Genomic DNA, 57,671 nt, shown 5'->3' with positions numbered 1-57,671 from the left:
GTCATTATGATTGTTTCCGCTGTTTTCAGCGGCTGGGGGCAATCATTATTCAGTGGTTCTCATTTCGGCGGCCTTTCTGGGGTTGTTTACGCTTTAATTGGTTATGTCTGGCTAACCGGTGAGCGGGCACCCGAACAGGGTATTGGCATCCCCCGTGGTTTGATGGCTTTTTCAATCTTCTGGCTGATTGTTGGATACTTCGATGCATTCGGACTAGCCATTGCCAACGCCGCCCATTTCTCCGGTTTAATTATCGGTTTGCTGATGGCGTTGTGGGATAACCGTCACACATTCAAAAATAATAACCGACACTTTTAGACACTTAGAGGACTATCGTGAAGCAAACTCAACGGCATGATGCAATAGTTGAGCTGGTACGCCTTCAGGGCTACGTCAGCACTGAAGAGTTGGTTGAACACTTTAATGTCAGCCCCCAGACTATCCGCCGTGATTTGAACGATTTGGCAGATAAAAACAAAATACAGCGGCATCACGGCGGAGCCGCATTGCCATCAAGTTCGGTGAATACTGCCTATCATGACCGCAAGATCATGTGGTCAGAAGAGAAAGCACGTATTGCGCAACGTGTTGCTAGCCATATCCCGGATGGCGCGACGCTGTTTATTGATATTGGCACGACACCAGAGGCTGTCGCTCACGCATTGTTAAATCATAAAGATCTACGAATTGTCACTAACAACCTCAATGTCGCTACCTTGTTGATGACAAAAGAAGACTTTCGTTTAATCCTGGCGGGAGGGGAGATTCGTTCTCGTGACGGCGGAATTATCGGTGAAGCCACTCTGGATTTTATCTCCCAGTTTCGGCTCGATTACGGCATTCTCGGCATCAGCGGCATTGACATGGATGGCTCACTCCTAGAATTTGATTACCATGAAGTACGCATAAAGCGCGCAATTATCGAAAACTCTCGTTGCGTTATGTTAGTCACTGATCATTCTAAATTTGGCCGCAATGCTATGGTTAATCTAGGCAATATGAACCTCATTGATCACTTATTTACTGACCAACTTCCCCCGCCAAGCATCCATAAAGTCATAGAGCAACATAACGTACAGCTCGAACTCTGCTAAGAATTTTCTCTATATTTGGGGATAGCACTATCCCCTATCTCCTCTTATCGCGCCACAATTAAGCTTCTTTATTAATACCATGTGAATTATGTGGATATGACAATATTTGTTATCTATATCACGTGAACATGTTTTTTCTTAACAAATAGTTGGCTATTGATCGATTTCTGATTACAATTGTGAGCGAAAACGAGCATTAAAGAACTGTTTCGAACATTTTAGGGGGATGCATGGAAACTAAAGACTTGATTGTAATCGGTGGCGGGATCAACGGCGCCGGGATTGCGGCAGATGCTGCTGGCCGGGGGCTCTCTGTTCTGTTGCTAGAAGCACAAGATTTAGCCAAAGCCACGTCATCCGCTAGTTCAAAACTGATTCACGGCGGCTTACGCTATCTGGAACATTATGAATTTCGTCTGGTCGGCGAAGCGCTGGCAGAACGTGAAGTTTTACTGAACCTTGCACCACACATCGCTTTTCCGATGCGTTTCCGCCTGCCGCACCAGCCACATCTACGTCCAGCATGGATGATCCGTATTGGCCTGTTCCTCTATGACAATTTGGGCAAACGTGTCAGCCTGCCTGGTAGTAAAGGGCTGAAATTCGGTGCCAATTCTGTTCTGAAACCAGAATTGGTCCGTGGCTTCGAATATTCTGACTGCTGGGTCGATGATGCTCGTTTAGTTGTCCTTAACGCTCAGGAAGTTAAAAAACATGGCGGGGAAGTCCGTACCCGAACAAAAGTAACCCGTGCATGGCGCGAACAAGAGGGTTGGATGGTTGAAGCCGAAGATCTACGGACAGGTAAGACCTATACTTGGCGTGCAAAAGGTCTGGTTAATGCTACCGGCCCTTGGGTTAAAGAATTCTTTGACGATGGTCTGAAATTAAAATCACCTTATGGTATTCGCCTGATCAAAGGCAGCCATATTGTGGTGCCAAAAGTGCATGATGAGCCGCAAGCTTATATTCTGCAAAACGAAGATCATCGTATCGTATTTGTTATTCCTTGGATGGATGAATTTTCCATTATTGGAACCACCGATGTGGAATATCAAGGTGATCCAAAAGAGGCGAAGATTGACGATCAAGAGATTAATTATCTGCTGAGAGTTTATAACGATCACTTCAAGAAACAACTTAGCCGCGACGATATCGTCTGGACCTATTCTGGCGTACGTCCACTGTGCGATGATGAATCTGATTCACCTCAAGCAATCACACGTGACTACACGCTCGACATTCATGATGAACACGGCAAAGCGCCGTTACTGTCTGTGTTTGGTGGTAAGTTAACCACTTACCGTAAGCTGGCAGAACACGCAACCGAGAAGCTCATGCAATACTACCCCAATGCCGGAAAAGCCTGGACCAAAAATGGTCAGTTACCGGGGGGGAATCTGGAAGGGTGCGATCGTGATGGTTATGCCCGTTTATTGCGTAAACGTTACAACTGGTTGCCGGAAGGTGTTGCTGTACGTTATGCGCGTACTTACGGCAGCAACAGCGAACTCATTCTGCAAGGCGCTAATAATCTGACAGATCTAGGTGAATGCTTCGGTCACGGCCTGTATGAAGCCGAGCTTCGTTATCTGGTCGATAATGAATGGGTTGTTGAACTGGATGACGCAATCTGGCGCCGTACCAAATTGGGTATGTGGCTGAAAGAAGAGCAGAAGCAACGCATTGCAGCATGGTTGGCGGAGAATGCTAAGCCATTGTGAGTTAAGATTAAATCAACATAAAGATAGTTAATATAAACTTAGGCGCAAAATTACATATTGTGCCTATTTTTTTACCTATTTACGCTCAACTTAATTGTAATTACAGATATCAGATAGATAAATATAATTTTGTTATTTAAATACCCCAAATCATTTATTAAAAATAAAATAGGAATTTTATTATAAATAAATTATATTTTTGTCATTAAAGAAAAACAACAAAAATAAAACAATCATATATTAGAAAAATAATTCCCACCCTACAGAACGAATAACTTATTCAAAAAACAACAACATTGTTTATCGAAACATAAAGCCACAAAATAATTTCATCGAACGTTTTATACTATGAATAGAGTATATATTAGTATCGAATAGCGACTTCATAGCAATCATTACCATTCTTCGCGTAACTTACCTTGATATTCCAATCCATCCAACTTTTTATCCCCCCATAAACCAAAAACGCTATTATTCCGTTCTGGAATATTAGCATCAAGATAAGTATCTATCTCTCTTCGGCTCTGTGTAGCACGTGACTTATCAGGAGAACATTTCTCTACAATTTCAATCTTTTTAATCGTTTCTTCCCGCAGATTTATATTAATTTCTACCATAGCAACCATACTTTATTTCCTCCTGTTCCATATACTTTATCAGCTTAACTATCTATTTTTAAACTAAAAAAATTACCGCGACAGTTTAAAAAACAGATTTTATCCTTAAAATCGCCATTGACTATGTAGGTAAAACATAAAAACATTCCAATTTTTCTACTTGCAACGATGCTCTAAGTATCCTATAAATAAGTTGACTATACACATATTGATCTTATTTATCCAATTCTGATAGTCAGCAAGAAAGATTACCTATAACGTTTAAAACGAATAGTAATATGATATAAGATTATAGGGTGTTTTGATTGGCAAAAATTACATTAACAAAATACCCTGTAGTAATAGGTATCAAAAAATTATAATTAGCGAGATATTACATGACCACTGATATAAATATTGATCAACTATTAAAAGCAGAAGCTTCATTTATGCTGGGGACCCTGACGTTAGAATCCAACATTATCGGGGTTATGAGATACGAAGATGGCACCCTTTTGATAACCCAAGATAGTCCATTCTACCCAAAGAACTATAAGTGGCCAGACCAACTACATGATAATGGAATAATTTCAATAGGCGATAAAGAACTTGCTGTGACAAAAGTTTACACCGCGGGTCTTATTAATGGTCATGCATATATAGACCAAGAAATAACGAAACAAGCAACGCCGCCAGATAAAATTATGCCAGCACACTACTTACCTGATTTACACGGAATTTCAGAAAGAGACCTCATAGGAAAAACGGTAACTCTATCTGTGAACGATGAAACAAGATATAGGGTAAGTGTTGCACACTCTATGGCCCACTTTATGTCCCTTGCTTTAAATAAAGCAACTCATCATATATGGTCCAAAGTATACGATACCGATGATTTAGGAAATTATAATTTAGATAAAGCTGCCATTTACCAATCTTCTATTACAGAACTTAAATCCGTTGATATTTATCGCTTTGGTAAATCGATCAAAAAGAAAGGATTTGATAAAAATATATTAATTGAAAATCTGGATAAAATTAATAGAGAAGTTAATAATACACTCAATAATTGGTTATCTCAGGGTGCAGAAATAACCATTGAATATAAATCAAAAGAGATTAATGACACTAGATTATGGAAATCGACTATTGACTCTAAGGTAGTCACTATCCCATGCGGAGGCACACATATAAATAATCTTAATGAAGTCAAAGACGTAAAGGTTGAAATAAAGATCGGTGAATCTACTGATTTTATTCAAGTAACAACTCATTGCAGAGTATAAAACCATGAACCTCGACTTACTTTACTTCTATCTTCTTCTGGTTGTTTTATCCTATATAACACCAGGCCCAGACTGGGCTATTATCAGCAAAAAAGTATCAATCCTGTAATAGAGCTTTGACAGTATATCCTTGATTGGGATGAGTTGGTGTTTACAGAAATGCCATCATCAAGGATTGCTTATCAAGCAATGGTCTTATATGGCGTTGCCTGAGATTCTTTGCTGAACGATTTAATAGAATGCTTAACACATCAATACGGATATAATGGAACTGGCAAAGTTTCATGATAATTAGTTGCATTTTTTCCGGCTCTAATCGTCGATTTTCATAAGCCGGTTTTCAATTGCATTAAGATATTTTCAGGTATCAAACTAACAGTTGGTAACTCTAGTAAAGTTTGTTCTGGTGTCTGACGTTCATGTAAATTAGGCCGACGTCAGTCAGCAGAAGAGCAACCACTATATATTTTGGATAACCCAGCATGCTTACGTTTCATAAGATTTCAAATGGAGACGCTAAATGTATATCTATTAGTTATACAACTGCTATAATAACTGTCTGCCAATTTGCTACACAGGTGATTTATGAGAACACAACCTAAAGAAACCCCGATCAACATCCGGGCGAAAGCCTTCCAGCGGGAGCTTATTGACCATGCAGCAAACCTGCTCTCAAAAACCCGAACTGATTTCATCTTGGATGCTGCCTGCCGCGCGGCCGAAGATGCCATACTCGATCAGCGCCACTTTTTCGTTAACGACGAAAAATACCATGCGTTCATGCAGATGCTGGAGCAACCGCTTTCTGATAATGAAGGTTTTAAAAAACTGATGGGATATAAAGCGCCGTGGGAATAAGCACACCTGAAATATTAACGGCTGAACATAATATAAATGATTTTTATTGCCAGCATGAAACATTAAACGAATGGCTTTCACGCCGGGCGTTAAAAAATAATAAGCTCGGCGCGAGCCGCACATTTGTTATTTGCAAGGAAGGCACAAAAGACGTTATCGGTTATTATTGTCTAAGCGCCGGTTCAATTAATCATATTGAATCTACACCATCGCTTAAACGCAATATGCCAGATCCTATCCCTGTAGTGCTTCTCGGCCGTCTGGCTGTCGATGTGGAATATCAGGGGAAGAAGCTCGGGGCACTGCTTCTCCAAGATGCTTGGAAGCGTATCGCCAGCACGGCAGAACAGGTGGGCATTTCGACTATAATCGTCCACGCACTTGATGAGAGCGCTCGAACGTTCTATACACGTCTTGGCTTCGCCCAGTCACCGTTGGAGCCATACACGCTGATGCTGCCATTAGGCAAACAGAAGTAAAAGAATTTTTACTAAACCCTTTCTTCCTTTTGGTATATACCCTATGGATTTCAAGATGCATCGCGGCGGCAAGGGAGCGAATCCCCGGGAGCATAGATAACTATGTTACCGGGGTGAGTGAGTGCAGCCAACAAAGCGGCAACTTGAAAGATGACGGGTACATTGTCGGAATAATATTTTATCCCAATATAAGAACCACTATTCCTTAAGTATTAACCAAATCCACCGCCTCGCGAGTCAAACAGCCAATTTCCTGCCAATTTCGGCTATCCACCAGCGCTTTACTGACCATCCATGAACCACCACACGCGACAATACGCGGTACAGCAAGATAATCGCGGATATTGTTTGGTCCGATTCCTCCAGTCGGCATAATTTGCAGTTCAGTATAAGGCGCTAATATCGCTTTAATCATTGGCAAACCACCGGAAGGTTCTGCCGGAAAGAATTTCAACAGTTTTAATCCCAATTCCATCGCGCCTTCGATCGCGCTTGGATTATTCACGCCCGGAATAATAGGAATATTCAATTGCTGGCAGGCTTTGACTGTGTTTGGATTAAAACCCGGCGAAACCATAAAATCAGCGCCTGCCTGTTTTGCAGCAACCACCTGTTCATGATTCAGGACGGTTCCTGCACCAATCAGCATATCCGGCAGAGCCTGTTTCAGTAGACGAATCGCTTCTGCCGCTACCGAGGAACGGAAAGTAATTTCCGCTACCGGCAAGCCATTATCAGCTAATGCCTTACCTAACGGAATAATGTCTTCCGCACGCTCAACAGTAATCACAGGTACAATTTTTAACTGGCGTAACTGCTCAATCATCTGTTTCATCGATTTTTCCTCTGATATTAAAAGAAACTGTCAGTCACTGCTTGAGTTGCACTAATTGGAATAATCGCCCCTTTATGCTGAATAACGGTACCAGCCAGACGATGCCCCATGATTGCCGCTTGTTGTATCGGGCGATCCGTCAGAAATCCTGCCAAAAACCCGGCATTAAAGGCGTCTCCCGCCGCCGTAGTATCGACCACGTTAATAACCGGCGCCGTTGGGATCAGCTCAATCGGAGTATCCTGTACCAAATGCTGATAATAACAACCGGCAGCCCCCGCTTTAATCACGGCTTCTTTAACTCCTGCTTGTTTAAGGCGAATCATGGTTGCTGTAACCGATTTATCGCCCCACAGCTTGCATTCATCGTTGTCTGTCACTAGTGCCAATGAGGTAAAGGCGAGTAATTTCTGATAACAGAGCTGAGTTTCCTCCACACTTTGCCATAATGCCGGGCGGTAATTACTGTCGAAAACGATGATTTTTCCTTGTGCCGCCAGTTCAGCCAGCAAGTTTAGTAATTTTTCTCGATCATCGGCAGGCAAAATAGCCAAACTGATACCACTGAGATAAATGGCATCCATTTGTCGCAACGCTTGAGTAACCGAAGAGAAATCAGGATGGCGCACCATATAACGGGCAGCGGAATCATTACGCCAATACAGAAAGGTGCGTTCTCCCTGTTCATCAAGTTGAATCAAATACAACCCCGGTTGATGCGTCGAATCACGCAAAACCAGATGGGTATAAATACCCTCGTCTTGCCAACGTTTAATCATTCCTTGACTGAGGGAATCCATCCCCAACGCCGTCACAAAATGAACAGCAATCTTCTGTCGGTTTGCCCGTGCTAAATAAATCGCACTGTTCAGGACATCGCCACCAAAAGCCTGATGCATAGTCGCGAAAGGAGCGCCATTAAGTTCAATCATACATTCACCAAGGAGTGCAATCTGCTTCATGGATTTTCTCCCGGCAAGGCAAAATAACGGCGGGCATTATTAAAACAAATATCCTCAACCATTTGCCCTAACATGGCTTTGTTGTTAGGAATTTCGCCCTTTTCTGCCCATTGCCCTAACAAATTACACAAAATGCGACGAAAATATTCATGTCGAGTGTATGAAAGAAAGCTACGAGAATCGGTCAACATACCAACAAATTGACTCAGCAGCCCAAGTTGGGAAAGTTGTTCAAGCTGACGCAACATGCCATCTTTCTGATCATTGAACCACCAGCCCGAACCAAACTGCACTTTACCGGCGATACCGCCACCTTGAAAGTTACCGGCCATCGTTGCAATCACTTCGTTATCTCGTGGATTCAGGCAGTATAAAATCGTTTTCGGCAACTCATCCGTCATATCCATACTATCCAGCAAACGAGATAACGGCCAAGCGATGTTGTTATCACCAATGGAATCAAAGCCGCTATCCGCGCCAAGTAAGCGGAACATACGAGTACTATTGTTGCGAATAGCGCCGATATGCATTTGCATCACCCAACCACGAGCGGCATATTGTCGGCCAAGCCATACCAGAATCGCCGTGGTGTATTGCGCAATTTCAAGCTCAGAGAGAGTGCCGCCTGCCAGCCGTTTTTGTAGGATGCTATCTAATACCGCTTCATTAGGAATAGGAGCATAGCGCAGATTTTCTATGCCGTGATCAGCAGCCCGACAACCATGAGCAGCAAAATGCTCAAGGCGACTCTCCAACGCGTTCAGCACATCAGCAAAAGCCGTGATCGATACATTAGCTACAGCCTCAAGCTGTTTGATATAGTCAACGAAACCCACCAACTCAATTTTAAATACCCGATCAGGGCGCCAGCTTGGTAATACTTCGATATCGAAACTCTCATCTGTCGCAATTTGGCGGTGATATTGTAGAGAATCTACCGGATCATCCGTGGTTCCAACCATACGCACATTCATTTGCTGCATAATGCCACGAGCCGAAAACGCCGGTGTTGCCAGCTTTTCGTTGCATTGATGCCAGATTTCATCCGCAGTTTGCGGCCCGAATAATTTCCCGGTAATACCAAATGGACGACGTAATTCTAGATGTGTCCAGTGATAAAGCGGATTGCCTAAGGTCAACGGTACTGTTTTTGCCCATGCCTGATATTTTTCATAATCACAGGCTTGCTTACCTGTGATCAACGATTCATCAATACCCACACAGCGCATAGCCCGCCATTTATAGTGATCCCCTGCTAACCAAATCTGACCAAGGTTATCAAACTGGCGATTTTCAGCGATTTCACGCGGATTAAGATGACAGTGATAATCATAAATCGGCATATTTGCGGCATGTTCATGATATAGCTGACGGGCAGTTTCATTGTTCAGCAGAAAATCGTCACCCATAAAATTTTTCATCTCTTTTTTCCCTGTCAGCCAAATCAAAGTGTCGCCACAGCATGACGAGCGCCACAATCCAATAATAATTGATAAGCTTCGGTGACGGCCCGGACAAAATGCGCATCAGCTAACAATGGGTTGCCAAAAATCGCCAACAATGCGGGTACTACATCAGCAGATAACCCATATTGCTGGTAAATAGATTTAAATTGTTCAACTAGCGGATCACGCACATCAATTAATTTACCTTGTTCATCTTTACCGCTGATATAACGCATCCACCCGGCAATACCCAAGGCCAAATGACGATAATCGCTGCCATTTGCCAGATGATAAGTGACAGAATCAAACATGCGTTGTGGTAGTTTCTGGCTGCCATCCATTGCTATCTGCCAAGTCTGGTGCTTAAGACCAGGATTACTGAAACGCTCAATTAGCCGGTGCGCATATTGAACAAGATCGGTACCTGTCGGCATTGTCAGAGTTGACGCCTGCTCTTTTAACATCAAATCCAAGACGGCCTGCCGGTAATCGGGGTTCGCCATTGCGTCAGCAATATGTGTATATCCTGCCAAATAGCCCAGATAAGCTAGAAATGAGTGGCTACCGTTTAGCATGCGTAATTTCATGGTTTCAAAAGGCGCCACATCTTTAACAAATTGGGCGCCTGCCACATCCCAGTTTGGACGGCCATTGGCAAAGTTATCCTCAATCACCCACTGACGGAAAGGTTCACAGGTGACTGCACAGGGATCATATACTCCCAACTGTTCAGCTATTTCTTCCAACGATTCTGGCGTGGCGGCAGGAACAATACGGTCAACCATTGTGCATGGAAAAGTCACATTCAGTTCAATCCATTGGGCTAACTTTTCATCCCGCAAACGGGCAAAACTCACCACCGCTTCACGAGCAACTTTGCCATTTTCTTTGACATTATCGCAGGACATCACCGTCAATGGCGGCAAGTTACCTTCATAACGCAGACGGAGCGCCTCGACAATGTAACCAATAGCAGATGTGGGTTCGGTTGGGTTAGCCAAATCCCGTTGAATTAATGCATTATTTACATCCAACTTGCCGCTGGCTGCATCGATGCAATACCCTTTTTCAGTAATCGTCAGAGAAATAATCGCCACTTGCGGCTGCGCTATCGTTGCCAGAATACCTTGCTGACCCACAAACTCAGGGTGCAAGGCATCAATCATAGAACCGATAATTTTTAGCTCCGTTTTCTCTGCCCCTTTCTCCGCAATGGTACACAAACAATCCTGCTGTTTAAGTTGCTGAATCAACCGATGACCGGAGAACAAACTAACTTCACAAATTCCCCAATCACTGCCCGTTTTTTCCAACATACGGTGAGTAAAAACCGCCTGATGCGCCCGGTGAAAAGCGCCACATCCCAGATGAACAATACGAGTCACCAATTTTTGGCGATCATAAGAAGGGAGATGAATAACCGGATCAATTTTGCAATTAGCAATATTACGGAGCATAAAATAGTTCCTTTCTAATGGAGCAGATTACTTAAATGCTTAGTAATTCAGTAACATCTGAGGCAACCACAAGCTCAATTGCGGTATAAAAGTCACCAACATCAACGCGATAACCAAAGCGCAATACATGGGAATTAAAGGTTTCAATACCTTATTAATGCTGACGTCACCGATAGAACAACCCACAAACAGCGCACTCCCTACCGGCGGTGTACAGATACCAATAGCCAGATTGAAGGTCATAATGATGCCGAAATGTACCGGATCAACGCCCATATTCTGCGCCACCGGCAGGAAAATCGGCGTAAAAATCAGAATCGCCGGAGTCATATCCATAAAAGTCCCGACCAACAACAGAATGATATTAATGACCAGCAGAATAACCAGTGGATTTTCCGAAACCGCCATTAGCGCATCAGCGATCAAATAGGGCAGATCCGCATTCGCCATTGCCCAAGACATTCCCATTGATGCACCAATCAGCAACAAAACAATGGAAGTAGTCACCGCAGAATCGAGAATGATTTTTGGCAGCTTGGCGATACTGACTTCACGATAAATCAATACTGCTAATACAAAGCTATATAACACAGCAATCGCCGAGGCTTCTGTGGCGGTAAAAATACCGGCAATGATCCCCCCCATAATAACCACAACCAACATCAGGGAAGGCAATGCGCGAACCAATGTAGTGAAAAACTCGTTCCATGTCGGCTTGGGTGATACCGGATAACCTCGGCGTTTGGCAATGATTGCCGCCACAATCATCAAAGATACGCCCATCAAAATGCCGGGAATATAACCCGCCAAAAACAGTGCGGCAATTGATGTGCCGCCAGAAACCAGCGAGTAAACAATCAGGGTGTTACTTGGCGGGATCAATAAACCAGCAGGGCAGGAGGCAATGTTTACAGCGGCAGAGTATTCCGGCTCATAACCCTCTTTTTTCTGCATTGGCGCCATCGTTCCGCCGACCGCCGCAGCCGATGCCACTGCTGAGCCTGAAATCGCACCGAAAAACATATTCGCCATAATATTGACGTGCACCAGAGAACCGGGCAAACGGCCGCCCATAACTTTTGCCAGATTAATCAGGCGGGCAGCGATTCCCCCCTGATTCATAATATTCCCCGCCAGAATAAAGAATGGAATAGCCAGTAAAGAGAAATTATCAACACCTGCCGCCATACGTTGCGCAACCACGGTAATCGCCGCCTCCATTGGCAAAGTCATCATAATTGCCAGTAATGATGACAAGCCAATCGCAAAGGATACCGGTATACCCAATACCAGCAACACGGCAAAACTACCGAACAACGCTAAAACCACTTGCCAATCCATAAGCCCATCCTCTTTTGCCTGGTGATTTTATTGATTTTCAGAAACAACAACGTCTTTACCTGAAAAATTCTGGATAAGCGCAACAATGTCTACCAGCACATAGCAAATCATCAGAACACCGCTAATTGGCAGACATAAATAGACATATCCCATCGGTAGCCCTAACGCGGGCGTAATTTGCTTGGTTTCAAGGGTTGAGATCACCAGTATCGATCCGCCATACACCAGCACGATCGAAGCAAATAGGGCGATCGCGGCCTGGATCACTAAACCCACACTATTTTTACCTATTCCCTTAAGTTTCATCGTTAACAGGTCGATAGCTAAATGGCGATGTTGACCTGTGGTATATGCCGCGCCAATCATGGCAACCCACATAAACAGATAACGAGCGAGTTCATCCGTTACCGTACTCGGCGCACCAAACACATAGCGGGAAACCACCTGCCATGTGACACAAAACACCAAAAAAACGGAAAGGCTGACGGTAAAAAATGCCAAACCTTTATTGAGGCAATACACAAGGTTTTTCACGGGGCTTTGTCCTTATTGGCCTCAACGTATGCCCTATTTGATTGACCAAATGGGCAAACTGTCTGACCAAAATCAGTAAAGGAAGCTTTACGTTGCTTGGATTATAAGATCCAGGTCAAAAAAACATCCAGTGAGCGGGATCACAATCTGACTGGTTCACCAGTTGTGCCGATTATTTTGTGATATTGGTCAACCAAATTGCTTTTACTTTTTGACGAAACCCGAAGTGATGCTTATGGTTTGACCATCAGTTCAGTTGTGCCCGTAACCTATTTACAACAATTGGAGAACGAACAATGAGCAATGCTAAGCGTATTTTATCTACTGTAATCGGAGCGATATTTGCCTTAGGCGCGTCACAAGTTATGGCAGTAACAACATTAAAACTCAGCCATAACCACAACCGCGATCATGCAGTACACAAGGCAATGACTCAGTTTGCTGATGAAGTTCGCCAAAAAACGAATGGTGATGTTCGTATTCGGATCTATCCAGACGCACAATTGGGTAATCAACGGGAATCGATGGAACTGATGCAAAATGGCGCCCTGGATTTAGTCAAATCCAATGCCGCAGAACTGGAAGCTTTTTCGCCCGCTTATTCTGCTTTTAACTTACCTTATCTATTCCGCGATAAAGCCCATTACGAAAAAGTTAAAAACGGCGAGATTGGCAAAGAAATTTTGGCATCCAGCAAAAACCGCGGCTTTATTGGCATAACCTACTATGAAGCCGGGGCACGTAGCTTCTACGCCAAAAAACCTATCCGCACGCCGGAGGATCTAAAAGGCATGAAAATTCGGGTTCAGCCTAGCCCAACCGCCATTTCAATGGTGAAAAACTTAGGCGGTAATCCAACACCATTGGCTTACGGCGAACTGTATACTGCTCTACAACAGGGTGTCGTCGATGCCGCAGAAAATAATATTCCCTCTTTTAGCCTGAGCCGTCACAGTGAAGTTGCCAGATACTTCTCACTGGATAAACATACGATGGTGCCAGACGTTCTTGTTATTTCTACTAAATCGCTAAATAAGCTGTCATCGGAACAACAAAAAATCCTCATCAATGCGGCAACCCACTCTTCGGAATATATGACGAAATTATGGGAAAAATCAGAAGAGAAAGAGCGCCAGAATGCAGAGAAAATTGGAGTCCAATTCGTCAATGTAGATCAAAAATCGTTTGAAGAAGCGGTCAAACCTATGTATGACGACATTAAGAAAAGCGATCCAATGCTTTACCGTATGGTAGAACGTATCCGCTCAGTCAAATAATCATTGGCGAAGGCCAAATGGCCTTCGCCTTTAAGCGGCACTTTTGGTTGACCAATTTCTGTTTTTGACTATTATCTACACAATAACATCAATAATCATGACAACAATAGTGACACCATGAAGCACTTATTTGAGCCAAAACGTCCTTATCAAGAAATCGGCATCTCATTAAGAGAGATGATTGCCAACCAGAAATATCGTATTGGGGATCGCTTACCCCCAGAACGAGAGCTTGCTGAATTATTAACAGTTTCCAGAACCGTTGTGCGTGAAGCATTAATTATGCTCGAACTCGAAAACCTTATTGAAGTCCGCAAAGGTTCCGGGATCTATATTATTAATCGCCCTCACCTGCCAGCTTCCTCTTCATGTTCAGTTAACGCAGCGGGACCTTTTGAGCTATTACAAGCTCGCCAATTACTGGAAAGTAATATTGCCGAATTTGCCGCTATGCAAGTGACACCAAATAACATTGCTAATATGCGTCGGGCGTTGCAAAAGGAATCCGAAGATTTGGCCTCCGGTGAAGATGAATCCGGCGACAGAGAATTCCATCTGGCGATTGCGGAAGCAACCCATAACAGTATGTTAGTTGAACTGCTTAAACAATCTTGGGCATGGCGGGAAAATAATCCTATGTGGCAGAAACTGCACACACGAATTACCGATAAAGATTATCGTAAAGAGTGGCTGCATGACCATCAGATCATTTTATCCGCCATGATCAAGAAAGATCCGGCGGCAGCCAAACAAGCAATGTGGCAACATTTAGAGAATGTGAAATTACGTTTACTGGAATTGTCTGATGTTGACGATCCCTATTTCGACGGTTATCTCTTTAACTCATATCCCTGTAAATAAGTTTTTATATCCAGTTGTTCTGATGACTGTTTTTTATTCTGACGTTGCATAAAGGTAGATAACAATGGAACAAACATGGCGTTGGTTCGGCCCAAATGATCCTGTTTCTTTAGATGATATCCGTCAGGCTGGTGCAACCGGCATCGTTACCGCATTACACCATATTCCTAACGGACACATTTGGAACAAAGATGAAATACTGGCCCGTAAAACCCTCATCGAAAATAAGGGGCTTATCTGGTCAGTTGTTGAAAGTGTGCCTGTCCATGAAGAGATTAAAACCCAGACCGGTCACTATCAGCAATGGATTAATAACTACAAAACTTCACTGAAAAATTTAGCGGAATGCGGCATCGATACCGTCTGCTATAACTTTATGCCTGTGCTGGACTGGACACGCACCGATCTGGAATACTCACTCCCTGATGGTTCCAAAGCTCTACGTTTTGATCAAATTGCCTTTGCCGCATTTGAAATCTATATCCTCAAACGTCCAGATGCAGAAGCTGATTACACCGTCGAAGAACAAGCTCAGGCAAAAGTCTATTACGACAACATGTCTGCTGCTGATATTAAGAAACTCACCACTAATATTATTGCCGGTCTGCCGGGAGCCGAAGAGGGCTATACGTTAGCAGAATTTCAGGCGCAATTAGATCGCTACAAAGATATTACCCGCGATAAACTGCGTGAACATTTGGCTTATTTCCTGCACCAGATTGTTCCTGTATGTGAAGAATATGGTTTACGTCTGGCAATTCACCCGGATGATCCACCGCGTCCTATTCTGGGCTTACCACGTATTATTTCCACTATTGAAGATATTGAATGGCTGACCACCATTGAACCAAGCCCGGCTAATGGTATTACAATGTGTACTGGTTCCTATGGCGTTCGTGGTGATAATGATTTGGTTGAGATGATTAAACGCTATGGCAACCGAATCTATTTCACTCACCTGCGCTCCACCCAACGGGAAGAAAACAGCAAAACGTTCCATGAAGCCGCCCATCTGGCAGGTGATGTGGATATGTATAATGTCGTTATGGAAATCCTGCGTGAAGAATATCGCCGTAAGCAGGCTGGAGATAGCCGTTTGATACCTATGCGCCCCGATCATGGCCATCAAATAATTGATGACCTGAAAAAACAGACTAATCCCGGCTATTCCTGTATTGGCCGATTAAAAGGTCTGGCAGAAATTCGCGGTCTGGAATTAGGTTTAAGGCGAGCGTTTTTTGAAAATAAATAATGAGTTTACGTTATTCACTATATTTACTAGTAACCCTAAAAAGGGTTACTTTATTTATATGAAGCCACATTAAAGTAATTAACTACAACTTTATGTACAGGTTCATTTTAAGCTAAAATTTTAATTTATTATTTTAGTTGATTTATTAATATATAAATTCGAGGCAAAAACGGAAAATTCTTATCAGGTTTTCTATTTTCCAATAAATAAGAATAGATTATGGCAACTTATTTTCAGCCTCACCTGTCGTATAGTCCTTAAGTTTACTTTCACCCGATGTCTGCGGGTTACGATAGGCTCTCAATCCACCTTTCTTCCAATCTGGCCATTGTTCAACTATTTTACTCGCTTCACTTAAATAAGCCAAAAACTCCTCTCTCTTAGTCATTTCTTTAACTCCTTTATTAAGTTATCTACGTTAGCTGCTGATTCGGTTTCTTTTTCTATATAAGATAATGATAGCATCTTCATTCTCAGCCTTCCATCCTTTCTATGCCACTTAATAATTTTTCCATCCTTATTTTTTCTTTTTATTTTATATCCTATCCCCAGATTTATTGAAAACAAATTAAAGAAACAGCGAGGTCCAACACCCACAAATGGTTCAAAAATCACTTTATTATCATAAGACTCTTCTTCAAGTGTTGAAATAGAGTCAGGATGAAAATCAAAAGCTTTACTTTTAGGATAAGGCTCAATATATATGACCCGCCGTATGCCGCTGGCAACGATATGTTTTGCGCAATTATGACAAGGGAATGTAGTACAATACAATATCCCATTATGAGTGCTAATGTTACTTCTTGCACATGCCAAGATAGCTTCCATCTCAGCATGTACAACCCTGCCATATTCGGTAATATCCTTTATCTTGCTATTTAGGAGACATCCTCTAAACTTTTCTTTTTGTTCCTCTTCAATATCTTCAAGTATATCTTCAATAATTAATCCTTTCTCTTTAGCATTTGAATCTTCGCCTACCTTATAATCTCTACCATTTTCAACATCTTCAATCGCATCTCGTACATAATCAGGCCAATATAATCCTCCGCCGAATCGTGGTACATCATTAGCTCCAGTTGAGATTATGTTCTTATCTTTCGTTAATACAGCACCAACTTGACGGGAAAGATCTCCTGATCGCAAAGAAGCAGAAAAAGCCATAAACATTGCGTATTCATCAAAGGTTGGTGTGACATATGGGTTACCAAAAATAAGATCTAATATTCTCCATATATTATTGTCGGTCCTATTTTTATTTCCATCATAATTTATAAAGAAATCTGATAATTCATAAGTATTTCGAGTACGCTGTCCCCACTTATTCCCTTCATTGGAATCACGATTAATCAATTCTCTAGCTTTTACTTCATCAATACATTTATCAACAATAAGATTTCTTAATCTCTGAGATTCACTCGTATATACACCTATCAAGAAAAACCCATTTGCATAAATCTCCCTTAGTGCATTAACTTCATTCGGGTGTTTAAGAGAATTTATAATATATGCCCTCCTAATAGATGGTATTGATGAAAAATATTTCTTCTCCCTTCTTTTATTTATTTCTGCCACCGCAGCTAACGCCAATATAGAATTATCCTGACTAGCCTCTCTTAAATAATTACCCTCCGACATTAAACAACTTATCCTTTCATAATTATCCTTTGTTGAGGGAATATCTCTTAATACTGAAATAATTTCAGAAGATATTCTTAATTCCTGTACATCATACCTGAATGCATTAAGTTTCTGTGTTATAGAATCTTTAATTATTTCCAGATCCGTTCCTACAGCGCCAACTAACCCAATAACGACCTCAGAATCAAAATCCCAAGATCTCTGATCATCCTCAGATAGATATGTTTTATTTATATTAACCATGTTAAATATTTCTGCCTATTATCGTTTTACTCTATTTAAAATCGCCGTTAATTACATTTATAAAAAATGGACAATAACATTCGAACAAATATAATTTCGTAACTAAATATAGATTTTTTATTTACTATACCCTGTACATTCTGATTTAAATTATTCCTCTAACACCAGGTTAGGAAATATGAATTAACATCACATGATTTACCCTTTTTCATAAATTTACCTCCCTTCTATTATAATAAAGACTAAATTATATATCTAATTAGAGGGAAGATTTATCCTTAACCTATCAAGGACGATGAGAATATAAACCAAAAACAATCTATGAAGCAATTAAAATATCGTAATCATGCCGAACAGGCAGAACATCGTCATAATAGTTCTGCCTGAAAATAAATAGATTAGATAGAAAATATCTTTATGATCTCAATCTAATCTTCTCATCCTTCCCAAAAAACACGGCCATTAATTCATATTTATAACCCTATCAATTAAGCCGGGACGAATTCTATCTTCCAACAACGTGCATCATTGAAATAGAGACGAGGCTCCTTCGTATCAGGGTCCAATTCAAAATCAATAATAAACTGAATACTGGGTAATAAATAACTATTCTCGTAAGCCCATTTTAAGACCTCTTTTTTCCCCGGCAAGATAACCGCATCAATATAAAGATCATGACCGGATGCTTCAATATTGACGATTGATTCTGTTTCGTGATTATAATAGCGACCTGATAATCGCTGAATATCAATATCACCTTTGCCAGTCATCTTTTTCAAATAAAAAACATTATCATTTTCATCAATCTGTTCCAGTGCGATAACACTGTTATTTTCAATAATCGGTTTAAACCGGATATCTCCACCCTTCTCTTGGAATGTTCCATCAGCGTTAAAGATAATCGGATTACCTTTCTCAAATAAATTACCTAATAAATAGCAATCTTCCTTGGTAATAATATAGGGATAGGGATCAGCTCCCTTGAACATACCGGTAATATCAATATTACTGGTTCGGCAATGCTCTGGCTTAGTCATATCAGTGTTAAATAATATATCAAGACACTGATTAGTAAACTCAACACTATTAATACCTGTTGCAGCAGTAATCACAATACCTAATTTAGCATCAGGTAAAACACAAACCTCAGCTTTAAAACCACCATAGGAACCATCGTGCCGTATTATCTTTTGCCCTTCACGTTGGCTGATCATCAAACCGTAAGCATAATTGTTACGATTGCCATTGGCTAAATTTGGCATACGAGATAAATGAGGCAACATATCCCGAACAATCGATGGTGAATAAAATGCCTTCATCCAGCGACATAAATCACTCACTGTAGAACGAAGCCCCGCACTACCTATAGTTGAATCGTTGTGATCCGATCTTATCCATTGATTTGAATCTTCGTTATAGACATAACCTATCGCCCGATCAGAGATAACCTCAGTAACATCATCATAGAAAGAGGTATTATTCATCTTTAATGGAATAAAGATATTTTCTTTCGCATATTCTCTTAACGATTTACCCGAAACTACTTCGATGATTTCTGCCAACAAATTATAACCCATATTGGTATAGCTAAAATATTCCCCAGGCGTGAAATTAAGCTTTTGTTGCCTCTGAATCAGTTTTCTTAATAAATCTATACTGCGGTGGTCAAAATCTGAGTTTTTACCCGCCAATCCATAAGGGGCATATTTATCCCGTAACCCACTGGTATGATGAATAAGATGCTCAATGGTAATATCAGAGAAATATGCCGGGAAATAACCCACATATTTTCCAACTTTATCCTTGACGTTGATCTTTCCTTCTTTTTCCAACAAAGCAATACAAAAAGCGGTGAACTGTTTTGAAACACTCGCCATATAAAATTTCGTATTGGGGGTTATGGCAACTGCATGTTCAATGCTGGCTTGCCCGATATAGCGCTTATAAATGGTTTCATTTCCGTGGGTAACAGCAATCGCTAGGGCGCCGCCATTTTTCTTATTTTCAATATTAACCAATTCGTCTATTTTCTTGAGAAGCAACTTAATTTTATTTTTAGATATAGTAGATTCCATCATTAATTCTCTTAATTAAGGTTATATAAAAATAACATATATACAGTGTGATAAGGCAAAATAATAATATGGAAATTCTGCCTAATATAATTCAATCAATTCTACCAGAAAAACACTATTCTCAACTCGTGTTCACAACACTATCAATTAAACTGGGACGAATTCTATATTCCAGCAACGACCATTACTGAGATAAAGATAAGGTTCATTCGTGTCAGAGTTTAATTCAAAATCAATAATAATCTCTGTGCTAGGAGAAAAATAACTGTTCCCATAAACCCGATGTAAGACCTCTTTTCTTTCAGGAGAAATAATGGCATCGATATAAAGCTCATCTTCAGAAGCTGCAACAGTGAGCACAGATTCTGTTTCGTGGTTATAATAATCTCCTAATAGTAGCTGAATATCGGTACCACCATCATCAATCATCTTATCTAGATAAAAAACATTGCCATTTTCATTAATCTGCTCCAATGCAATAATACTGTCATTTTCAATGATAGGTCTGAACCGGATTTTCCCATCCACCTCTTGGAATGTTCCATCAGAATTAAAGATAATCGGGTTGCCTTTCTCGAATAAATTACCTAATAAATAGCAATCTTCTTTGGTAATAATATAAGGATAAGGTTGTATTCCTTTGAATATACCCGTAATATCAATATCACCAGTCCGACAAGGCTGTTTTTCTAGTTTAGTACCATTGGGATTAAACAATACGTCAAAACATTGTCGAACAAGCTTAGAGACATTAGTATTCATTGCAGAAATAACAGCAATACCTAATTCAGCATCAGGCAAAATACAAACTTCTGATCTGAAGCCACCATAACCACCATCATGTCGTATTATCTTTTGCCCTTCACGTTGGCTGATCGCAAAACCGTAAGCATAATCGTTACGATTGCCATTAGTTAAATCTGGCGTACGAGATAATTGAGGCAATAGATCCTGAACAATCGATGGCGAATAAAACGCTCTCATCCAGTGACACAAATCATTCACTGTAGAATATAGCCCCGAACCTCCTACCGCCGCATCATTGAGATCTTCTCTTATCCATCGGTTCGAGTCCTCGTTATAGGAGTACCCCATTGCCCGGTCAAAAATAATCTCGGTAACATCATCATAGAAAAAGGTATCTTTCATCTTTAATGGGACGAAAACATTTTCTTCTGCATATTCTCTCAGCGACTGGCCTGAAACTACTCTGACTATTTCCGCCATTAAATTATAACCCGTGTTGCTATAGAGATAATATTCTCCAGGCGTAAAATTAAGTGCTTGTTGCCGTTGCGTCAGTTTTCTCACCAAATCAATATGACGGTGGTCAAAAGCTGAATTTTTACCTGCCAGGCTATAAAGTAAAAATTGATCACGTAATCCACTGGTATGGTGAATAAGATGCTCAATGGTAATATCAGAGAATTCTGCGGGGAAATAATCCAAATATTGTCCAACTTTATCCTTAACGCAAAGCTTTCCTTCTTTCTCCAACAAAGCAATGCAAAAAGCCGTGAATTGTTTTGAAACGCTCGCCAAATAGAATTTCGTATTAGGGGTTATGGCAACTGCATGTTCAATGCTGGCTTGCCCGATATAGCGTTTATAAATGGTTTCATTTCCGTGGGTAACCGCAACCGCGAGGGCGCCGCCATTTTTCTTATTTTCAATATCAATTAATTTGTCTATTTTATTAACAAAAGACTTAATGTTATCTCTAGATATCGTCAATTCCATCATTAATTTCCTTATTTAAGGTTATATAAACAGAATACATAGGGTATACAATCTGATATTACAGTGTAATAAGGCAGAACACGAATATGAAAATTCTGCCTAAGATAATAATAACCCAATATAATTCAATCCATCCTACCAGAGAAACACTGTTCTCAATTCGTGTTCACAACTCTATCAATTAAATTAAACCGGGACGAATTCTATCTTCCAACAACGTCCATCATTGAGATAGAGACGAGGTTCATTCGTATCCGAATTCAATTCAAAATCAATAATAATTCCAGCACCAGGCAAGAAATAACTATTCTCGTAAACCCACCTTAAGACCTGTTTTTTTCCAGGCAAGATAATCGCATCAATATAAAGATCATCACTGGATACTTCAATATTGATAATCGATTCTGTTTCGTGATTATAATAGCGACCTGAAAATCTCTGAATATCAATATCACCTTTATCAATCATCTTTTTCAAATAAGAAACATTGCCACTTTCATTAATTTGTTCCAATGCGACAACCCTGTCATTTTCAATGATAGGTCTGAACAGGATTTGCCCATTTTCCTCTTGGAATGTTCCATCAGAGTTAAAAATAATCGGATTACCTTTTTCGAATAAATTACCTAATAAATAACACTCTTCTTTGGTAATAATATAAGGAAAAGGATCTACTCCTTTGAAAATACCGGTAATATCAATATCACTGATTCGGCAAGGCTGTTTGCCTGGTTCAGTAATACCGGTATTAAACAATGCATCAAGACCCTGCTTGATAAATTTATCAACATCCGTACTTGTTGCGGAGGTAATAGCAATACCTAATTTGGCATCAGGCAAAATGAACATGTCCGATCTAAAGCCACCATAAAAACCACCGTGTCGCATTACCGTTTGCCCTTCACGTTGGCTAATAATCAAACCGTAGGCATAATTGTTACGATCGCCATTAGTTAAATCTGGCATACGGGATAACTGGGGCAATAGCTCTCGAACAATCGATGGCGAATAAAACGCTCTAATCCAACGACACAAATCACTTACTGTAGAATAAAGCCCTGAACCACCAACCACCGCATCGTTGAGATCATTTCTTCTCCACTGATGCAATGCCTCGTTATAAATGTAACCCATTGCCCGATCAGAGATAATCTCGGTTATGTCATCATAGAAAAAGGTATCTTTCATCTTTAATGGGACGAAAACATTTTCCTTTGCATATTCTCTCAGCGATTTACCTGAAACCACTCTGACTATTTCCGCCAGTAAATTATAGCCCGTGTTGTTATAGAGATAATATTCTCCAGGTGTAAAATTAAGCATTTGTTGCCGTTGAGACAATTTTCTCACTAAATCAACATGACGGTGGTCAAAATCCGAGTTTTTACCTGCCAGATTATAAAGCCCAAATTGATCCCGTAAGCCACTGGTGTGATGAATAAGATGTTCAATGGTAATATCAGAAAAATGTGCCGGGAAATAATCCAAATATTGTCTAACTTTATCCTTAATGCAAAGCTTTCCTTCTTTCTCCAACAAGGCTATGCAAAAAGCGGTGAATTGTTTTGAAACACTCGCCAAATAGAATTTAGTATTAGGCTTTACAGCAACAGTATGTTCAATGTTAGCCTTTCCGATATGGCGCTGATAAATTGTTTTATTACCGTGAGTAACAGCAACAGCAAGTGCCCCCCCCTTTTTTTTATTTTCAACATTAACCAGTTCGTCTATTTTCTTGATAAATGAGTTAATGTTATTTTCAGATATCGCTGATTCCATCATGAATTTCCTTATTTAAGGTTATAAGACAGGACATATATATTCAGCCTAATAGCAATACATATGTGAGCAGTACTGTAAGACGTAAACAGGAAATATCCAAGTGATAATGATCATCAATTAATATATGAAGAGCAATATAAAGTAACTACGGAAACTGATGTTTGCAAAAAACAGACAGAACATAAATATAATCGTTCTGCCTGGAACAAAGTATATCCAATAAGAAATATCTTTAGGTCCTCAATAGTATTAATCCCACCCGGCTATAACAACGCTATTCTTTATTCTGATTTATCACTTCATAAATTAAACTGCGACAAACTCTACCCTCCAGCAACCCCCATCATTGATATAAAGATGAGGTTTATTCGTATCAGAGTCCAATTCAAAATCGATAACAAATTCAGTGCTCGGTGAGAAATAACTATTCCTGTAAACCCGCCGTAAGGCTTCTTTATTCCCAGGATAGGTAATCCCATCAATATAAATCCTATCTCCAGAAGCAGAAATAGTCATTGTTGATTCTATTTCATGACTATAATAATTCCCTGATAATAACTGAATATCGATAACACTGTCATCAGTCATCTTTTTAAAATAAAAAATATTGCCATTTTCATCAATCTGTTCCAGTGCAATAACACTGTCATTTTCAATGATCGGTTTGAATCGGGTTTTACTTCCCCGCTGTTGGAATGAACCGTCAGAGTTAAAAATAATCGGGTTACATTTTCCGAATAAACTCCCCAATAAATAGCAATCCTCCTTGGTAATAATATAAGGATAAGGCTCTGCCCCTCGGAAAATACCGGTAATATCGATATCACTGGTTAGACAATATGGTTTTTCCGGTTCAGTTATATTCGTGTTAAACAACACATCAAGACACTGTTCAATCCATTGAATGACGTTAATATTTGTTGCAGAGGTAATAGCGATACCTAATTTAGCATCCGGTAAAATACAAACATCAGATTTGAAACCCGCATAGGAACCATCATGTTGTATTATTTTTTGCCCTTCTCGTTGGCTGATAATCAAGCCGTAAGCATAATTATTGTGATTGCCATTAGTTAAATCTGGTGTACGAGATAATTGAGGCAACAGTTCCTGAACAATCGATGGTGAATAAAATGCTCTGATCCAACGACACAAATCATTCACTGTAGAATAAAGCCCTGTGGCACCTACCACGGAACCATTGAGATCATATCTTGCCCACCGATTCGGTTCTTTGTTATAAGTGTAACCCATCGCCCGATCAAAAATAATCTCTGTGACATCATCATAGAAAGCAGTATCTTTCATCTTTAATGGAGCGAAAATATTTTCTTCTGCATATTCTCTCAATGATTTACCTGAAACCACACTAACTATTTCCGCCAGCAAATGATAGCCAGTGTTGCTATAAGCATAATATTCGCCAGGTGTAAAATTAAGAGCTCGTTGCCGCTGCGTCAGTTTTCTTATCAAATCAATATCATGGTAATCAAAACGCGAATTTTTACCTGCCAGACGATAAAGTAAAGATTCATCACGTAATCCACTGGTATGATGAATAAGATGTTCAATAGTAATATCAGAGAATTCTACCGGAAAATAATCCAAATATTGCCCAACTTTGTCTTTGACGCTGAGCTTTCCTTCTTTCTCCAATAAAGCAATGCAAAAAGCCGCGAATTGTTTTGAAACACTCGCCAAATAGAATTTAGTATTAGGTTTTACGGCCACAGCATGTTCAATATTAGCCTTTCCGATATGGCGCTGATAAATCGTTTTATCACCGTGGGTTACAGCAATAGCAACAGCACCACCCTTTTTCTTATTTTCAATATCAACCAATTCGTCTATTTTCTTGAGAAGCAAATTAATTTTATCTGTAGATATAGTAGATTCCACATGAACCTCCTTATTTTAAGGTTATAAAACAGAGCATATATATGACCTGATAGCAATATCATATACGAGTAATACGGTAAGACGTAAATAGCAAACCATCCAAATGATAATAATCATCAGTTAGGCAATATAAAGTAACTACCGGAGCTGATGTTTACAAAAAACAGACAGAACACAAATATAATAGTTCTGCCTGGAACAAAATACATCTAATAGAACATATCTTTAGGCCCTAAATAATATTAATTCCATCCTGCTATAATAATGCCATTTTTCATTCTGATTTATCACTTTATAAATTAAACTGCAACGAATTCTATCTTCCAACAACGTGAATTGCTGATATACAAATGAGGTTCATTGGTATCAGGATCTAATTCAAAATCGATAACAAATTCAGTGCTCGGTGAGAAATAGCTATTCCCATAAATACGCCGTAAGATTTCCTTTTTACCAATATAAACAACCCCATCGATAAAAATCCCATCGCCAGAAGCGGAAACCGTAATCGTTGCTTCTGTTTCATGGCTATAATAACGCCCTGACAATCGCTGAATATCGACACCACCGTCATCAACCCGCTTTTTAAAATAGAAAACATTGTTATTTTCATCAATCTGTTCCAATGCAATAACACTGTCATTTTCAATGATAGGTCTGAATCGGACTTTACCCCCTTTCTCTTGGAATGTACCATCAGAGTTAAAAATAATCGGGTTACCTTTTTCGAATAAATTACCTAACAAATAAGTCTCTTCCTTGGTAATAATATAAGGATAAGGCTCTGCCCCTCGGAAAATACCGGTAATATCGATATCACTGGTTAAGCAATGCGGCTTTTCTGGCTTAATATCGGTGTTGAATAAGATATCAAGATGCTGCTCTACCCATTCAGTAACCTGAACACCTGTTGCAGCGGTAATCGCAATACCTAATTTAGCGTCAGGTAAAACACAAACATGAGATCTGAAGCCAGTATAGGAACCACCGTGTTGTATTATCTTTTGTCCTTCTCGTTGGCTGAGAAAAAAACCATAAGCATAATTGTTACGATTGCCATTAGTTAAATCTGGTGTACGAGATAATTGAGGCAACAGTTCCTGAACAATCGATGGTGAATAAAATGCTCTGATCCAACGACACAAATCATTTACCGTAGAATGAAGCCCTGAACCACCCACTACCGCATCGTTGAGATCATCCCTTACCCACTGATGCGACTCCTTGTTATAAGCGTAACCCATAGCCCGATCAGGAATAATCTCGGTTACGTCATCATAGAAAAAGGTATCTTTCATCTTTAATGGAGCAAAAACTTTTTCTTCTGCATATTCTCTTAACGATTTACCTGAAACCACCCTGACTATTTCTGCCAACAAATTATAGCCCGTATTACTATAAAGATAATATTCCCCAGGCGTAAAGTTCAGTGCCTGTTGCCGTTGGGTCAGTTTTCTCACCAAATCAATATGGCGGTGGTCAAAATCTGAATTTTTACCTGCCAGGTGATAAAGTAAAAATTCATCCCGTAATCCACTGATATGGTGAATAAGATGTTCAATAGTAATATCAGCGAATTCTGCGGGGAAATAATCCAAATATTGTCCAACTTTATCCTTGACGCAAAGCTTCCCTGCTTTTTCTAGCAAAACAATACAAAAAGCCACAAATTGTTTTGAAACACTCGCTAAATAGAATTTAGTATCAGGATTTACAGCCACAGTATGCTCAATGCTAGTTTGTCCTATATAGCGCTGATAAATGGTTTTATTGCCGTGGACAACCGCAACAGCGAATGCGCCACCCTTTTTTTTATTCTCAATATTAACTAATTCGTCTACTTTCTTGAGAAACAATTTAATCTTATCTGTAGATATAGTGAACTCCATCATTGATTTCCTTATTTAATTTAAAGGTATAAAACAGAACATATCTATTCAATCTAATAGCAATACATATGTAGGCAGTACTGTAAGATGTAAACAGGAAACATCCAAGCGATAATGATTATCATTTAATATATGGAGGACAATATAAAGTAACTACTGAAGCTGATATTTAAAAAAACAGACAGAACATAAATATAATAGTTCTGTCTGGAACAAAGTTCATCTAATAGAAAATATCTTTAACCCCTCAATAACATTAATTCCATTCTGCTATAACTATGTCGTCCTTCATTCTAATTTATTACTTTATAAATTAAACTGTGATAAATTCTATCTTCCAACAACGTGAGTTACTGATATACAAATGAGGTTTATTGGTATTAGGATCTAATTTAAAATCAATAATCAGTCCAGTACTGGGAGAGAAATAGCTATTCCCGTAAATCCGACGTAAGACTTCCTTTTTACCAATATAAACAACCCCATCGATATAAATCCCATCGCCAGAAGCTGAAACCGTAATCGTTGCTTCTGTTTCATGGCTATAATAACGTCCTGACAATCTCTGAATATCGATACCACCTTTATCAACCCTCTTTTCAAGATAAAAAACATTGCCATTTTCATTAATCTGTTCCAATGCGACAACACTGCCATTTTTGATGATGGGTCTGAATCGGATTTTACCCCCTTCCTCTTGGAATGTACCGTCGGAGTTAAAAGTAATCGGATTTCCTTTTTCGAATACATTACCCAATAAATAGCAATCCTCCTTGGTAATAATATAAGGATAAGGTTCTTCCCCTCGGAAAATACCGGTGATATCAATATCACTGGTTAAGCAATACGGTTTTTCCAGTTCAATATGGGTGTTAAACAATATATCAATATTCTGTTCCACCCATGCAGAAACATTAACACCTGTTGCAGCGGTAATTGCGATACCTAATTTAGCATCCGGTAAAATATAAACGTAAGACCTAAAACCAGCATAAGAACCACTATGTTGTATTATCTTTTGCCCTTCGCGTTGACTGATAATCAAACCGTAAGCATAATTATTGCGATTACCATTAGTTAAATTTGGTGTACGAGATAATTGAGGCAGCAAATCCTGAACAATCGATGGTGAATAAAATGCTCTGATCCAACGACACAAATCATTCACGGTGGAGTAAGCCCCACCATCACCCACAGTAGAATTATTGATATCATCTCTTACCCACTGGTGTAATTTTTCGTTATAAGCATAACCCATTGCCCGATCAGGAATAATCTCGGTTATGTCATCATAGAAAAAGGTCTCTTTCATCTTTAATGGGACGAAAATATTTTCTTCCGCATATTTCCTCAACGATTTACCTGAAATTACTCTGACTATTTCCCCCAGTAAATAATAGCCCGTGTTGCTATAGAGATAATATTCCCCAGGCGTGAAATTAAGTGCCTGTTGCCGTTGTGCCAGTTTTCTCACCAAATCAATATCACGGTGGTCAAAGTCTGAATTTTTACCTGCCAGTTGATAAAGTAAAAATTTATCCCGTAACCCACTGGTATGGTGAATAAGATGCTCAATGGTAATGTTAGAGAATTCTACGGGGAAGTAATCCAAATATTTCCCGACTCTATCCTTGACGCTAAGCTTTCCTTCTTTTTCTAATAAGGCTATGCAAAAAGCTGTGAATTGTTTTGAAACACTGGCTAAATAAAATTTAGTATTAGGTTTTACCGCTACAGCGTGTTCAATGCTAGCTTGCCCGATATGACGCTGATAAATGGCTTTATTGCCTTGGGTAACAGCAATGGCAAGAGCTCCACCTCTTTTTTTATTTTCAATATTAACTAATTCGTCTACTTTCTTGAGAAACAATTTAATCTTATCTGTAGATATAGTGAACTCCATCATTAATTTCCTTATTTCATTTAAGGGTATAAAACAGAACATATCTATTCAATCTAATAGCAATACATATGTAGGCAGTACTGTAAGATGTAAACAGAAAACATCCAAGCGATAATGATTATCATTTAATATATGGAGGACAATATCAAGTAACTACTGAAGCTGATATTTAAAAAAACAGACAGAACATAAATATAATAGTTCTGTCTGGGACAAAGTGCATCTAATAGAAAATATCTTTAAGCCCTCAATAGCATTAATGGTATCACTGCTAGTGAAACTCTATTCTAAATTTATATTTATTAACTAGCCAATTAAACCGCAACAAATTCCACATTCAAGCAACGTGAATTACCAATATAAAGACGATATTTATTATTATCAGGATCAAATACAAAATCAATAACAGACTCAGTACTGGGCGAGAAATAACTGTTGCCGTAAATATGTCGCAGAGCCTCTTTTTTTACAGGATGGATAATCCCATCAATATAAATATCATCACCAGATGATATAATATTAATTATCGCCTCTGTTTCGTGACTATAATATCGCCCTGATAATAACTGAATATCGACACTATCTTCATTGTTCATCTTTTTAAAATAAAAAACATTATCATTTTCATCAATATACTCCAGTGCAATAACACTGTCATTTTCAATGACGGGTCTGAACTTACTTTTACTTCCTTGCTCCTGGAATGTACAGTCAGAGTTAAAAATAATCTGGTCGCCTTTTCCGAATAAATTACCTAAAAAATAAACATCTTCTTTGGTAATAATATAAGGATAAGGCTCTATCCCTCGGAAAATACCGGTGATATCAATATCACTGGTTAGACAATATGGTTTTTCCGGTTCAATATGGGTGTTAAACAAGATATCCATATAGTTATCCGTCCATTGATCAACATCAGCATCGCTTGCAGAAGTCATCGCCATACCTAATTTAGCATCCGGCAAAATACAAACATTAGCTCGGAAGCCAGCAAAGGTACCATTGTGTTGTATTATCCTTTGCCCTTCACGTTGTTCGACAATCAAACCGTAAGCATAATTGTTACGATTGCCATTGGTTAAATCTGGTGTACGGGATAATTGAGGCAGTAGATCCTGAACAATAGATGGCGAATAAAACGCTCTAGCCCAACGACATAAATCATTCACGGTGGAGTGAACCGCTGCACTGCCCATCACAGAATTGTTGATATCGCTTCTTATCCACTGTTGCGAATTCTCATTATAAGTGTAACCCATCGCCCGATTAGAAATAATCTCGGTTACATCATCACAAATAATGGTATCTTTCATCTTTAATGGAACGAAAATATTTTCTTCTGCATATTCTTTTAACGACTTACCTGAAACCACATGGATAATTTCCCCCAACAAATAATAGCCCGTATTGCTATAAATATAATATTCCCCTGTGGGAGTGTTAAATGTCTGTTGTCGTTGGACCAGTTTTTCCATCAAATCAGCATTGCAGTAGTCAAAACTTGAGTTTTTACCTACCAAACTATAAAGTAAAAATACATCCCGTAATCCACTGGTGTGATGAATAAGATGCTCAATAGTAATATCAGAGAAATGTTCGGGTAAATAATCCAAATATTGTCTGATTTTATCCTTGACGTTGAGCTTTCCTTCTTTCTCCAGCAAAGCTATGCAAAAAGCCGTGAATTGTTTTGAAGAACTCGCTAAATAGAATTTAGTATTAGGCTGTATATCAACATCATGTTCAATGCTAGCTTGCCCGATATGACGCTGATAAATTATCTTATCATCGTGGATAATAGCGACGGCGAGAGCGCCACCTTTTTTTTCATTTTCAATATTAACCAGCTCATCTATTTTATTGATATACAATTGAATATTATCTTTAGATATCATCGATTCCATCATGAATTTCCCTATTTAAGGTTACAAAACAGAACATATACCCTATGGATTTCAAGATGCATCGCGACGGCAAGGGAGTGAATCCCCGGGAGCATAGATAACTATGTGACCGGGGTGGACGAATGCCGCCAACAAAGAGGCAACTTGAAAGATAACGGGTATATATATACGACTTGATAGCAGTACATATATGGGCAGTACTGTAAGACGTAAACAAGAAATATCCAAGTAATAATGACTATCATTTAATGTGTGAATGACAATATAAAGTAACTGCGGATGAAAATTAAAATTAACTAAATTTTATAACCATTATTTTCTTTCAGAAATCATTTTGGATCTAATGTTTACAAAAACAGGCAGAACATAAATATAACCGTTCTGCCTAGAATGAAGTGTATCTAATAGAAAATATCTCCAAGTTCTCACAATAGCATCAATCCTATATTGCTAGCCAAATACTGCTCTACATCTGTATTTACTAACGTGCCCATTAAACTGCAATGAATTTCAAATTCAAGCAACGCGAATTACTGACATAGAGGCGACATTTATTTTCATCAGGATAAAACTTAAAATCAATAATAAGATTAGTTCCTGTTGACAAATAACTGTTCCCATAAATATGCCGTAAGACCTCTTCTTTCATAGGATGGATAATCCCATCAATATAAATATTTTTACCAGACAATATAACATTAATTATCGCCTCTGTTTCGTAACTATAATAGCGACCTGCCAATAGCTTAATATCGATACTACCTTCATCATTCATTTTTTTAAAATAAAAAATATTACCATTTTCATCAATCTGTTTCAGTGCGATAACATTGTCATTTTCAATGATAGGCATGAATCGAGTTTTACCTCCTTGTTCTTGGAATGTACCGTCAGAGTTAAAAGTAATCGGATTACCTTTCTCAAATACATTACCTAAGAAATAAACATCTTCTTTGGTAATAATATAAGGATAAGACTCTATCCCTCGGAAAATACCGGTGATATCAATATCACTGGTTAGATAATGCGACTTCTCTGACTCAACATCGGAGTTAAGCAATATATTAATATACCGATCCACCCATTTAGCAACATCAACACCTGTTGCAGTGGTAATCACGATACCTAATTTCGCATCCGGTAAAATACAAATAATTGCTCTGAAGCCAGCATAAGTACCACCGTGTTGTATTATCGTTTGCCCTGCACGTCGGTCGATAATCAAACCATAAGCATAATTGTTACGATTACCATTGGTTAAATCTGGTGTACGGGATAATAGAGGTAACAGATCCTGAACAATCGATGGTGAATAAAATGCTCTCATCCAACGACACAAATCATTCACGGTGGAGTGAACCCCTGCACTACCCACCACAGAATTGTTGATATCGCTTCTTATCCACCGTTGTGAATCCTTATTATAAACGTAACCCATCGCCCTGTCAGAGATAATCTCGGTTACATCATCGCAGATAAAGGTATTTTTCATCTTTAATGGGACGAAAACATTTTCTTCTACATATTTTTTCAACGACTGGCCTGAAACCACGCTGACGATTTCCCCCAGTAAATAATAGCCCGTGTTGCTATAAAGATAATATTCCCCAGACGGGACGTTAAGTGCCTGTTGTCGTTGGATCAACTTTTTTACTAATTCAGCATGGCAGTAGTCAAAATCTGAGTTTTTACCTGCCAGACCATAAAGTAAAAACATATCCCGCAACCCGCTGGTGTGGTGAATAAGATGTTCAATAGTAATATCAGAGAAATACGCGGGTAAATAATCCAAATATTGTCTGACTTTATCCTTGACGTTAATCTTTCCTTCTTTCTCCAGCAAAGCTATACAAAAAGCCGTGAATTGTTTTGAAACACTCGCTAAATAGAATTTAGTATTAGGTTTTACAACCACAGCATGTTCAATGCTAGCTTGTCCGATATGACGCTGATAAATGATTTTATTACCGTGGGTAATCGCAACGGCGAGAGCGCCCCCCTTCTTTTTATTCTCAATATTAACTAATTCGTCTATTTTCTTAATAAAGAGTTTAATATTATCTGCGGATATTGTCAGTTTCATAATCAATCTCCTAATAAATAAACTTTCAAAATAGTAGATCATTGGAAGGGAACTCAGTCCGATTTTTGCGATCTGATCAATCGCGAAAAATCCCAAACCCCAACACGGACTGAGTGATACCTATCATAGTAGCCATACCTTAAAATGAATGCCAGAAAATGAGAAAACTTATCTATAAAACCCGTGATAAAAACTATTCCCGTCGATTGACGGTATGATTGATGCTCAATGAGAAATTGACAGTGACTTATGTCGCCAAAACCCTTCATGCCGCACGTTCTTCCATCAATCGTTGGGTTGAGTGGTTTACATTATATGGGCTCGAAGGGCTCAAAAATTTACTGGTTGGCCGACCTGCTGTCTGGGATCTCACCCCTCTCTATAACCTATTGCTTTGCGTATTACAGCAATCTCCCCGAGAGTTCAGCTATCTTCGCTCTCGCTAGAGCCTTAAGCTCATGACTCATACCCTTAATGAATGACTCAACCTCTCTCTGACACAAAATGTCCTCTATCGTTGGGGATTGTCTGGCGCAGAGCGGCTCCCACGGTAAAACAACCCGATCCTGAATACGATGAGAAAATGGCAAAGATCACGGAAGCCAAAGCGAATATTTCAGAAAAACATCCCGTTTTCTATGAAGATGAAGTGAATATTGATTTAAACCCGAAAATCGGCGCAGACTGGTGTTTCAAAGGACAACAAAAACGGGTTATCACCCCGGAAAAAATGAATATAGCACTATTATGAAACCTTATTTATACCTTATAGATTCCAAGATGCATCGCGACGGCAAGGGAGCGAATCCCCGGGAGCATAGATAACTATGTGACCGGGGTGAGAGAGCGCAGCCAACAAAGAGGCAACTTGAAAGATGACGGGTATATAAAAAACAGACAGAACATAAATATAATAATTCTGTCTGGAACAAAGTGCATCTAATAAAAAGTATCTTTAAGCCATCAATGACATTAACTCTATCCTGCTAATGAAATGCTGTTCTAAATTTATATTTACTAATCTTACAATTAAACTGCAACGAATTCTACATTCAAACAACGCGCATTACCGACATAGAGACGAGGTTTATTGGTATCAGGATCAAATTTAAAATCAACAACAAACTCAGCACTGGGTGAGAAATAACTATTCCCATAAATATGTCGTAAAGCCTCTTTTTTTACAGGATGGATAATCCCATCAATATAAACATCATCACCAGACGATATAATATTGATTATTGCCTCTGTTTCGTGACTATAATAGCGCCCTGACAATAGCTGAATATCGACACTATCCTCATTGTTCATCTTCTTTAAATAAAAAACGTTACCAATTTCATCAATATGTTCCAGTGCGATAACACTGCCATTTTCAATAACGGGTCTGAACTGAATTCTACTTCCTTGTTCTTGGAATGTACCATCAGAGTTAAAAATAATCGGGTTGCCTTTTGTAAATAAATTACCTAAAAAATAAACATCTTCTTTGGTAATAATATAAGGATAAGGCTCTATCCCTCGGAAAATGCCGGTGATATCAATATCACTGGTTAGGCAATGTGGTTTTTCCGGTTCAATATGGGTGTTAAACAAAATATCAATATACTTATCCGTCCATTTACCAACATCAACATTGCTTGCAGCAGTTATCGCCATACCTAATTTAGCATCCGGTAAAATACAAATATTCGCCCGGAAGCCGGCATAGGTACCACTGTGTTGTATTATCCTTTGCCCTTCACGTTGGTCCATAATCAAACCGTAAGCATAATTATTACGATTACCATTGGTTAAATCTGGTGTACGGGATAATTGAGGCAGTAGATCCTGAACAATTGATGGCGAATAAAACGCTCTGGCCCAACGACATAAATCATTCACTGTGGAGTGAACCGCTGCACTACCCATCACAGAATTGTTGATATCGCTTCTTATCCACTGTTTCGAATTCTCATTATAAGTGTAACCCATCGCCCGATTAGAGATAATCTCGGTTATATCATCACAGATAATGGTATCTTTCATCTCTAATGGAGCGAAAACATTTTCTTCTGCATATTCCCTCAACGGCTTACCTGAAACTACATGGATAATTTCCCCCAACAAATAATAGCCTGTGTTGCTATAAATATAATATTCCCCAGTGGGGGTGTTAAATGTCTGTTGTCGCTGGATCAGTTTTTCCACTAAATCAGCATTGCAGTAGTCAAAACTTGAGTTTTTACCTGCCAGACTATAGAGTAAAAATACATCCCGTAATCCACTGGTGTGATGAATAAGATGCTCAATAGTAATATCAGAGAAACGCGCGGGTAAATAATCCAAATATTGTCCGATTTTATCTTTGACGTTGAGCTTTCCTTCTTTCTCCAGCAAAGCTATGCAAAAAGCCGTGAATTGTTTTGAAGCACTCGCTAAATAGAATTTGGTATTAGTCTGTATAGCAACAGCATGTTCAATGCTAGCTTGCCCGATATGACGCTGATAAATTATCTTATCATCATGGATAATAGCGACTGCGAGAGCACCACCTTTTTTTTCATTTTCAATATTAACCAGTTCATCTATTTTATTGATAAACAACTGAATATTATTTTTAGATATCATCGATTCCATCATTAATTTCCTAATAATTTAATGTTATACAAATAGGGCACATATGCAATCTGGTAATACGATATATGCGGGCAGTACTGTAAGACGGAAATAACCAACATCCAAGTAACAGTGATTATCATTTAATATATAAAGAGAAACAGAAAGTGACTACGGTCATTTGAATTCATGTTAGCAGCGATTCACTACCAGAAATTATTTCAGAGCTCATACTTAAATCCAGAATTAAATAACCTGTTACTATTCCTAATTATAGAAATGATCGGAAGAAGGGGGAAGAAATACAAGCAAAATGCATGCACACACTGTGATTAATCTTAACCTGAAAGTGACTGTGTGCATGCGGATATTTATCTCTAACATTTACATCCGTCGTATATAAATGTAGAGGCATATTTATCATGGTGAAATATTGGGAGAATATTCAATTCTATAATCACTTTTATACCCCAATACACAACTCGCGTAACAATGGCTACCATATATGCAAACATTGCTGCATTCCAAAGGGAATATCTCTAGATAGCCATCATTATTCATTCCTAATCAAGATAAGACTGTAAAGTTCCGCGCCGTCTTACATCCACGGTTGCACAATGGAAAGAACCGCCGAAGGTATTAAAATTCCTGAAATTACATGGAATTGGCGTAAAGCCCCAGCGTTTCATCGCAGCGATCATTGGCTCATCCTGCTTTTCAACAATCACCCGCTGTTCATCCAACATCAGGATATTCATGTTGATCCATTTACTGGTGGTATACAGAGGATGGTCATCAGGAATAACCGGTTTAGGTGCATGTAATACATCCCATTTCCTAAATAGCTCAGGAACTTTTAATACTTTTTCTGGGTGAATTAACAGTTTTCCTGGCGCCATAGGAACAAAGGTGGCATCAATGTGCATAGGACTATCATCGTTAAATTCAAAAACATGAATACGATATTCATCACCTATATGACGACGAAGCCATTCAATACCAAATTCGTTTGTGACATGGCTCTTTTGAGCAATGATGTCTCGCCCACACCGAATAAAATCCGCAGCATCAAAAGTCGGTTCAAATTCAGTTATCGCAAGGGGAACACGCTCATTGCTATTAGGCCGATGCCATTCGAAATTATATTGTTCCTCAGTCAACTGCGGCTTTGGCCCGGCGCTCCATTTTGCACCTTTCTTAAAGTAATCTTTAAGTAAAGTCTTATATGCCGCCGTCTCAAAATAACGGGAACGCCATGCTAGCGGGCATTCAATAATATCATTTCCAATAACTAACAGCACATCGCGCGGCATTGCACAATAAAACCCTGTACTACTCCAGCCTGGCGCGCCAAATACCTGAGATTGGTCTTGCGGATCTGGACGACGAACTGTCACACCTTCACCTTCAAGAATATGGACAAACTCTTCTAATTCTCTAGATGCTGCATCAATTTGCTCTTGCGGGAATGACCGACCTGCATACCGATAAAAATTAGTGACTTGATTCGGTGGCAATATCGGCTCTATCGCCATATGCCAGCCGGGAAATCTAGCGCCATCAACTACACCGACAATAACCTCCTCAAGTGGGTCCCACTCATTAAAAGAACAAACTGGGGAGGAATTCTTACTATTACAATCTGTTAAATTTGAATCAAGCATGTCGTCTCCTGATATTTTAATACTATGTCGCTTTAAAACTATAACAACTGTATTAATCGCGACCCTATTTTCATCAATATAAACCTCTTAGAAAAAATTCAATTTCAATATGTCATCATATATAATATTATGGATTTACATCTCTTCCAGTTTAAAAAATCAAATTAACTACAATTTTTTAGACCTAATAAATCCAACAATAAATCATAATATTGGCTATTTAAAACAGTAAAAAACTGTCAAAAAATTTATTTTTCCGTTATAAAACGTTCAACCAAGGTAATAATATACGAAACAACTTTATAGTTTCACTGTAATTTTATAACTCTAAAATAAGAATATAAACTTGTCTGCGAGCAATAATATATGGACATTTAAATTTGTAAAGGAATTAAATTTAAGGATTGTAAAATAGAGTTAATGTGATTATTTGCAACATCATTATTACTGTTAAAACATTACCAAAAATAAACCAAAATTTATTTATAAGATATTGTTGTTTTAACCCCGCATAATTAACCTCAATAGAAACAGGCAGAGCGTTAATATTATCGCCCCGCCTATAGTTAATTATAAATTATATAAAACCCCTTTGTCATTTAATTAAAACCAATGCTATTCTATAATATAAATCGTATTATTGGTTTCTATTTGTAACAGTTTATATTTAGCAACTCTGTTTATTTCCCTAAGTTAACAAACTGCTAAGAATCATTACTAACTGTTATCTTATTAACAATATTAAGACCAGTACTATCATCAACATTAACAGATATCTTCTTTTTGTTATAAAAAGCTTTTACAATAAGAATATAAGCATACAAATAATTAGCATCAGACAAGGCAGAATCTAGCATAAAAACACTACCTGACATATGAAACGTTATGCTTTTAGTGGTTCCTAAATTAAATTCACCTTCAATTTTAGTTACCGTTCCTTCATTATGACCAGGATTAAGATCAGGATTAACTATCATATCAAACTCCATAATGTAATTAATTTATAAATAGACTTATATTATCTCAAAATACAGCACAACAAATCGTTCACTTGAGAAATATAAGATAGTTTGTACTTCTACTACAAAATCAATATGCATTAAAAGATTATCTACGAGTCAGATAAGATAGTTATCATTTTTGATACTGCATTAACATCTTACCTAACACTTATAAATATAGATGCCATTAATGCATTGTCAAATTAAATTTAAAAATTTAATATAATTAATTTATAATAAAATCTTTAATATAGAAAAAATAAGTTATATGGGTGTTTTATATGAGAAAAAATAATATCTCAGTAAATTTTTCGTTCGAAAAAATCACATATAAAAACAATAAATTTAAATAATAGATCTATTTATCTCCATATTTAAAATAGTAAGTGCAAAAGTGTTATCAAAAAAATAACAGATAAACTGTAATAACATACTTCCGTTATGAAATTAAATTAACCGTGTATAAAACAAAATCCTTGTTATTATTTCCAATGTCATTATTTTTATAAAAAAATATCACTACAAATAAACAAACTACCATTTGTTTATTTCTTAATTTTATAATAATTAGTTTAAATAAAGACAGGAAGAACGTGGATATTCACGTTCTTCCTACAGTTAGGTGCATTTGGTAGAAAACATATTTATGTTTTTAATAAAACCAGTCCCATTCTATGAAGAAATACTACACTTAATTTCAATTAGCAATAATGCTATATTTGGCAACTGATTATATCACTCAAACTAAATTCAACTATTCTACGCACTCATTTAGAAATTTAACAAATACTTCTTAAATTTCAACACCTACTATATATTTTAGCTTAGTAAGATTACTTTTTGCGACTTTTACTTTCACTTCTAATTTTTCATGAAGAACACGTAAAAGAGAAAGATAGAGCAGCACAATCTTGTCTTTATCTTTATCACCGTCAACTAGTAATAGATGAAAATCATCAACTACGCCTAAAATATTCAGACTAACAATAACTGAACTGGGTGACAGAATATCAATATTGACCTTCTCTACTTTACCCACTTTAAGCTCATCATCGACAATCAGTTCTTCATTTAACAAAATATCTTTCTTAATTATCATGATATAAACTCCAAAATTTAATCTAACCAATTGATAAATAACTTATATTACTCAAGAATACGTACAATAAGCTATTCATCTTGCCCATATGAAATTTTAACCATTTTCACTAGAAAACAAGGTGTTTATCAGGAATTTATCCAGCATTTAGATAACATATACAGCATTTCTGATGCCATATTGACGATTTATCTAATACATATAACTATAGATGCGATTAATGTATTGTCAACAAAATAAGAAAATAAATTTAATTAATTTAAAATCAATATTTTATTACCCAATAAAAAATAAAAAAGATATTACATCATGTAATGAACAGGATATTTTCAGTAGTTTTTCCTAGCAAATATAATGACAGCGATAAATGATAATGAGAAATAAGCCACTATTTCCCTTCTATGTTACAAAAGGTAAACCAGAAAAATCATCTCAGAAGCAAAAAATAATTCATAACGTTTTATTACTATATTTCCTAGAAATAACAAGCGGTATATTAATCAAGTGATGATTTATAGTAAATATTATAATTTTATCTCATTTATCTATTATAATAACAAGAATATAAAATAAATCTCAAGCAATTATATTATTATTAAATTTATTACAAATCATTAATCATCAACTTGTTATTTATATATATTTTTATTGCCAAATGAGATATGAAATTAACAACAATTACTATGCGAAAATAATCCTAGAAAAAACGTGGTGTCAATTTTGACTATACCACGTTTTATTTCCAAATTTAATATTACTTTCCAATATAGAAAAATTACCGACGAATTAATACTACTTTAGATAACAGACTTTTATCCATAATCCTTGGATAACCAATTCTTTATATCTTCAACAATAGGAGTAATCTGCAAAACACCCTCACTATTTCTAAATCCATGACCCAGGCCAGGATATTGATAAAAGGTAATATTCTCCTTCTTTAATTGCTCTTCCATTTTTATCGCTGAATCAGGACTAACTGAATTATCATTTAGTGTTTGAATAATCAATATAGGGCTTTTAGTCTGGCTTAACACTTTATATTGGTCAATACTAAGTGAGACTCTCCACCAATTAGCACCGTGATTACTCATCTCTATATGACTCATATTATCCCCGGCAGCTATTTTTTTCTGAAAATCCCTAAACCCTTTAATCTCTTCATTGAGATATTCTGGTGGCACCTCACTCTTTATACTATGAATAACATCATCAGCGAAATACCGCCCACCTCCATTCAGTGACACGGTTCTATCAATATAATTGACTTGTGATGTAATTAAATTAGCAACAATTGCCCCCTCACTTCCACCCAAAATAACGATCTTCTTATATTTATTCTGATGTTTCAGATAATCAATGATCTGAATATAATCCTTAACCCTTTGTTCTGGTGTATCCGAGCTCATATAAGCCTTAGGACAATCTGAACGTTCAACAGCATCAGACCAAGGGAGTGATGAATTAATGCCATATTTTTCCACAGTCAGAACATCACTATCAGGATAAATATCACTGAACGTATCATTCACAAACTTATTATTAGCGATACTATTACAATCAGAGCCCTGTATCAGCACTAATAGATTTTTACCACCTTTTTGTTTAAGATAGTAAGTTATTTCACTACCATCATGACGCAAAAACTGTTTATGTACATTTGTATTTGAGTAAGCGAAACTTATACAACACAAAAAAAGCAAAACAGATGTCATAATTTTCTGTCGTAGATTAAAACGATATGCTTTCATTAGTCTCTCCTTTAATTGACATATACAAAGACCACAAATTTACGATATTGTTCCTGTCAGAAAAATTTTTAAAATTTGCGAACAAGTTTCAGAGTTTTTTATCCAGCATGCTAACTATAATCACTAAAATACCCATACATTTGGAGAGAAGAAATGCAAACCACCTTATCCAGCAAAATCGCATTACCCGATAATTATCATACCCACGATTTTTTCGCCCTTCATCAAAGAGATAAACAAAATATCGCTGAAATTGTGGAACAAAATAAAGTTCAAAAAGGAATGATGTGGGATGACAAACCTGCGGAATTAACCATAGCTATTAATGCAAAAACCGCACATATACAACTTAAAGTTGATGGTGACACCACAGGCCCTGATGAGCGCTTATCTGCTTTAGCATCGCATATGCTAGGGCTTCTACAACCAGTTCATCTATTTGAGTGTTTATATAAAGAACACCCGGTTATTGGTTCACTTATTGCCAGACAATCAGGTCTAAGAATTTATCAATCGGCCACACCGTTTGAAGCATTAAGTTGGGCGGTTATAGGCCAACAGATCAGCGTCAGTGCAGCCATCTCTATTCGCAGGAGATTTATTCAGGCAATGGGCGTTCAGCACTCCGCCGGGCTATGGTGCTTTCCAACCGCCAGACAAATCATCAATCATTCAGAAGATGAATTACGCCAATGCGGACTTTCTGTCAGCAAAGCCAAAGCATTACTCCGCTTAAGCCAATTAATTGAATCTGGTGAATTAACATTAGCCATCTCTAATGATGAGCAAGATATTCAGCAATTAACAGATAATCTACTCACTATAAAAGGCATTGGTATGTGGACAATTAATTATTCCCTGTTACGGGGATTCAACTATTTAAATGGCTCATTGCATGGCGACGTCGCAGTAAGACGTAATATCCAAAGATTATTCAATCAAAATGAAAAAGTTTCCGCAGAACAGGCAGAAAAATGGTTGGCAGACTTCGCCCCCTGGAAAGCCCTATTAGCCGCACATTTATGGCGACAAGAATCAAGTGCAGGGTATTGATGTTGTTGTTAGTTTTCATTTCTTTAGCTGGTATGGTGTATTGTTGCTATTATTTAGTAAACCCGGCAAATATCACCGGGTATTATGATGCGTTTTTTTAACATCAAGGCATCATGATGGTTTTCGGAATGATGAGGGGTTCCTCTGAACCTGCTGCTCATTAGCGGAAGAAAATAAATAGTAAATTTTGTCCTCTACTGATGGGTCTCCTTTCATTTTTATGACAATTTTGGGAGCCTCTCTGGGAACACGATAATAAGCTATAAGCCCTTTTTCCTGATTCTCATAATCAAAATCGAGAACCAAAATTTTTTCATCCCCTGAATCCGGATAATAATAATACTCTTCGAAATAAACCACTTGCCCATCCTTAACAAAGATAATCTTGGAAAAGATATCAGTCCTTTCCTTTAACTCAGCACCAATGACAGACTTAATTTCGTCAAGATCCCAACCACTATCAATAACATACAAAGTGTCCCATTTAAACGGCGTGATTTTGCTGATGTTAACCACGCAGTCTGTGTTTTGCTGGCAATGTTTATCAGCATAATCAAACATACTCTTAACAATGCTAAACTGTCGGTTACTATTGAACACAAAAAAAACTATCAACAATGTACATGAAAAAAAAATGATTTTATTTTTTCTGCTGTTCCAATTGCATCGCCAATAGTTATTCAGGTGAAAAGCCATCTTCATTTCCTCTTTCAAATACCGAGTTCATATAAGAAAACTGCTCATCGGTGATTTTTTCTTTGACAATCTCAAACCCCATCGCATTTTTCTTGGCAACATACAGTCCCTCTTTATGAAAGCGATTCAACACTGCCTTGGCCTGCGCTTTCATTGACGAGTTCTCGCTCTGTAGGCCAATCCTACGCCCTATCTGGTTATTGAGTAAATCAATTGTCTGATCAGCGTCCTTAAGGGCAGCAAACTGCCGGATGTTAAGATCTATTTTAGGATTACTTTCATGAGCATTGCCTGCATGGAGTGCGACTTCCTCACCATACCGAGCAGCAATGGTAGCTTGCCATAGTGTATGCCGGAAGGCATTGACCTGGGAGCCTTCCTTATATTTATTATCCAGTAACGTACCATTGGGGTTCGTTTTACTATTCCCCTGGGTTGAAAAACGCACCGCATTAGTCGTGATATTGGTAGCACCTCTTTCGTAGAGCCCAATATCATAGGCTGCAATAGGGTGCCGCATCGCAAATAAGATTTCCTTCATTTTCTGAGGCAAGTTATTGCTCTCACCAGTATAAGCACCATACCAGTCTTCAGGATAACTAGAATCTTCTTCTGTTCCATACCCATATTTTTTATCAAAATCAGCCAGGTATGTAGTTAATTTTTTTATTTTCCCTACCTCATTATTAATATTACTATTTGCTTTTATTAATTCATTTAAAACAAAAAGATTTCTTTCTGTCAGCGGCATATTATCATGTAGCTCTTTTATAGCTTTATTATAATTTACTTCTCCTGTAGATCCTTTAAGGTTATTATAAAATTTATCATATTTTGAATCTCTTGCATCCCTTCCATAAACAAATATTTGTAAAACAGCTTGAATTTTAACTGGTAGTAATCTAAATGAATTTATCTTCTGCTCTAAAAAGAATCGATCATCAAAAAATTCTCTCAGAGTATTTACATTTGAATTAACTCTTCCTTCAAACTTAGATACATAACTCATTATAACAGGTAATGTTGAATTAAAGACATACCTATTAGCCATAATTGGCCTGGTGATATTTGGATTACCCATCAGAAATGCTTTTTTCTCTGAGCCAAATTTTTTTATCCCCCTCAATATATTCTCACAATCTCTTTTTAAAACCGGACAATCTTTTTTTTCACAAATAGGGCAATTCTCTTTGTTATATTTATCCTTATAAGTATTAACTATATCAGCAAAACTAATCCCTCCCATCGGAGCATATTTAGCACCATCTGTTAGTGCCTTTACCATTTGCCCAGAACTCATGTAACCACCAGTTGCTGAAAAATTTGGCAAAAAACTTGTTTCCGAATGTAATTGCAATTTATCCTGAATTTCAATTTCTTGATCATTAGAATCAAAGGGAGTACTACCTTCATAATATGAAATTGGATGAACACCTTCAATATGAACATCATATGGACCTATTTTAGTATTCATTGAACCACCAACCGCAACATTAGGTTTGTCATTATTACTCATAAAAAACTATCTCTCTTTTATTTTACTTTTAAATTTAATGAAATCTTTTACCGGATACGAAAATTTATTACCTAATTTTCTCAGCGTAAATTAAAATTTACATACTACATTGCATTAGCATAATAAGTGAAAATAATTTTGCCTATACTATAAAATAACTTTCTTTATTAAAAAACAACTCATTACATTTATTAATGGTTTCAATGCTATCGTATTCACTCTCAAAAATAGCAGTTATGAGCTCATCAGGCTGAACACCTTTCACTAAGCAAAAGGCTACCATTCTTTCTATAATCTCGTTTACTTTTAATGAGTCGATCATCGTATCATCCTCTTAACTTCTTCAAGTATTCCCGCTAATGCCTTTTTATTATCTGATTTATTAAAATATTCTCTAATCTTGATGTATGCCTCAATCTGAGGCGTTCTTAATTTCTTATTTCCCTCAATATTAACTGCTGTATCAAAAAAATAAGACATACATATTCCTTTACTCTACCAATCATATAATCACCATTAAACTCATATTCATGTAAAATAGTCTATGTAGTATGGACAAAATCTTGACTAATAGCACGAAATTTATAACTTGGTCGCTCAATAATTTATTTTTCACTTTTTCCTAATTGTTTCATTTACGCTATCCACTTCAATGAAAACACAATAATATTTCACAGTATATAATCCTATGAATAATTTAATTACCTAATAAGATGAAACTGTAATTATAAGGATATTACATCTTTATATTCCCCTCTCATTAAAACAAAAAAGGACCTCTGTACAAAGACCCTCAGTTTGCACTTTCAGCAACCCACGAAAACGGGAATAACGATGCCCGTAATGCTGCTTCGCATCCGTAAAACTGCGCTCTAACGTCTCCTTGCGGGCCAGATGATTTTTGGGGCTAGCTCGCCAAGTGAGAGCGTTTCTAGCGGGAAAGTCTAGAAAGATGGCTTTCTTAACATGGTGGCAAGCTCCGTTTGGTGAACGGAACTTAATTAAAACAAAGTGCCGGATAAAAAAACAGAAAACTGATTTATCTGCCTCTAAATTATCTGATAGTTTTATCTTTACCGACGTAACAGTACTTCAGTCGCCAGTAACGAATGAGCAGTGATGTTACTTCCTCTTTTCACCTTTTTTCAGTAAATTTTTCAGCGCCGCAATATTCGTTTTGGCTCCTTCTACCTCTTTTAAACGACGACGTTTTTGAGCAAAAAGATCGAATTCTTCTTTGGCTTTTTCATCAGCGGCTTTTTTACTGATACTACCAGCACCTTGTAATACCTCACGTTCATTGAAATCCAAAAACTGATCCAACTTTGTATTCCAATCTTGTAAAAAAACTTGTTTACGGCGCAGCGCTTGGTCTTCAGCAAAATCGAGCCACATATTGACGATACGATTTAACTCACTGAGTTCATTCTCACGTAAATAGTTCTTTGCAGTAGTGACATCCGTTTTGCGCACTTCATCATACCTGTAATTGGTCAATCCCATATCCAGTTGACTGGCATCCGCACGGCTGGCGATAAGTTCAGCAGCAGTCATACCCGTACAAGCAAAATGTAATTTATTTTGAATTGCCTGAAAGAAACGTGTTGTTTCTTTATTAGATGGTTCATAGTCTGCTGCCATCGTGAAAATCTCTTTCACCCGCAAGTAAACGCGCCGTTCACTGGCACGAATATCACGGATGCGTTCCAGCATCTCATCAAAGTAATCAGGCACAACAGACTGACCGACAGGCGGATTTTTCAACCGCTCATCATCCATCACAAACCCTTTGACCAAATATGCCTGCAAGGTCTGTGTCGCCCACTGGCGGAATTGAGTACCACGAGTAGATCGGACGCGATAACCGATAGCGAGGATCATTGAGAGGTTGTAATGCAATGTATTACGATTAACTTGTCGATTGCCCTCTTGTCGAACTTGTAAGAAAGACTTACAAGTTGAATTTTGTACAAGTTCACCCTCATCATAGATAACCTTAATATGCTGTGTGATCGCCTGAGGCGTCACCTGATAAAGATTGGCTATCTCCGCTTGTGATAACCACAGCGTATCGGATTCAAAACGGCATTCGACGTGTGTCTGACCATCCTCACTTCGGAACAAAATAAATTCGCCATGTGGTGCTTCAGGAAGATTATCACTCATCAATTACCTCCGATTTACTGACCGTTATCTCAAGTAGGTGAAAAACCAACGGTACTAATATACCCGGAAGAATAAATGTTAAAATACTCAAACCAATTAGTTGCCAGTTACCGACATCTTCACCAGTTCCGGATTCATGGGATCAAAAATTGCCATCGGCAATTCAACCTTCCACCCATTCTGATCTTTTACTGCTTTGACTAACTGAAATTCAGCAATATCAGCACACATAATTTCTAATGATGAAATGGTCGCTCGGGTTGCCTCAATGCCCAAACAGAGCAAGTCACGACTAATACACAATCCAAGCTCCCCTCCAACTCACCCATGTAGCCCACATACCACTGCATCATCTCCCTACTCCCATCAAGATACTGAGCATGGTTATACGTGCCACGGCTCGCGTTTCTATCAATATGCGCTAGCTGGGTTTCAATCCATGCTGAGTTAAATTCCTTCTCATACAAAATTGTACTCATCATGTGGCGGAAACCATGTCCTGTCAGCCTTCCTTTATATCCAAGCAATTCAATAACCTGATTCATGCTTTCCTTGCTAATCGGTTTCCTATGATCATTACGGCCTATAAAGTAGATTAATTGCAGGTAATATAAGGGATTTTTCGAACTTAGTGGTGTTCAAAAGAACTCAATTGGCGGAAGATCACAGGAGTCGAACCTGCCAGAGACCGCTGGCGGCCCCATCTGGATTTGAAGTCCAGCCGCCCCACCGGGGACGATGATCTTCCATATAAATACAAAGAATTATAAAAAGGAGCTAATCATAGCGCATATTATCTGGCTTCTGAATCCGTTTGCTGAAATCATTCTCAATTTCCTAAAAAGCATTAAATTTTGTTGTTCATAAACTCAACATTCGCGTTGAGTTTGTCGAATTTTACCTACATCTTATTAGCCGATACCCATTACGATACAAGGTTGCTCCGCTCAGCAATGTATCCAACACATAAAAAGGACGCTTTATATGACTAATCCGTTACTCGTTCCATCAGGTTTACCCAAATTTTCTTCTATTAAACCAGAACATGTTGTTCCCGCTGTAAAAGAAGTGATTGCCAATTATCGCCAAACCGTCGAAAAAATATTGGCCGAGAATACTGTTTTTACCTGGGATAATCTGTGTCAGCCACTGGCCGAAGCAAGCGATAAACAGTCCCGTGCATGGTCCCCAGTCAATCATCTGAATTCGGTTAAAAACAGCCCAGAATTACGCGCCGTCTATGAAGAAAGTTTGCCATTACTGTCTGAATTCAGTACCTGGTTAGGTCAGCACAAGGGACTCTATCAAGCCTATAAGTCATTACGTGAAAGTGCAGAGTTTGAAAAGCTCTCTGTGCCTCAACGCAAAGTTGTCGAAAATGCTCTGCGTGATTTTAAGCTATCAGGTATTGCTCTGCCTGAGGAGAAGCAGAAACGCTATGGCGAGATCAGTGCACGTTTGTCCGATTTAAGCTCGCAATTCAACAATAATGTGCTTGATGCCACTATGGGTTGGACCAAATTAATTACTGACGTGAAAGATCTGTCTGGTCTGCCTGAAAGCGCAATTGCCGCCGCTAAAGCTCAAGCAGAAGTTAAAGGACAAAAAGGCTGGCTATTAACTTTAGAAGCACCAAGTTACCAGCCGGTTATTACCTATGCAGATAACCGTGAACTGCGTCGGGAAATTTACCACGCCTACAATACCCGCGCATCCGATCAAGGGCCAAACGCAGGTAAATGGGATAACAGCGAAGTGATCGCCGAAATCCTTGCACTGCGTCATGAACAGGCTCAATTGCTTGGTTTCAAAAATTATGCAGAACAATCCCTTGCAACCAAGATGGCAAAAACCCCTAAGGAAGTATTAGATTTTCTGAATGATTTGACAAAACGAGCACACTCTCAGGGTGAAGAAGAAGTAGATGAATTAAAAGGTTTTGCTAAATGGCATCATTGCGCCCACAAGCTAGAAGCCTGGGATATGACGTACTATGGCGAGAAACAAAAACAGTACGAGTTCTCTATCAATGATGAGCAGTTACGTCCTTATTTCCCTGAACAAAAGGCTGTTGAAGGGCTATTTGAAGTTGTTCGCCGTATCTATGGTATTACTGCCAAAGAGCGCCATGATGTAGAAACCTGGCATCCAGATGTCCGTTTCTTTGATCTGTACGATGACACTAATGAGCTGCGCGGCAGCTTCTATATGGATCTGTATGCTCGCGAGAATAAACGTGGCGGCGCCTGGATGGATGAGTGTATCAGCAGCATGCGTCGTTCTAACGGCGAACTGCAAAAGCCGGTTGCTTATCTGAACTGCAATTTCAACAAACCTGTTGGCAATAAACCAGCGCTGTTCACCCACAATGAAGTCAATACGCTGTTCCACGAGTTTGGTCACTGTCTACACCTGATGCTGACTAAGATTGAAACTGCCGGTGTCTCCGGTACCAATGGCGTACCGTGGGATGCAGTCGAAATGCCAAGCCAATTCATGGAAAACTGGTGCTGGGAGCCAGAAGCACTGGCATTCATCTCCGGTCACTACGAGACTAAAGAACCTCTACCACAAGCCATGTTGGATAATCTGTTAGCAGCCAAAAACTATCAGGCCGCCATGAAGATCTTGCGTCAACTTGAGTTTGGTCAGTTCGATTTCCGTCTGCATGTTAACTACGATCCAAAGAAAGGCGCTCAAACCATGAAGACCTTAAAAGAAGTGAAGAAATTGGTCTCCGTAGTGCCTTCACCTGAATGGGGGCGTTTCCCGCATTCATTCACCCACATCTTCTCCGGCGGTTATGCCGCTGGCTACTACAGTTATCTGTGGGCTGATGTGTTGGCAGCCGATGCTTACTCCCGTTTCGAAGAGGAAGGCATTTTTAACCGCGAAACCGGGCAATCTTTCCTTGATAACATTCTGTCCCGTGGTGGTTCCGAAGAGCCAATGGAGCTGTTCAAACGCTTCCGCGGCCGTGAACCAAAACTGGATGCAATGCTGCGCAAGGCCGGTATTAAAGGGTAATTTAAGGTGGGAATCTGTTTAATCTGTGAACAAGGCGCTGATAACAGCGCCTTATCTCAACTGGCAGAGCGCTGGGGGTTGGTCCATGACGAAAGCGCGATTATGGCGCTGGTCCTTACCCCTCAACGCCTTGAACTTCGCAAACGGGATGAACCAAAGTTAGGCGGCATCTATGTCGATTTTGTATCAGGTACAATGGCACATCGTCGCCGTTTTGGCGGCGGACGCGGCGAAGCAGTCGCTAAGGCCATAGGGATCAAAAAAGATTATCTGCCGACAGTCGTGGATGCTACCGCCGGCCTGGGGCGCGATGCCTTTGTGCTGGCATCACTGGGTTGCCATGTAAGAATGCTGGAACGCCATCCGGTGGTCGCGGCATTGCTGGATGATGGGCTGCAACGAGGTTATCAGGATGAAGAAATTGGTGGCTGGTTGCAAGAGCGCATGACGCTGCTCCATGCCTCCAGCATTACAGCGCTGGCCGATATTACGCCACAGCCCGATGTCGTTTATCTTGATCCTATGTATCCACATAAGCAGAAAAGTGCACTGGTGAAAAAAGAGATGCGAGTGTTCCAATCTCTGGTTGGCGCTGATGAAGACGCTGATAATTTGCTAGCCCCCGCACGCGCTTTGGCAAAACGCCGCGTCGTGGTAAAGCGACCTGATTATGCAGAACCCTTAGCTGGAGTCGCTGCATCAGCGGCTATCACCACGAAAAACCACCGTTTTGACATTTATCCTAGTTGAAAAAATCAGCCGTATATTGCGGCTGATATCTTTTAGCCTACAGAATACCTTGAGCAAGCATAGCGTCGGCAACTTTCACAAATCCAGCAATATTCGCCCCCTGAACATAATTGATCTGTTTGCCCTCGCCACCATACTCAACACAAGCGTGGTGAATATCTAGCATGATGTGGTGCAAACGTGCATCCACTTTTTCAGCCTTCCAGCCTAGACGGGCCGCATTTTGTGCCATTTCCAGACCAGATGTCGCCACGCCACCAGCATTGGCTGCTTTACCTGGTGCAAATAACACCCCTGCTTCAATAAAGGCTTCCGTCGCTGAAATAGTTGCTGGCATATTCGCCCCTTCAGCAACAGCTTTGACGCCATTCTTGATAAGGACCTTAGCCGCATCCAAGTCCAGTTCATTCTGAGTGGCACATGGCAAAGCGATATCAACCGGCACAGACCAAGGTTGTAACCCTTTCAAGAAAGTCAGACCCCGCTCTCTAGCATATTCTTCCACACGGCCATAGCGTTGGTTTTTTATCTCTTCAAGATGAGCCAGCTTCTCCGGTGTGAACCCATCCTCATCAACTAAAGTACCGCCGGAATCCGAAGCGGTTACTACTTTCGCACCCAACGCCATGCATTTTTCAATCGTATATTGTGCAACATTACCCGCACCGGAAACCGATACGCGCATACCTTCAAAGCCCATGCCATGACGTTTCAGCATGGCATTGACGAAATAGACCAGACCATAACCAGTTGCTTCCGGGCGAATCAAACTACCGCCAAAAGAGAGCCCTTTGCCAGTAAATACACAAGCCGTGTTGTTAGAAAGCTTTTTCATCATCCCTGACATAAAAGCCACTTCACGGCCACCAACACCAATATCGCCTGCGGGAACATCAGTATCTGGCCCCAAATGGCGGTACAATTCTGTCATTAATGCCTGACAAAAACGCATGACTTCACCCTGACTTTTTCCTTTAGGATCAAAGTCTGAACCTCCTTTACCACCCCCCATTGGTAAAGTTGTCAGTGCATTTTTCAAGGTTTGTTCAAAGCCCAGGAATTTTAGAATAGAGAGGTTCACCGATGGATGAAAACGCATGCCACCTTTGTATGGGCCAATGGCGGAGTTGAATTGCACTCGCCATGCCCGGTTTACCTGAACTTTACCCTGATCATCTACCCAGCAAACCCGAAACTGGATAACCCTTTCTGGCTCCACCATACGCTCCAGTAAGCTGTATTCGCGGTATTTCGGATTTTGTTCAAGAAACGGCCAAAGAGAGGTGAATACTTCCCGAACAGCCTGGAGATATTCTGGTTGATATTCATCCCTGCGTTGAATCGATCCAAGAAATGAAGACAAAGATAGTAAACAGCTCATTTAGTTATTCCTTATTTCTACTTCGGTTGTGATGGACCCTCAGTCATTTTCTAATAATTATTTTTGTCGAAAATGTGAGGTAAGTTGTGTTTGCCCTTTGAATATATCACTGTTCTATATTCATCTTTCAAGAAGTTTTTTCGCAGAAAGGTAAAAAAAATTTCTTGATTGCACCGGACGTAAACCAAACAGCGCTCTATTTCATCCAAAAAAACGCCTGCATAAGCAGGCGATTTTATCGAATAAATTTTCAATCTGTTGTCATTCATCATCACGCAGAGGAACAATCAGCATATCAACATGAACCGTGTTAATTAACTGACGAGCGGAAGACATCAATTTGCTCCAGAAATCCTGATGATGACCACAAACAACCATATCTATGTCATATTTCTTAATTGCATCAACCAGTACTTGCCCCAGATCACCGCTACCACTCAGGGTTTCCTGAATGTCATAGCCTGAATCTGCGGAGAGAGCTTTCAGCGCACTGCGGGTCTCGTCAGTAATACGTTGCTGCATATCACCGAGATTAACATCAATCAAACCGGTGTAGAGATCGGAATAGTTAACATCAACATGGATCAGGGAAATTTTGGCATTGTCCGGTTTAGCCATAGAAACAGCTTTTCTCACCAAAACCTGACTTTCCGGGGATAAATCAACCGCAACAAGAATATGTTTGTAAGCCATAAGCGAACTCCTTCCATAATGCCGAGTTAGTGAGTTGGCAGGGCAAATTGCCACTATCCTGTGTTTATTACTACTTAGAATGTTCTTCAAGTCCTGTTTCGATCACAACTCATCGTATTTAACGACTGGACAAAGAACATCCACCAAACAACATATACCACAATTGCTCTTCCTGCCACTTGATGGATAGCAAAATCCTACTCTGAATTTATGGCCTTTCTTGATACCCAATATATTTACCTGAACAACTAACCAGTCTCCTGGGATTGCATGGCTGGATAGAACTGACTAGATGAGTGTTTATGACGTTTTTCTGTTAGTTTTGTCCCAACTCACGCAGAACAGGTTTTTTGTACTATCTGGCTATCTTTCCTACAATAAATATAAAGGTGTTACCACCTGCAATTTTTCTTTTTTCTTTTTTGTGACAGCTTTGGCTAACCATTCTAAGGAGGGGATTATGTTCAGTACAATCGCACTGTTTTGGGCGCTGTGTCTTGTCTGCATTATCAATATGATGCGCTACTTCTCTTCACTACGAGCATTGCTGTCCATTCTTCGTCAATCTGATCCCTTGCTTTATCAATCAGTAGACGGTAACGGCTTTTTCACTACTCATGGGCAACTTAATAAGCAAATTCGGCTAGTGAACTATATCAATTCACAACGTTACCTTGATCATCATGATCCAGAAGTTGTTCTTCGTTGTGAAAGGTTGAGGAGACAATTTATTTTGACCAGTGCACTGAGTGGACTAGTTGTTATTTGCCTGATTTCTATGTTGATTTGGTATTAAAGAAAAAGGCGGTATAGTTGATCCATACCGCCTTCAAATTATCCATTAAAATAATTAAATCAGTTTCAAAGCGAACCAGTAAAGCGTACCGGACAACCCGATTGAAACCGGCAGCGTCAGTATCCAAGCCAGCATGATATTCTGGATGGTTTTACCCTGAACACCACCACCATCGACCAGCATCGTTCCTGCTACCGCAGAAGAAAGCACCTGCGTAGTAGAGACCGGCATGCCGGTATAACTCGCAACACCAATAGAAACAGCAGCAGTCATCTGGGCTGAAACACCCTGCGCGTAGGTCATACCTTTTTTGCCAATCTTCTCACCAATAGTGACTGCAACACGTTTCCAGCCAACCATCGTTCCCAAAGACAGAGCCAGTGCTACCGCAATGATAATCCAGACAGGTGCATACTCAACGGTATGTAATAAGTCTTTCCGCAATTTATTCAGGAAACGGGCATCTTCCGCACGGGTTTCCGGCAGTTTAGCCAGAGACTCAGCCGTATCAGCAATACACATCAACATACGGCGCATATTGTTACGCTGTTCAGCATTCAGCTCGCTGTAGCTCTGAATGCCCTTCAATAGGCTTTCTGTCTGATCAAGAACAACGACAGCACGTGTAATATCACAATGGAATCGCCCTTCTGGCTCATCTTCCGCAACAGCCACTGATGGCGTCAGCTCAATTGCATGGGATAACGCTGAACCATGCTGCCGATAATATTGTTGCAGGTGAGTAATAGCGTCGTAGGTACGGGCAATGTCATAGCCATTGGCATTCATATTTACGACAAATCCCGCTGGAGCGACACCAATTAGCACCAGCATAATCAAACCGATACCCTTCTGACCATCATTCGCCCCATGAGAAAAGCTTACGCCTACCGCAGACAAAATCAGCGCTGTACGTGTCCAGAAAGGGGGCTTACGCTTACCATCCTTCTTTTCACGTTCAGCAGGGGTCAGATGAATACGCTTACGCTTCTTGGTACTGCTCCAGTAACGGCGCAGCAGAAACACGATTGCCCCGGCGATGATCAATCCGATTAACGGAGAGAGGATCAACGACAGGAAAATCTGTATCATCTTCGGCACATTCAACGCATCAACCACAGAAGAACCGGTTACGATGGCATTGGTCAAACCGATACCAATGATGGAACCAATCAGGGTATGAGAACTGGATGCTGGTAAACCGAAATACCAGGTACCAAGGTTCCAGACAATCGCAGCCAGCAACATGGAAAACACCATAGCAAGACCATGAGCAGAACTGACATTGAGAAGAAGATCGGTCGGAAGTAAATGCACAATCGCGTAAGCGACACTTAATCCACCAAGAAGAACACCAAAGAAGTTAAATACCCCAGCCATAACGACGGCGAACTGTGCTCGCATAGCACGGGTATAAATAACTGTTGCTACCGCATTCGCGGTATCATGAAAGCCATTAATGGCTTCATAAAATAGCACAAACAGTAGTGCCAGTACTAACATTAGGCTGGTGTGAAAATCCAGGCCAGTAAAAAGATGTAGCATAAACGTTAAGCCAGTTAGTTGGACATGAACGCGGCGCATTATCAGTGACAAATGCTAGCGGGGGAAGTGAAATATGAACTTTTTTTGATTTCATGACAACTAGATAACAATAAGAAATAGGAATACTCCTTATATATCATTAAATTACATATCTTTTAAAAAATTGACAATTTTAAGTTATAAGGGGCTTTTTCCCCACAAACTTATCAAAAATGCAACATATTAGGGGCAATTCCCCACTAAATTATTTAGTCATAAAGAGAAAAACAGTGGAAAAATTTGATGCGGTGATTATTGGCGCCGGTGCAGCAGGTTTGTTCTGTGCAGCTCAGGCTGGACAGCTCGGTTTACGGATACTGGTTCTGGATAATGGTAAAAAAGCCGGGCGTAAGATTTTGATGTCTGGTGGTGGACGTTGCAACTTCACTAATATGTACACAGAACCATCAGCTTATCTTTCTACTAACCCCCATTTTTGCAAATCTGCTCTGGCCCGTTATACACAATGGGATTTTATCGAACTGGTTCAACGTCATGGCATTGCTTACCATGAAAAAACACTGGGGCAGCTTTTCTGCGATGATTCCGCCCAACAGATAGTTGATATGTTACTGAAAGAGTGTGAAGCCGGTCAGGTTACTATTCGCCTGCGCAGTGAAGTTAGCCACGTAGAAAAAAATGAGCAGGGTTTCGTTATCATCGTTAACGGAAAAGAAGTAAGTACACGCTCACTTGTCATCGCTTCCGGTGGATTATCTATGCCGGGCCTTGGAGCAACTCCTTTTGGTTATCGGATTGCAGAACAGTTTGGCTTGAAAGTTTTGCCAACCCGCGCCGCTCTCGTACCTTTTACTCTGCATAAACCACTTCTGGAGCAACTTCATGTGCTCTCTGGTGTGTCTGTTCCTGCTATTGTTACCGCCGAAAACGGTACTCGGTTTAAAGAAAATATCCTGTTTACCCACCGGGGACTTTCTGGTCCAGCAATCTTACAAATTTCCAGTTACTGGCAGTCGGGAGAGTTTGTGAGTATTAACTTACTTCCAGATAGTGATTTGGAAGCTTTTCTGGAGCAGGAACGGAGTTCTCACCCAAACCAAAGCGTCAAAAATACTTTGGCAAAATTATTACCAAAGCGGCTGACAGAATGCCTGCAAACGCTCGGTCAAATCCCAGATATTGCTCTTAAACAACTAACCTCAAATCAGCAAAAACAGTTGGCGATAAACCTCCAGTCATGGCGAGTACAGCCTAACGGAACTGAGGGCTATCGCACCGCCGAAGTGACGATGGGAGGTATTGATACTCACCAGCTTTCATCCAAAACGATGGCAGCTAACCAGGTAAAAGGACTCTATTTTATTGGCGAAGTGGTAGACGTCACCGGCTGGCTTGGTGGCTATAACTTCCAGTGGGCGTGGAGCTCCGCCTGGGCATGTGCGCAAGCGTTGTGACTGTTGTGGAAAGATAATAAAGTTTGCCCGTAAGAGCAATTTTCCTTATGTTCTTACTGGCAACCATAATATGTGATCTGAACAATCCAGTCGGGTTCAATTGTCCAGTCATGCCTGTTTTTTTGCCAGTCTGTAATCGCATTTAATGTTGATAAGCTACTACCCATAATGGTGTTGGCTTGTTATCGGCATACAGTGGGTCTTGAGGGTATGTCCATTTAGTGGATGAAAAAACAGAACGATCGAATACAACATCAAAATTGCAATTCATACATCCACCATTAATTATTTTTTTTAATTAAAAAATTATAATAAATCAATAGAGTTATCAAGCTAATTAGGGATAATAAGGAAAACAGTAGAGTAGCATTAAATAAATCAAGCATGATCCCTCCGTAAATAGGTGCTAAAGCTGCTCCGATACTTGACATATTGGAAGCACCAAAAAAAGCACCCCTTAAATGGTGAGGTGTGAGCCTATCAACTTCGACATTAAACGTAGGTATGGCAATTATTTCCCCAAAACTCAGAATGACAGTTGCGACACAGAGATAATAAACTGTATTAATAGGTGAGAACGCAAAAATGATTTGAGCTATGGCAATTAACACGATACCAATTAATATTTTTATTCTTGGTGTAAAATTTCTTAATAAAATTAAAGTTGGGATTTGCAAAGTGATAATTGTCAATGAGTTGACAATAACTAATAAAGCAATAAAGTTGGTAACATTGTTGATATTTGATCTAGATAAATACTGAACAAGCGTAGAATCAAAGTTAGCATAAACAAACATAACAAGAACATTACATAATAGAAGTATCACGAATGTTCGGTGAGAAATAATTATGCTCAATGTTTTTGTAAAGCTAATGTCATTGCTGACTTTTTTTATTTTCTCTTCCTTTTTTGAAGATAATAAAAAGACACGCAACATAATACCATAAACAAAATAAACAATAGCTATAATTAGAAAAGTTTCTCTCTGTGCCGATAGGCCAGAAGCTAATCCAATATAAGGACCAATTGCAGCGCCAACATTGACCAAATAATATCGATAGTATTGTACTGACTCTCTCTCTTTAGGAGAGTCAATATAATCGCCAATTAAGGCTTTGCTACACGCTTCTAACAGAGCACGCCCAATACTAATTCCGGATATAGCGATTAAATATAAGATAGGTGAAGATGAGAAAGACATCATGATGAACGAAATAATGCTTATCATCACCCCGATAAGCATTATTGTTCTGCGGCAAAAAATATCAGATAAATATCCGGTATAAATGCCTGTCACTGATCCTAAGATACTTGACAGCG

General features: G+C 39.1%; 47 protein-coding genes, 1 tRNA gene and 2 pseudogenes (2 of these 50 cut by a window edge). 15 read left to right on the top strand and 35 right to left on the bottom strand.

Annotated features, from left to right (window positions below; genetic code table 11):
* The 3 genes from glpG to glpD form a co-directional block, all read left to right on the top strand.
* Positions 1–318: the final stretch of a rhomboid family intramembrane serine protease GlpG gene (gene glpG / locus EAE90_RS02465; protein WP_214052133.1), read on the top strand. It extends 531 nt beyond the left edge of the window; the window shows 318 of its 849 coding nt (coding positions 532–849); its start codon lies off the left edge, out of view; it ends in the stop codon at positions 316–318.
* Between the two features lie 17 nt (positions 319–335).
* Positions 336–1,094, top strand: a complete 759-nt coding sequence (locus EAE90_RS02460) for a DeoR/GlpR family transcriptional regulator (RefSeq protein ID WP_214052132.1) — start codon at positions 336–338, stop codon at positions 1,092–1,094.
* A gap of 230 nt (positions 1,095–1,324) precedes the next feature.
* Positions 1,325–2,818: a glycerol-3-phosphate dehydrogenase gene (gene glpD, locus EAE90_RS02455; RefSeq protein WP_214052131.1), complete on the top strand. Its 1,494-nt coding sequence runs from the start codon at positions 1,325–1,327 to the stop codon at positions 2,816–2,818.
* A gap of 395 nt (positions 2,819–3,213) precedes the next feature.
* On the opposite strand, the gene EAE90_RS02450 is transcribed toward glpD, so the two are convergent.
* On the bottom strand, positions 3,214–3,444 hold the full coding sequence (locus EAE90_RS02450; protein ID WP_214052130.1) for a hypothetical protein: 231 nt from the start codon (positions 3,442–3,444) through the stop codon (positions 3,214–3,216).
* 368 nt (positions 3,445–3,812) lie between these two features.
* Between EAE90_RS02450 and EAE90_RS02445 the strand changes: the two genes are divergently transcribed.
* The 3 genes from EAE90_RS02445 to EAE90_RS02435 all read left to right on the top strand — a co-directional run bounded on the left by EAE90_RS02445 (position 3,813) and on the right by EAE90_RS02435 (position 6,037).
* A complete protein-coding gene (locus EAE90_RS02445) occupies positions 3,813–4,700 on the top strand; it encodes an alanyl-tRNA editing protein (RefSeq protein ID WP_214052129.1) in 888 nt (295 codons plus the stop codon).
* Positions 4,701–5,285: 585 nt separating this feature from the next.
* Positions 5,286–5,558, top strand: coding sequence for a type II toxin-antitoxin system TacA family antitoxin (locus tag EAE90_RS02440; protein WP_036815115.1), 273 nt, complete (start codon positions 5,286–5,288; stop codon positions 5,556–5,558).
* Positions 5,549–6,037 (top strand): GNAT family N-acetyltransferase, encoded by a 489-nt coding sequence (locus EAE90_RS02435; protein WP_214052128.1) that lies wholly within the window; start codon positions 5,549–5,551, stop codon positions 6,035–6,037. The genes EAE90_RS02440 and EAE90_RS02435 overlap by 10 nt, the downstream gene beginning before the upstream one ends.
* Before the next feature lie 205 nt (positions 6,038–6,242).
* Here EAE90_RS02435 and EAE90_RS02430 read toward each other — a convergent pair whose 3' ends face one another.
* Genes EAE90_RS02430 through EAE90_RS02405 form a run of 6 tightly spaced genes read right to left on the bottom strand, consistent with a single transcriptional unit; the run spans position 6,243 to position 12,611 of the window.
* Positions 6,243–6,872: a bifunctional 4-hydroxy-2-oxoglutarate aldolase/2-dehydro-3-deoxy-phosphogluconate aldolase gene (locus EAE90_RS02430; RefSeq protein ID WP_214052127.1), complete on the bottom strand. Its 630-nt coding sequence runs from the start codon at positions 6,870–6,872 to the stop codon at positions 6,243–6,245.
* Positions 6,873–6,889: 17 nt separating this feature from the next.
* The gene (locus tag EAE90_RS02425; protein WP_214052126.1) at positions 6,890–7,834 is read right to left on the bottom strand and encodes a sugar kinase; all 945 of its coding nucleotides are present in this window, start codon (positions 7,832–7,834) and stop codon (positions 6,890–6,892) included.
* Positions 7,831–9,255 (bottom strand): glucuronate isomerase, encoded by a 1,425-nt coding sequence (gene uxaC, locus EAE90_RS02420; RefSeq protein WP_214052125.1) that lies wholly within the window; start codon positions 9,253–9,255, stop codon positions 7,831–7,833. Before uxaC ends, EAE90_RS02425 begins: the two co-directional genes overlap by 4 nt.
* A 23-nt stretch (positions 9,256–9,278) precedes the next feature.
* Positions 9,279–10,736 carry a fructuronate reductase gene (locus tag EAE90_RS02415; protein ID WP_214052124.1) on the bottom strand — a complete coding sequence of 486 codons (1,458 nt, stop codon included), beginning with the start codon at positions 10,734–10,736 and terminating at the stop codon, positions 9,279–9,281.
* A gap of 39 nt (positions 10,737–10,775) precedes the next feature.
* A complete protein-coding gene (locus tag EAE90_RS02410) occupies positions 10,776–12,077 on the bottom strand; it encodes a TRAP transporter large permease (RefSeq protein ID WP_214052123.1) in 1,302 nt (433 codons plus the stop codon).
* 27 nt (positions 12,078–12,104) lie between these two features.
* Complete coding sequence (locus EAE90_RS02405) at positions 12,105–12,611, bottom strand: TRAP transporter small permease (RefSeq protein ID WP_214052122.1); 507 nt, start codon at positions 12,609–12,611, stop codon at positions 12,105–12,107.
* Between the two features lie 296 nt (positions 12,612–12,907).
* Between EAE90_RS02405 and EAE90_RS02400 the strand changes: the two genes are divergently transcribed.
* The 3 genes from EAE90_RS02400 to uxuA all read left to right on the top strand — a co-directional run bounded on the left by EAE90_RS02400 (position 12,908) and on the right by uxuA (position 16,001).
* Positions 12,908–13,888: a TRAP transporter substrate-binding protein gene (locus EAE90_RS02400; RefSeq protein ID WP_214052121.1), complete on the top strand. Its 981-nt coding sequence runs from the start codon at positions 12,908–12,910 to the stop codon at positions 13,886–13,888.
* Between the two features lie 117 nt (positions 13,889–14,005).
* A complete protein-coding gene (locus EAE90_RS02395; protein WP_214052120.1) occupies positions 14,006–14,749 on the top strand; it encodes an FCD domain-containing protein in 744 nt (247 codons plus the stop codon).
* 64 nt (positions 14,750–14,813) lie between these two features.
* Complete coding sequence (gene uxuA / locus EAE90_RS02390) at positions 14,814–16,001, top strand: mannonate dehydratase (RefSeq protein ID WP_214052119.1); 1,188 nt, start codon at positions 14,814–14,816, stop codon at positions 15,999–16,001.
* 217 nt (positions 16,002–16,218) lie between these two features.
* Here the strand turns inward: uxuA and EAE90_RS02385 are convergent, their stop codons facing one another.
* From EAE90_RS02385 to EAE90_RS02340, 10 genes are all read right to left on the bottom strand, one after another.
* Positions 16,219–16,389 carry a hypothetical protein gene (locus EAE90_RS02385; protein WP_214052118.1) on the bottom strand — a complete coding sequence of 57 codons (171 nt, stop codon included), beginning with the start codon at positions 16,387–16,389 and terminating at the stop codon, positions 16,219–16,221.
* Positions 16,386–17,885 (bottom strand): anti-phage dCTP deaminase, encoded by a 1,500-nt coding sequence (locus EAE90_RS02380; protein ID WP_214052117.1) that lies wholly within the window; start codon positions 17,883–17,885, stop codon positions 16,386–16,388. Before EAE90_RS02380 ends, EAE90_RS02385 begins: the two co-directional genes overlap by 4 nt.
* 488 nt (positions 17,886–18,373) lie before the next feature.
* Positions 18,374–19,963, bottom strand: a complete 1,590-nt coding sequence (locus tag EAE90_RS02375; RefSeq protein ID WP_214052116.1) for a serine hydrolase domain-containing protein — start codon at positions 19,961–19,963, stop codon at positions 18,374–18,376.
* Between the two features lie 144 nt (positions 19,964–20,107).
* A complete protein-coding gene (locus EAE90_RS02370) occupies positions 20,108–21,703 on the bottom strand; it encodes a serine hydrolase domain-containing protein (protein WP_214052115.1) in 1,596 nt (531 codons plus the stop codon).
* Between the two features lie 183 nt (positions 21,704–21,886).
* Entirely contained in the window at positions 21,887–23,482 is a 1,596-nt protein-coding gene (locus EAE90_RS02365; RefSeq protein ID WP_214052114.1) for a serine hydrolase domain-containing protein, read from the bottom strand.
* A 306-nt stretch (positions 23,483–23,788) separates the two neighbouring features.
* The gene (locus EAE90_RS02360; RefSeq protein WP_214052113.1) at positions 23,789–25,381 is read right to left on the bottom strand and encodes a serine hydrolase domain-containing protein; all 1,593 of its coding nucleotides are present in this window, start codon (positions 25,379–25,381) and stop codon (positions 23,789–23,791) included.
* A gap of 299 nt (positions 25,382–25,680) precedes the next feature.
* Positions 25,681–27,273, bottom strand: a complete 1,593-nt coding sequence (locus EAE90_RS02355) for a serine hydrolase domain-containing protein (RefSeq protein WP_214052112.1) — start codon at positions 27,271–27,273, stop codon at positions 25,681–25,683.
* 310 nt (positions 27,274–27,583) lie between these two features.
* Positions 27,584–29,176: a serine hydrolase domain-containing protein gene (locus tag EAE90_RS02350; protein WP_214052111.1), complete on the bottom strand. Its 1,593-nt coding sequence runs from the start codon at positions 29,174–29,176 to the stop codon at positions 27,584–27,586.
* Positions 29,177–29,487: 311 nt separating this feature from the next.
* On the bottom strand, positions 29,488–31,080 hold the full coding sequence (locus tag EAE90_RS02345; protein WP_214052110.1) for a serine hydrolase domain-containing protein: 1,593 nt from the start codon (positions 31,078–31,080) through the stop codon (positions 29,488–29,490).
* A gap of 490 nt (positions 31,081–31,570) precedes the next feature.
* Positions 31,571–33,160 carry a serine hydrolase domain-containing protein gene (locus EAE90_RS02340; RefSeq protein WP_214052109.1) on the bottom strand — a complete coding sequence of 530 codons (1,590 nt, stop codon included), beginning with the start codon at positions 33,158–33,160 and terminating at the stop codon, positions 31,571–31,573.
* A gap of 158 nt (positions 33,161–33,318) precedes the next feature.
* Here EAE90_RS02340 and EAE90_RS02335 point away from each other — a divergent pair.
* A pseudogene (locus EAE90_RS02335) lies at positions 33,319–33,890 on the top strand (transposase); the annotation flags it as partial.
* Between the two features lie 299 nt (positions 33,891–34,189).
* Here EAE90_RS02335 and EAE90_RS02330 read toward each other — a convergent pair.
* The 5 genes from EAE90_RS02330 to EAE90_RS02310 all read right to left on the bottom strand — a co-directional run bounded on the left by EAE90_RS02330 (position 34,190) and on the right by EAE90_RS02310 (position 41,273).
* On the bottom strand, positions 34,190–35,782 hold the full coding sequence (locus tag EAE90_RS02330) for a serine hydrolase domain-containing protein (RefSeq protein WP_214052108.1): 1,593 nt from the start codon (positions 35,780–35,782) through the stop codon (positions 34,190–34,192).
* 539 nt (positions 35,783–36,321) lie between these two features.
* Positions 36,322–37,422, bottom strand: a complete 1,101-nt coding sequence (locus tag EAE90_RS02325) for an amidinotransferase (RefSeq protein WP_214052107.1) — start codon at positions 37,420–37,422, stop codon at positions 36,322–36,324.
* A gap of 704 nt (positions 37,423–38,126) precedes the next feature.
* A complete protein-coding gene (locus EAE90_RS02320; protein ID WP_214052106.1) occupies positions 38,127–38,399 on the bottom strand; it encodes a hypothetical protein in 273 nt (90 codons plus the stop codon).
* 817 nt (positions 38,400–39,216) lie between these two features.
* Positions 39,217–39,522 carry a hypothetical protein gene (locus EAE90_RS02315; protein WP_036778983.1) on the bottom strand — a complete coding sequence of 102 codons (306 nt, stop codon included), beginning with the start codon at positions 39,520–39,522 and terminating at the stop codon, positions 39,217–39,219.
* 812 nt (positions 39,523–40,334) lie between these two features.
* Positions 40,335–41,273, bottom strand: a complete 939-nt coding sequence (locus tag EAE90_RS02310) for an alpha/beta hydrolase family protein (RefSeq protein ID WP_214052105.1) — start codon at positions 41,271–41,273, stop codon at positions 40,335–40,337.
* Between the two features lie 153 nt (positions 41,274–41,426).
* Between EAE90_RS02310 and EAE90_RS02305 the strand changes: the two genes are divergently transcribed.
* Positions 41,427–42,326 carry a DNA-3-methyladenine glycosylase family protein gene (locus EAE90_RS02305; protein WP_214052104.1) on the top strand — a complete coding sequence of 300 codons (900 nt, stop codon included), beginning with the start codon at positions 41,427–41,429 and terminating at the stop codon, positions 42,324–42,326.
* 111 nt (positions 42,327–42,437) lie between these two features.
* Here the strand turns inward: EAE90_RS02305 and EAE90_RS02300 are convergent, their stop codons facing one another.
* From EAE90_RS02300 to EAE90_RS02265, 8 genes and pseudogenes are all read right to left on the bottom strand, one after another.
* On the bottom strand, positions 42,438–42,887 hold the full coding sequence (locus EAE90_RS02300) for a hypothetical protein (RefSeq protein ID WP_214052103.1): 450 nt from the start codon (positions 42,885–42,887) through the stop codon (positions 42,438–42,440).
* Positions 42,888–43,002: 115 nt separating this feature from the next.
* Positions 43,003–44,538 carry a DUF6973 domain-containing protein gene (locus tag EAE90_RS02295; RefSeq protein WP_214052102.1) on the bottom strand — a complete coding sequence of 512 codons (1,536 nt, stop codon included), beginning with the start codon at positions 44,536–44,538 and terminating at the stop codon, positions 43,003–43,005.
* Between the two features lie 142 nt (positions 44,539–44,680).
* Positions 44,681–44,860: a hypothetical protein gene (locus EAE90_RS02290; RefSeq protein WP_214052101.1), complete on the bottom strand. Its 180-nt coding sequence runs from the start codon at positions 44,858–44,860 to the stop codon at positions 44,681–44,683.
* Complete coding sequence (locus EAE90_RS02285) at positions 44,857–45,018, bottom strand: hypothetical protein (RefSeq protein WP_235201046.1); 162 nt, start codon at positions 45,016–45,018, stop codon at positions 44,857–44,859. The genes EAE90_RS02290 and EAE90_RS02285 overlap by 4 nt, the downstream gene beginning before the upstream one ends.
* Positions 45,019–45,660: 642 nt before the next feature.
* Positions 45,661–46,704 carry a virulence RhuM family protein gene (locus EAE90_RS02280; RefSeq protein ID WP_214052100.1) on the bottom strand — a complete coding sequence of 348 codons (1,044 nt, stop codon included), beginning with the start codon at positions 46,702–46,704 and terminating at the stop codon, positions 45,661–45,663.
* Positions 46,705–46,800: 96 nt separating this feature from the next.
* Positions 46,801–47,007 (bottom strand): hypothetical protein, encoded by a 207-nt coding sequence (locus EAE90_RS02275; RefSeq protein WP_214052099.1) that lies wholly within the window; start codon positions 47,005–47,007, stop codon positions 46,801–46,803.
* A pseudogene (locus EAE90_RS02270) lies at positions 46,941–47,297 on the bottom strand (tyrosine-type recombinase/integrase); the annotation flags it as partial. The gene EAE90_RS02275 and the pseudogene EAE90_RS02270, both read right to left, overlap by 67 nt.
* Positions 47,298–47,357: 60 nt before the next feature.
* Positions 47,358–47,452: transfer RNA gene (locus tag EAE90_RS02265), tRNA-Sec, on the bottom strand.
* Positions 47,453–47,688: 236 nt separating this feature from the next.
* On the opposite strand from EAE90_RS02265, the gene prlC reads away from it, so the two are divergent.
* On the top strand, positions 47,689–49,731 hold the full coding sequence (gene prlC, locus EAE90_RS02260; protein ID WP_214052098.1) for an oligopeptidase A: 2,043 nt from the start codon (positions 47,689–47,691) through the stop codon (positions 49,729–49,731).
* A 6-nt stretch (positions 49,732–49,737) separates the two neighbouring features.
* The gene (rsmJ, locus tag EAE90_RS02255) at positions 49,738–50,481 is read left to right on the top strand and encodes a 16S rRNA (guanine(1516)-N(2))-methyltransferase RsmJ (RefSeq protein ID WP_214052097.1); all 744 of its coding nucleotides are present in this window, start codon (positions 49,738–49,740) and stop codon (positions 50,479–50,481) included.
* A gap of 37 nt (positions 50,482–50,518) precedes the next feature.
* Here rsmJ and gdhA read toward each other — a convergent pair whose 3' ends face one another.
* A complete protein-coding gene (gene gdhA, locus EAE90_RS02250) occupies positions 50,519–51,862 on the bottom strand; it encodes an NADP-specific glutamate dehydrogenase (protein WP_214052096.1) in 1,344 nt (447 codons plus the stop codon).
* A 261-nt stretch (positions 51,863–52,123) separates the two neighbouring features.
* Complete coding sequence (gene uspA / locus EAE90_RS02245) at positions 52,124–52,555, bottom strand: universal stress protein UspA (protein ID WP_214052095.1); 432 nt, start codon at positions 52,553–52,555, stop codon at positions 52,124–52,126.
* Between the two features lie 460 nt (positions 52,556–53,015).
* Here uspA and uspB point away from each other — a divergent pair, with 460 nt between their 5' ends.
* Positions 53,016–53,351, top strand: a complete 336-nt coding sequence (gene uspB, locus EAE90_RS02240; protein ID WP_036812627.1) for a universal stress protein UspB — start codon at positions 53,016–53,018, stop codon at positions 53,349–53,351.
* A 54-nt stretch (positions 53,352–53,405) separates the two neighbouring features.
* On the opposite strand, the gene pitA is transcribed toward uspB, so the two are convergent.
* Positions 53,406–54,896 (bottom strand): inorganic phosphate transporter PitA, encoded by a 1,491-nt coding sequence (gene pitA / locus EAE90_RS02235; protein ID WP_214052094.1) that lies wholly within the window; start codon positions 54,894–54,896, stop codon positions 53,406–53,408.
* A gap of 269 nt (positions 54,897–55,165) precedes the next feature.
* On the opposite strand from pitA, the gene EAE90_RS02230 reads away from it, so the two are divergent.
* Positions 55,166–56,350: a BaiN/RdsA family NAD(P)/FAD-dependent oxidoreductase gene (locus EAE90_RS02230; RefSeq protein WP_214052093.1), complete on the top strand. Its 1,185-nt coding sequence runs from the start codon at positions 55,166–55,168 to the stop codon at positions 56,348–56,350.
* Between the two features lie 142 nt (positions 56,351–56,492).
* On the opposite strand, the gene EAE90_RS24200 is transcribed toward EAE90_RS02230, so the two are convergent.
* Complete coding sequence (locus tag EAE90_RS24200; protein ID WP_281422293.1) at positions 56,493–56,621, bottom strand: hypothetical protein; 129 nt, start codon at positions 56,619–56,621, stop codon at positions 56,493–56,495.
* Positions 56,622–56,631: 10 nt separating this feature from the next.
* Positions 56,632–57,671, bottom strand: the 3' portion of a protein-coding gene (locus EAE90_RS02225) for an MFS transporter (RefSeq protein WP_214052092.1). 172 nt of this gene lie beyond the right edge of the window; 1,040 of the gene's 1,212 nt are visible here — the last part of the coding sequence; its start codon lies off the right edge, out of view; the stop codon is at positions 56,632–56,634.

It is taken from the genome of Photorhabdus caribbeanensis (assembly GCF_018448885.1).
Classification (GTDB): domain Bacteria; phylum Pseudomonadota; class Gammaproteobacteria; order Enterobacterales; family Enterobacteriaceae; genus Photorhabdus; species Photorhabdus caribbeanensis.
Note: the sequence above shows the minus strand (reverse complement) of the source record. Positions and strands in the feature narration are given on the sequence as shown.

Coding starts and splice junctions, on each gene's coding strand:
- glpD (WP_214052131.1), top strand. CDS start 1,325: ATGGAAACTAAAGACTTGATTGTAATCGGTGGCGGGATCAACGGCGCC.
- EAE90_RS02450 (WP_214052130.1), bottom strand. CDS start 3,444: ATGGTTGCTATGGTAGAAATTAATATAAATCTGCGGGAAGAAACGATT.
- EAE90_RS02445 (WP_214052129.1), top strand. CDS start 3,813: ATGACCACTGATATAAATATTGATCAACTATTAAAAGCAGAAGCTTCA.
- EAE90_RS02440 (WP_036815115.1), top strand. CDS start 5,286: ATGAGAACACAACCTAAAGAAACCCCGATCAACATCCGGGCGAAAGCC.
- EAE90_RS02430 (WP_214052127.1), bottom strand. CDS start 6,872: ATGAAACAGATGATTGAGCAGTTACGCCAGTTAAAAATTGTACCTGTG.
- EAE90_RS02425 (WP_214052126.1), bottom strand. CDS start 7,834: ATGAAGCAGATTGCACTCCTTGGTGAATGTATGATTGAACTTAATGGC.
- uxaC (WP_214052125.1), bottom strand. CDS start 9,255: ATGAAAAATTTTATGGGTGACGATTTTCTGCTGAACAATGAAACTGCC.
- EAE90_RS02415 (WP_214052124.1), bottom strand. CDS start 10,736: ATGCTCCGTAATATTGCTAATTGCAAAATTGATCCGGTTATTCATCTC.
- EAE90_RS02410 (WP_214052123.1), bottom strand. CDS start 12,077: ATGGATTGGCAAGTGGTTTTAGCGTTGTTCGGTAGTTTTGCCGTGTTG.
- EAE90_RS02400 (WP_214052121.1), top strand. CDS start 12,908: ATGAGCAATGCTAAGCGTATTTTATCTACTGTAATCGGAGCGATATTT.
- EAE90_RS02395 (WP_214052120.1), top strand. CDS start 14,006: ATGAAGCACTTATTTGAGCCAAAACGTCCTTATCAAGAAATCGGCATC.
- uxuA (WP_214052119.1), top strand. CDS start 14,814: ATGGAACAAACATGGCGTTGGTTCGGCCCAAATGATCCTGTTTCTTTA.
- EAE90_RS02385 (WP_214052118.1), bottom strand. CDS start 16,389: ATGACTAAGAGAGAGGAGTTTTTGGCTTATTTAAGTGAAGCGAGTAAA.
- EAE90_RS02380 (WP_214052117.1), bottom strand. CDS start 17,885: ATGGTTAATATAAATAAAACATATCTATCTGAGGATGATCAGAGATCT.
- EAE90_RS02375 (WP_214052116.1), bottom strand. CDS start 19,963: ATGATGGAATCTACTATATCTAAAAATAAAATTAAGTTGCTTCTCAAG.
- EAE90_RS02370 (WP_214052115.1), bottom strand. CDS start 21,703: ATGATGGAATTGACGATATCTAGAGATAACATTAAGTCTTTTGTTAAT.
- EAE90_RS02365 (WP_214052114.1), bottom strand. CDS start 23,482: ATGATGGAATCAGCGATATCTGAAAATAACATTAACTCATTTATCAAG.
- EAE90_RS02355 (WP_214052112.1), bottom strand. CDS start 27,273: ATGATGGAGTTCACTATATCTACAGATAAGATTAAATTGTTTCTCAAG.
- EAE90_RS02350 (WP_214052111.1), bottom strand. CDS start 29,176: ATGATGGAGTTCACTATATCTACAGATAAGATTAAATTGTTTCTCAAG.
- EAE90_RS02345 (WP_214052110.1), bottom strand. CDS start 31,080: ATGATGGAATCGATGATATCTAAAGATAATATTCAATTGTATATCAAT.
- EAE90_RS02340 (WP_214052109.1), bottom strand. CDS start 33,160: ATGAAACTGACAATATCCGCAGATAATATTAAACTCTTTATTAAGAAA.
- EAE90_RS02330 (WP_214052108.1), bottom strand. CDS start 35,782: ATGATGGAATCGATGATATCTAAAAATAATATTCAGTTGTTTATCAAT.
- EAE90_RS02325 (WP_214052107.1), bottom strand. CDS start 37,422: ATGCTTGATTCAAATTTAACAGATTGTAATAGTAAGAATTCCTCCCCA.
- EAE90_RS02320 (WP_214052106.1), bottom strand. CDS start 38,399: ATGATAGTTAATCCTGATCTTAATCCTGGTCATAATGAAGGAACGGTA.
- EAE90_RS02315 (WP_036778983.1), bottom strand. CDS start 39,522: ATGATAATTAAGAAAGATATTTTGTTAAATGAAGAACTGATTGTCGAT.
- EAE90_RS02310 (WP_214052105.1), bottom strand. CDS start 41,273: ATGAAAGCATATCGTTTTAATCTACGACAGAAAATTATGACATCTGTT.
- EAE90_RS02305 (WP_214052104.1), top strand. CDS start 41,427: ATGCAAACCACCTTATCCAGCAAAATCGCATTACCCGATAATTATCAT.
- EAE90_RS02300 (WP_214052103.1), bottom strand. CDS start 42,887: ATGTTTGATTATGCTGATAAACATTGCCAGCAAAACACAGACTGCGTG.
- EAE90_RS02295 (WP_214052102.1), bottom strand. CDS start 44,538: ATGAGTAATAATGACAAACCTAATGTTGCGGTTGGTGGTTCAATGAAT.
- EAE90_RS02290 (WP_214052101.1), bottom strand. CDS start 44,860: ATGATCGACTCATTAAAAGTAAACGAGATTATAGAAAGAATGGTAGCC.
- EAE90_RS02285 (WP_235201046.1), bottom strand. CDS start 45,018: ATGTCTTATTTTTTTGATACAGCAGTTAATATTGAGGGAAATAAGAAA.
- EAE90_RS02280 (WP_214052100.1), bottom strand. CDS start 46,704: ATGAGTGATAATCTTCCTGAAGCACCACATGGCGAATTTATTTTGTTC.
- prlC (WP_214052098.1), top strand. CDS start 47,689: ATGACTAATCCGTTACTCGTTCCATCAGGTTTACCCAAATTTTCTTCT.
- gdhA (WP_214052096.1), bottom strand. CDS start 51,862: ATGAGCTGTTTACTATCTTTGTCTTCATTTCTTGGATCGATTCAACGC.
- uspA (WP_214052095.1), bottom strand. CDS start 52,555: ATGGCTTACAAACATATTCTTGTTGCGGTTGATTTATCCCCGGAAAGT.
- uspB (WP_036812627.1), top strand. CDS start 53,016: ATGTTCAGTACAATCGCACTGTTTTGGGCGCTGTGTCTTGTCTGCATT.
- pitA (WP_214052094.1), bottom strand. CDS start 54,896: ATGCTACATCTTTTTACTGGCCTGGATTTTCACACCAGCCTAATGTTA.
- EAE90_RS24200 (WP_281422293.1), bottom strand. CDS start 56,621: ATGAATTGCAATTTTGATGTTGTATTCGATCGTTCTGTTTTTTCATCC.